The sequence below is a fragment of the Halobacteriovorax sp. YZS-3-1 genome, assembly GCF_047084945.1.
Classification (GTDB): Bacteria; Bdellovibrionota; Bacteriovoracia; order Bacteriovoracales; family Bacteriovoracaceae; genus Halobacteriovorax_A; species Halobacteriovorax_A vibrionivorans.
In genome coordinates, this window is record NZ_JBKIYI010000001.1 from 576,733 (window position 1) to 634,403 (window position 57,671).

General features: G+C 36.0%; 33 protein-coding genes and 1 tRNA gene (1 of these 34 running past the window's edge). 22 read left to right on the top strand and 12 right to left on the bottom strand.

All coding sequences use genetic code 11. The features are described 5' to 3' along the window. Positions 1-244: 244 nt before the first annotated feature. The 3 genes from ACMAZI_RS02910 to ACMAZI_RS02920 are packed head-to-tail and all read right to left on the bottom strand — an operon-like array spanning position 245 to position 3,562. Complete coding sequence (locus ACMAZI_RS02910) at positions 245-1,306, bottom strand: saccharopine dehydrogenase (RefSeq protein ID WP_412473806.1); 1,062 nt, start codon at positions 1,304-1,306, stop codon at positions 245-247. A 22-nt stretch (positions 1,307-1,328) separates the two neighbouring features. Beyond that, positions 1,329-2,576, bottom strand: coding sequence for an MFS transporter (locus tag ACMAZI_RS02915; RefSeq protein ID WP_412473805.1), 1,248 nt, complete (start codon positions 2,574-2,576; stop codon positions 1,329-1,331). Positions 2,577-2,578: 2 nt separating this feature from the next. Then, on the bottom strand, positions 2,579-3,562 hold the full coding sequence (locus ACMAZI_RS02920) for an NAD(P)H-dependent flavin oxidoreductase (protein WP_114705684.1): 984 nt from the start codon (positions 3,560-3,562) through the stop codon (positions 2,579-2,581). Between the two features lie 113 nt (positions 3,563-3,675). Here ACMAZI_RS02920 and ACMAZI_RS02925 point away from each other — a divergent pair, with 113 nt between their 5' ends. From ACMAZI_RS02925 to ACMAZI_RS02940, 4 genes are all read left to right on the top strand, one after another. Then, a complete protein-coding gene (locus ACMAZI_RS02925) occupies positions 3,676-6,333 on the top strand; it encodes a helicase-related protein (RefSeq protein WP_412473804.1) in 2,658 nt (885 codons plus the stop codon). A gap of 3 nt (positions 6,334-6,336) precedes the next feature. Further along, complete coding sequence (locus ACMAZI_RS02930) at positions 6,337-7,164, top strand: DUF455 family protein (RefSeq protein ID WP_334677968.1); 828 nt, start codon at positions 6,337-6,339, stop codon at positions 7,162-7,164. Next, a complete protein-coding gene (locus ACMAZI_RS02935; RefSeq protein WP_412473803.1) occupies positions 7,161-8,048 on the top strand; it encodes a hypothetical protein in 888 nt (295 codons plus the stop codon). Before ACMAZI_RS02930 ends, ACMAZI_RS02935 begins: the two co-directional genes overlap by 4 nt. 99 nt (positions 8,049-8,147) lie before the next feature. Next, positions 8,148-9,644, top strand: coding sequence for a hypothetical protein (locus ACMAZI_RS02940; protein WP_412473802.1), 1,497 nt, complete (start codon positions 8,148-8,150; stop codon positions 9,642-9,644). Positions 9,645-9,647: 3 nt separating this feature from the next. Here ACMAZI_RS02940 and ACMAZI_RS02945 read toward each other — a convergent pair whose 3' ends face one another. Then, on the bottom strand, positions 9,648-10,454 hold the full coding sequence (locus ACMAZI_RS02945) for an HD-GYP domain-containing protein (RefSeq protein WP_114705679.1): 807 nt from the start codon (positions 10,452-10,454) through the stop codon (positions 9,648-9,650). Positions 10,455-10,641: 187 nt separating this feature from the next. Here ACMAZI_RS02945 and ACMAZI_RS02950 point away from each other — a divergent pair, with 187 nt between their 5' ends. Next, positions 10,642-11,712: a hypothetical protein gene (locus ACMAZI_RS02950; RefSeq protein ID WP_412473801.1), complete on the top strand. Its 1,071-nt coding sequence runs from the start codon at positions 10,642-10,644 to the stop codon at positions 11,710-11,712. Further along, positions 11,693-12,370: a hypothetical protein gene (locus tag ACMAZI_RS02955; protein ID WP_412473800.1), complete on the top strand. Its 678-nt coding sequence runs from the start codon at positions 11,693-11,695 to the stop codon at positions 12,368-12,370. The genes ACMAZI_RS02950 and ACMAZI_RS02955 overlap by 20 nt, the downstream gene beginning before the upstream one ends. Here ACMAZI_RS02955 and ACMAZI_RS02960 read toward each other — a convergent pair. The 6 genes from ACMAZI_RS02960 to ACMAZI_RS02985 are packed head-to-tail and all read right to left on the bottom strand — an operon-like array spanning position 12,367 to position 17,827. Then, positions 12,367-13,533, bottom strand: a complete 1,167-nt coding sequence (locus ACMAZI_RS02960) for a trans-sulfuration enzyme family protein (RefSeq protein ID WP_412473799.1) — start codon at positions 13,531-13,533, stop codon at positions 12,367-12,369. The genes ACMAZI_RS02955 and ACMAZI_RS02960 overlap by 4 nt on opposite strands. Positions 13,534-13,543: 10 nt before the next feature. After that, positions 13,544-14,926 carry a pyridoxal-phosphate dependent enzyme gene (locus ACMAZI_RS02965; RefSeq protein WP_120405437.1) on the bottom strand — a complete coding sequence of 461 codons (1,383 nt, stop codon included), beginning with the start codon at positions 14,924-14,926 and terminating at the stop codon, positions 13,544-13,546. 14 nt (positions 14,927-14,940) lie between these two features. Beyond that, positions 14,941-15,924, bottom strand: a complete 984-nt coding sequence (locus tag ACMAZI_RS02970; RefSeq protein ID WP_162929692.1) for an ArsA family ATPase — start codon at positions 15,922-15,924, stop codon at positions 14,941-14,943. 5 nt (positions 15,925-15,929) lie between these two features. Next, on the bottom strand, positions 15,930-16,742 hold the full coding sequence (locus ACMAZI_RS02975) for an ArsA-related P-loop ATPase (protein WP_412473798.1): 813 nt from the start codon (positions 16,740-16,742) through the stop codon (positions 15,930-15,932). After that, positions 16,742-17,392, bottom strand: a complete 651-nt coding sequence (locus ACMAZI_RS02980; RefSeq protein ID WP_120405434.1) for an outer membrane protein — start codon at positions 17,390-17,392, stop codon at positions 16,742-16,744. The genes ACMAZI_RS02975 and ACMAZI_RS02980 overlap by 1 nt, the downstream gene beginning before the upstream one ends. Positions 17,393-17,437: 45 nt before the next feature. Further along, positions 17,438-17,827: a polyhydroxyalkanoate synthesis regulator DNA-binding domain-containing protein gene (locus tag ACMAZI_RS02985; protein ID WP_114705671.1), complete on the bottom strand. Its 390-nt coding sequence runs from the start codon at positions 17,825-17,827 to the stop codon at positions 17,438-17,440. A gap of 469 nt (positions 17,828-18,296) precedes the next feature. Between ACMAZI_RS02985 and ACMAZI_RS02990 the strand changes: the two genes are divergently transcribed. From ACMAZI_RS02990 to ACMAZI_RS03025, 8 genes are all read left to right on the top strand, one after another. After that, on the top strand, positions 18,297-20,159 hold the full coding sequence (locus tag ACMAZI_RS02990; protein ID WP_412473797.1) for a tetratricopeptide repeat protein: 1,863 nt from the start codon (positions 18,297-18,299) through the stop codon (positions 20,157-20,159). A gap of 71 nt (positions 20,160-20,230) precedes the next feature. Next, complete coding sequence (locus ACMAZI_RS02995; RefSeq protein ID WP_412474434.1) at positions 20,231-20,773, top strand: hypothetical protein; 543 nt, start codon at positions 20,231-20,233, stop codon at positions 20,771-20,773. Positions 20,774-20,881: 108 nt separating this feature from the next. Beyond that, positions 20,882-22,645, top strand: a complete 1,764-nt coding sequence (locus tag ACMAZI_RS03000) for an ABC transporter substrate-binding protein (RefSeq protein WP_120405432.1) — start codon at positions 20,882-20,884, stop codon at positions 22,643-22,645. 131 nt (positions 22,646-22,776) lie between these two features. Next, positions 22,777-23,718, top strand: coding sequence for an ABC transporter permease (locus ACMAZI_RS03005; RefSeq protein ID WP_114705667.1), 942 nt, complete (start codon positions 22,777-22,779; stop codon positions 23,716-23,718). Positions 23,719-23,726: 8 nt separating this feature from the next. After that, positions 23,727-24,599 (top strand): ABC transporter permease, encoded by an 873-nt coding sequence (locus tag ACMAZI_RS03010; protein WP_114705666.1) that lies wholly within the window; start codon positions 23,727-23,729, stop codon positions 24,597-24,599. Positions 24,600-24,701: 102 nt separating this feature from the next. Then, positions 24,702-25,520: a hypothetical protein gene (locus ACMAZI_RS03015; protein WP_133296867.1), complete on the top strand. Its 819-nt coding sequence runs from the start codon at positions 24,702-24,704 to the stop codon at positions 25,518-25,520. Continuing rightward, entirely contained in the window at positions 25,517-27,823 is a 2,307-nt protein-coding gene (locus ACMAZI_RS03020) for a hypothetical protein (RefSeq protein WP_412473795.1), read from the top strand. Before ACMAZI_RS03015 ends, ACMAZI_RS03020 begins: the two co-directional genes overlap by 4 nt. Positions 27,824-27,904: 81 nt before the next feature. Beyond that, a tRNA-Leu gene (locus ACMAZI_RS03025) sits at positions 27,905-27,988 on the top strand. 601 nt (positions 27,989-28,589) lie between these two features. Here the strand turns inward: ACMAZI_RS03025 and ACMAZI_RS03030 are convergent. After that, positions 28,590-46,619 (bottom strand): LamG-like jellyroll fold domain-containing protein, encoded by an 18,030-nt coding sequence (locus tag ACMAZI_RS03030; RefSeq protein ID WP_412473794.1) that lies wholly within the window; start codon positions 46,617-46,619, stop codon positions 28,590-28,592. Positions 46,620-46,891: 272 nt separating this feature from the next. Here ACMAZI_RS03030 and ACMAZI_RS03035 point away from each other — a divergent pair, with 272 nt between their 5' ends. Beyond that, complete coding sequence (locus tag ACMAZI_RS03035; protein WP_114705661.1) at positions 46,892-47,941, top strand: hypothetical protein; 1,050 nt, start codon at positions 46,892-46,894, stop codon at positions 47,939-47,941. Between the two features lie 52 nt (positions 47,942-47,993). Further along, the gene (locus ACMAZI_RS03040) at positions 47,994-48,719 is read left to right on the top strand and encodes a LysM peptidoglycan-binding domain-containing protein (protein ID WP_412473793.1); all 726 of its coding nucleotides are present in this window, start codon (positions 47,994-47,996) and stop codon (positions 48,717-48,719) included. Here the strand turns inward: ACMAZI_RS03040 and ACMAZI_RS03045 are convergent. After that, positions 48,716-50,917: an ATP-binding protein gene (locus ACMAZI_RS03045; protein WP_412473792.1), complete on the bottom strand. Its 2,202-nt coding sequence runs from the start codon at positions 50,915-50,917 to the stop codon at positions 48,716-48,718. The two genes, ACMAZI_RS03040 and ACMAZI_RS03045, sit on opposite strands and share 4 nt — an antisense overlap. Positions 50,918-50,973: 56 nt before the next feature. Between ACMAZI_RS03045 and ACMAZI_RS03050 the strand changes: the two genes are divergently transcribed. The 6 genes from ACMAZI_RS03050 to ACMAZI_RS03075 form a co-directional block, all read left to right on the top strand. Continuing rightward, a complete protein-coding gene (locus ACMAZI_RS03050; RefSeq protein WP_412473791.1) occupies positions 50,974-54,114 on the top strand; it encodes a FecR domain-containing protein in 3,141 nt (1,046 codons plus the stop codon). Between the two features lie 11 nt (positions 54,115-54,125). After that, positions 54,126-54,527, top strand: a complete 402-nt coding sequence (locus tag ACMAZI_RS03055; protein ID WP_158536756.1) for a response regulator — start codon at positions 54,126-54,128, stop codon at positions 54,525-54,527. A 113-nt stretch (positions 54,528-54,640) separates the two neighbouring features. Next, a complete protein-coding gene (locus ACMAZI_RS03060) occupies positions 54,641-55,042 on the top strand; it encodes a hypothetical protein (protein WP_334677984.1) in 402 nt (133 codons plus the stop codon). A gap of 135 nt (positions 55,043-55,177) precedes the next feature. Then, positions 55,178-55,534: a hypothetical protein gene (locus ACMAZI_RS03065; RefSeq protein WP_120405421.1), complete on the top strand. Its 357-nt coding sequence runs from the start codon at positions 55,178-55,180 to the stop codon at positions 55,532-55,534. Between the two features lie 110 nt (positions 55,535-55,644). Further along, positions 55,645-56,349: a hypothetical protein gene (locus ACMAZI_RS03070; protein ID WP_120405420.1), complete on the top strand. Its 705-nt coding sequence runs from the start codon at positions 55,645-55,647 to the stop codon at positions 56,347-56,349. A gap of 173 nt (positions 56,350-56,522) precedes the next feature. Further along, positions 56,523-57,671, top strand: partial view of a DEAD/DEAH box helicase gene (locus ACMAZI_RS03075; RefSeq protein ID WP_412473790.1) — the 5' portion only. It continues 648 nt past the right edge of the window; the window shows 1,149 of its 1,797 coding nt (coding positions 1-1,149); its start codon is at positions 56,523-56,525; its stop codon lies off the right edge, out of view.

Sequence of the window (57,671 nt, forward strand, 5' to 3'; positions counted from 1 at the left end):
AGCAACATGCTTACTTATTAGCAGACTTCTTCGTTTCAAAAATCTCTTTAGCATGCGACCATGTAAAAACAGCTGCAGCATCTTAGCGAAGCTAAGATATGATGCAGTGTTAGCTCCCCAATCTTTAGCTAAAAAGCGATTTAAACAAACCGACGTTTATGTCGGTTTTGTTTTCTCAGGAGCAATGGGAAAGTTATCGCAAAGGAAAAGCGACACTTTAGCTTTGCTAAAGTTAGCAACATGCTTACTTATTAGCAGACTTCTTCGTTTCAAAAATCTCTTTAGCATGTGACCATGTAAAGTAATCCTTCGCATTCTTAAGCTCTAAAAGGTGAGGAATCAATTGATTCGAGTAATCAATCGAGCTCTCTTTTGGTAGTGCTGAAGGAAGATTATCAATGGCGATAATATTGCATTCATGATCGATAGAACTTTCAACTTTATGAAGAGGTTTATCCCATGTTGTATGCACGTCATAAATAGGAATAGGGTTTAAGTCACTATTTGGATCACAACTCACATCACAGATATAAGAGAGTTTCTGATTTCTCTCCATAAGTGATTTATCAAGAAATGGTGGAATCTTAGTCGTCATAAGAACTGTATTGATAAAGATGTCGGCATTAATGATTTCTTCAAAAGGGCCACCTTTCTTTGTTTCATCCACATCCCAATTAACTGATTCAAGTTCAAGATCATCAAGTAGCTCTCTAGCACCACTTCCGCAACGCCCTAAAGCGCCAATGATAAAGGTACAAGGGTTTCTTTTTCCTTGTCTCTTTTCATTTATAATTTTTAGCCATTCATCTTTTGAAGAGTAATGTCGCAGAGGAGCTGGAGACTCTGAGAAGAAGTTCTCTACACTCAAGGCCGCCCCAACATATCCTGCCCAGTAACCAAATGCTGCTACTCTGCGTTTATCTTCATTTAACAAGAACTCAAGATCAAAGAGTGTTCCTTGACCTTCACTATAGCGATGGAAAACCTTTTCGGCTCCATTTTGTCCTTTATAGATATGGGCAAAGTAAATATGATTATGTTTAAGTGGAAATGTGTCGGTTTCTTTTAATTCTTTTAGTCCTAAAATAAAGACATCATCCGAGACTGGAGCTTCTTCAATCCAGGCATGACTTTCTTTGATTTCACAACCTAATTTCTCATACTCTTGGATAGGAAAGATACGGTCATTAGATTTTTCTACAATAACTTTGTAACCTGCGTCCAAAAGCTTCTTTGCATTTTCTGGTGTTAGAGGAGTTCTTTTTTCAAACTCTTTATCTTCATCTCTTAACCAAATTGTTGTCATATTGATACCTTCTAATAACTTTTTATATACTGTCTTGGATTGATGTATCCCTTTCGACAGTTTCGTTATTAATATTAAATAATGCTTTCATATCGGAAAATAGCATCCTTGGAAAAATCAAGGTGCAAAATGCGATACATACGATATAGAGTATTTCTTCTGTTTTAAAACTATTTCCAATAAACGTAAGAATGATCCCACCAAGTATATTTGGAACGACGAAGCCTAAGTCGAGCAAGGCAAAACTACGTGCTAGGTACTTAGTTTCTACTTTATTTGAGACATAATTTAGTTGATTTGTTATTCGTATAAAGACAACAAGTCCCCATATAAAGAAGATAATCAAAGTTGCAAAGTAGGAAGCTGACAGTAGCCAAACTGCCATTAGTATTGGTTCAATATAAAGCGCTGTTATTATAATTTTACCAACAGAATGATCTTTAAGAATAGTGGAGCTTGCCCAGCCACCAAAAAGCCCGCCAAGTCCAAAAAGCGCTAGTCCAATACCGTAGTCTTGTTTTGTAGCACCTAGAACTTCAGTCATATAAGGAAGTATCAATGGAAACATAAACCCAAGAACGAGCCCCTCAATGACAACGTTGGATAGAATCGCCGATAAAGGCTTTTGAGTCTTGGCGTATTTAATTCCATTCTTTATTTCGGAGATGAACTTCTCACTATCTTCTTCATGTTTAGGAGGATTATAGGTTAGTGACATAATAAAGAAGATACCCACGATATATGTTAGAAAATCTAAGGCAACGACTTCTTTAATACCACCAAAGGCGGTAAACATTGTGGCACCTAGAAATGGTCCAATCATATGAAGTACTGCAAAGGCCGAACCAAATAATGCGTTTGCCTTATTCATATCCTTTTGAGGAACTATATCATTTACCATTGCCTGGCGTGTTGGATTATACATTCCTGTGAAAAGAGCAATGAGCCCATCACATAAAATGACAACTTCAGGACTTTCCACAAAGAGAATAGTGAAGATAATCGGAATTCTAATATAATTGGTAAAAAGTAATACCTTCTTACGATTATACTTCTCTCCAATAACACCACCGATGAGATTTCCGATAGTGAGGAATAAGAGAAATACTGCTCGAGCAGCACCGAGATAGGCCTTATTATTACTTGATAGTTCAAAGACTAAGAGCATGAGGGCCGTCTCTGAAACAAAAGACCCAAGCTCAGACGTTAAGCCTGCAATATAGAGCTTTCTAAAATTTTGATAACGTAAAACCTTAGGAAGCTTAAACATAATTACGATCTTTTTGCTAAGAACTCTTCAACTGCTGTTTCATATTCAGTTATCAGACGTTTAACAATTTCTTGAACAGTTTCAATTTTTTCAATGAATTCGATTGAAGGGCCAGCAACCCAAACAGTTTTATATGTTGCTCCAAAGGCAGCTTTCTCAACTGCTTTCATTCCCTTATAACCAGTGAGCATCTTTGCATATTTTTTAAGCTTCTTATTCTTACTCATGGCCTTTTCAACGATATTTTGTTCTGTTCCTATTTTTTGTACATAAGGAGTGTTGATAACCGTACAAGGAGTCCCTGAGATCTTATTAGACATGACGATATCCTTGGCGCCGTAATTTACCACAGCTTCTTTATATGCATCTGAAACAATTGACTCTTTTGTTGCAATAAATGGTGAACCAATTGAAACACCTTCACAGCCAAGGGCCATGATACTAAATAAACCGGAACCTGTTGCGATACCACCTGCTGAAATAACTGGAATATCAAGATTTCTCTTAAGTAATGGAACAAGAATACTTGCTGGAGTTGGTCCAGCGTGACCTCCTGCTCCAGAGTTTACAGCGATTACTGCATCGGCTCCTTGATCTTGAACTTTCTTTGCATATTTTAGGTCAACAACATCACAGATAACTTTTGTACCTTGAGGATGACATTTCTCAATTACTTCCTTTGGGTTTCCAAGTGAAGTGATGATAAAGTCAGGTGCATATTTTGCACATAGATCAATTTGCTTGTGCATGTGGATGTTTGACTGATTTACAATGATATTAATTCCAAATGGACCTTCACATCTTTCTTTTAGCTCTTTTAGACCTTCTTCAAATTCCTCTGGTGTTCTCCAGTTTAGCGCTGGGATACAACCCATAATACCTGCCTTTGAAGCTTCAACTAGCATATCTATACTTGATACGAGGAACATCGGGGCCATGATAATTGGATATTTAATATTAAATGTTTCTGTGAGCCATGTTTTCATAACGAATCCTATTTATTTTAATTTTCAAATGACCTTTTGATTATAATGTATTTTTTTGTATTTAACACCTAAGATTACTTGCACAATTTCTTCCCGCAACGTATCTTTAAAGCATGAGCTCGCAAGAAATAAATAAGCTACCTGACTTCTCTGACATTAGAGAAAACATTGAAATAGAACGTAAAAATATTATCAAAGTCAATAATTTCGCTGAAGATGATAGTTATGTTAGAACGAGCGAAGATGCTCATATCGTCCTCGATTTTCTAGAAAGTCTTTTGACTCCGTTATGGAAAGTTTTTGATGAATATCCATCATTGGTTTACTTCTTTAACAATGAGTTCACTAATTTCAACTTGTTGATAAAGCAAGAAAATATTCTCGATCTAATCTTTATTGATGATTGCCTTATCCCAGAAAAAGAAGCTGTCTTTTTTGGACAAGATGGTGGTCTTTCTCAAAATGTTCTTTCTCTACATGAGAAGACATTCAAGATGTGGTCGCAGAAAATTGTTGATAAGCACAATGAAACACAAAAATTTATTCGAGCAGAAGATGTTGACTTAACTAAACATAAAATTGGTGAGTTAAAATGTCAGTGTATTAAATGTGTAAATGACTTCAGAGCTTTATTAAGAGACTCTGTATACGAAAGCTGTGTTGAGTTAATTGATTCTAAGAAAGAAACAATCAAAGAAGAAATTGATAGCGGACTCAATACTGTTTCAGACATCGTCTTTGATCTACAAAAAAGACTTGATAAGAGTTTTTATAAATTAAGAAATACAATTAAGAGATCATCTCTTAATCGTCTAGAGAATCAGGTCAAACAATATTACCGTTCTGAATTTTCTTATCCATCTGAATTAGCAAAATTACATAAACGTAATGTGCATATGCTCTTTGATCAGTATCTTGAAGAAAATGAATTAAGTACAGATCTGATCACAGAAGATGAGTATCATAAGTTCTACTCATCACTTTCAACAAATTATTGGCGTAATGAGCGCTATCTAATTCGTGAATTTAAGAAGTTTGTTAAATCAATTATTATTCTCAAAAAGAAGGATGTATCTTCAACTATCCTTCAAGAATACCTAGGGGAGTTTTGGACTCACTCAGCTGCTAGACAAATGAAGAGAAAGATTGTCTATCACATGGGACCTACAAACTCTGGTAAAACATATCATGCTATCGAGAAGCTCTCGAGTGTTCCTAAAGGTTGCTATCTTGCACCACTAAGACTTCTTGCAGCTGAACTCTACGATACTTTAAACTCTAAAGGTGCAGTTACAACTCTTTTAACTGGTGAAGAAGTTATTGAAAGAGAAGGTTCGACTCACTATTCATCAACGATTGAAATGGCCAGGCTCCAAGAAGTCTTTGACTGTTGTGTAATTGATGAAATCCAAATGATTACAGATCCATCTCGTGGTTGGGCATGGACAAGGGCCTTAGTAAATATCATGGCAGATGAAGTTCACCTATGTGGTGATGCTTCAGCTCTTGAGATGGTAAGAAATATTGTCGATCTATGTGGTGATGAACTCATCATAAATGAATATACAAGAATGACTGAGCTCTATGTTGAACCTCATCCAATCGTTCTTGCAGATATGCAAAAGAATGATGCACTTATTGTATTTTCTAGAAAGAATGCACTAAGACACAAGAGAGACCTAGAGCGTCTCGGATATAAAGTTTCAATTGTATACGGTCGACTCTCGCCGGAGGTTCGTCGTGAGCAAGCGAGAAAATTTGATCAAGGTGAAACTGATGTCATTGTATCAACTGATGCAATTGCTATGGGGATGAATCTTCCAATTAAGAGAGTTGTTTTTACGACTCTATCAAAATTCTATGATGGCCAACAACACGATATCTCAGTAAGTGAGATTAAGCAGATTGGTGGTCGAGCAGGACGTTACCAACGTTTTCCAAAAGGTGCTGTTACTTGTCTTCGTAAAGTTGAAGATGGAATCGAAAGTATTAAAGAGGCCATGAGTGCAGTACTGGATCAAAGTGAAAAATGTATGGTTGGGCCTGACTTAGATATTTTCAACCAAGTCAACCGTGCTTTAATAGATAATAATCTTCCAAAATTAAAGCTCTCTGAGTTCTTAAGGCTCTTTAACACAATGACATTCCAAAAGCCTTTTGAGTGCGTTGATATGAAAGAGATGATCGAGCTGGCCGAGATGGTTGAGGATGCTGACTCTAATGGAACACTTACTGATGCAGAGATCTTCGGGTTTGCATGTGCTCCAGTAAATTTAGGCTTAAGTGACCATGTTCAACATTATAATTGGATCCTTCATAAGTATGTAAATATGGAAGGGATTCCGGCCGAGCCAATTGAGCATGACTCTGGGGATATTGATTATCTTGAAACTTCCATTAAATGTGTCGAGCTTTATCAATGGCTCTCAAGACACTTTAATAATAAGAACTTCGTTTATTCAGAAGTTGAGCTTTTAAATAATAAGCAACTTGCTATTGATCAGCTAAATGAACTCTTATCACAAAAAATTGTTGCTAAGTGTTCTTCATGTGGTTGCAAGCTTCCTGATGATTCAAAATTTCCAATTTGTGAGGAATGTTTTGAGAAGAGGAAGGCCGCTCGTCGTAGACCTGGCGGAAATCGCCGCGGAAAGCCTGGCCAAGGTGGAAAAGGCCGTCGTCCAGGTGGTAAAAACTTTAAAGGTAAACCAAATTCTGGACAGGGTAAGCGTAAGAATGTTAGTCGTAAGAGAAAAGTTACCAAACGATGAGTCATGAATATATACGATTACGCAAGGCTATTATTAGAATCACCAAATCTAGAGGATAAGCTTACTGCAACTAGTGTAGTAAGTGATTTATCTTATCAAAAAACGGCCGATGGTATCAAAGATCTCATGCCTGAGCGTGAGTCCCGTATTAAATTTTCTAGTGAGCAAGTGAAATTCCCAAAGAAAGGAAGTTTTCACTTGGATGAAAAGAAGGCCATGGCACTTCACTTCTTTGCTAATCATGAGTTACTGGCGATTGAGATGATGGCGGCAGCTCTAATGTATATTCCAATTGAAGATAAGTCTCAATACAAGCGTATTGCAACGGGAATACTTTCTACAATTGATGATGAAATCAAGCACTTCAATCTCTATCGAAAACGAATGAATGATTTTGGAATAGACTTTGGCGATCTTCCTGTAAATGACTTCTTTTGGCGTCAGATGCAAAAGTTAACAAGCTTTGAAGAATACTTTGCGGTTATGGCATTAACATTTGAAGCTGCAAACTTAGACTTTGCAAAATTCTATCGTGATATATTTGCAGGGGTTGGAGATAAGAAGTCATCTGCAATCTTAAATGTAGTATATGAAGATGAGATTTCTCATGTGGGATTTGGAATTCATTGGCTAAATCGCTGGAGAAACGAAAAAGACCTTTGGGAGTTCTATGTCTCTTCACTTCCTGACTTACTATCACCAGCAAGGGCCAAGGGCATGATTTTCGATCATGAAGGAAGAGTTCGTACAGGCATGGATGAAGACTTCATTGAGAAAATTAAAAATTATCAAGATGGATTCATCGTTACAAAACGCAAGGAATGGAAGTGAGATTTAGGGTAAACCTCGATTTCGATGCGGCCTTAAGTCGAAATAATAAAAACTTCAAAAATGAAAAGTTCTTAAAAGAGTTAGAGTATATTTTCTTTCTTGTAAATAATGGATCTAATGTAACTCTATGTTCCCAAAATAAATACTCAAATAAGTACTTAAGTCATCTTCATGATCTTGGTTTTACGATACCTAATATTGACGACAATATTACAAATTATATTAACTGGTGGGGTAACTTAGAAAACTTTGAACAGGTTAAAGAGACCAATTCAAAATGTGCTTTAGCGAAATGGCATAGGCCTTTAGCTGATAAGATTATAAGATCTAAAGAGGACTTAGAAGAATCATTTCCAACTTTTTACCGACCAGATCAAACATTTTCTGGAATAGGAAACAAGGTATTAAATTCTGTAAAAGACTTCGAAAGACTAGGGTTTCCAGGTGTTCAATCTCGCTATGTAAAAGTTGTAAAAACATTTGGTGTTACTTACGACTTTAAAAATAATGACTACTTTATTGTAGAAAATTTCGTTAGTGATAAGGGAGAGTTTAAAGGAGGGCGTCTAATTCAAATCAATGAGCTTCCTATTTCTTTTGATCTTGAGAAATACATCAATGATATTAAAGAGCATATTCCAGAAGCTCTTTTAAATAATAAAATTCAATTTGATAATATGATCTATCTTGAAAATTCTGAAACTAAAATTTGTCCTATTGTTGAGATTAATTATCGTCGCACGATGGGAGAAGTCATCATGAATATAACCAAAGTCTTAGGTGATGGAACATTATATTTTGGTGATAAAACTGCCTTGAATTCAAACTCTTTGATTCTATCTCCTGATTTCGTTAAAAATATTTGCTACTTTAACCGAGCTTAAGGGTTGGTTAAAAGCGCTAAATAGAGAATATTCCTTCATCGATTTCCATTTATACAGTAAAATGAAAAAGTTCTTTAGTTTAGAATTAGGAGAATTTACGTGGCCAAGAAAGGTTTTTTCGACAAGATGAAAGGAAAGCTCAAGAAGTCAGAAGATGATGAAGAGTTACTTGATGAGTATTCTGAAGAGTCTGAAGATGAACTTGATGAAGAAGATGAATCAGTCGATTTAGACGACGCCACGTCTACTGATATAAAGATACCAGGAGGACCTGAGATACAAGGGATTCCAACCGAAGAAGATATTTCAGAATTTGATGATGAAGTCGAAGCTGAAGACGCTATTGATAATGATGAATCAGATGACGAAGAATACGAAGATGATGAAGATGAAGATGAAGATGAAGATGAGGAAGAAGAGAGCTTCTTAGAGAAACAATTACCTTTTCTTGCAAAGTTATTAAATAAGAAAAAATCTGACGATGATGAAGATGAAGATGAAGACGAAGACGAAGACGATGATGATGAAGAAGACGAAGAAGATGACGACAAAGAAAAGAGCTTTCTAGAAAAGCAGTTACCATTCTTAGCAAAGCTAATGAAGAAGAAAAAGTCTGATGACGAAGATGACGATGAAGATGGTGACGAGGAAGATGAAGACGACGATGACGATGATGATGAAGATGAAAAGGATGAGAAAAAAGAGAAGAAAAGCAAACTCATTAAGATCATCTTAATTGTCGCTGTAGTCGCTATGGCCGTTGATACCTTCTTACTTAGTGATTCTTCTGAAGAAGAAGTGCCAGAGGTGGCCCCATTAAAAAGAAAAGCAAGAAAGCCACGAAAAGCTAAACCAAAGAAAACGCAAGATAAGGCACAAGAAAAAACAGTTCAAAAAGCTGACGAAAAGAAGCCTGAAAATACTAAAGAGGAAACTAAGCCAGTTGTAGAAGCTAAAGATGAGCAACCACAAGGTGATAGTCAACCTGCTGGGCCAAGTGATGAACCTCAGGCGAAACCTTCAGATGAAGTGACAAATAATCAAAACGTTACTCAAGAAACAAAGTCTGATACTGAAAGCTCTGATGGTAATGTTGATTCAATGAATGAACCACAAGTTGAAGATCAAGCAACTACAACGAATCAGGAGTTAGGTGAGAAAACGCAGGAGCCATCTTCTGATCCACTTATTGTGGCGCCTTTGCCTGAGACTAGTGATATGGATTCTACTATGATGGGTGAAGCAAGTGATTCCAATGAAGATGAAGATCAAAAAGAGTCTCTTGATTCTGCTTTAGGAAAAATCGTCGATAAACTTGAAGAAAACAAAACGGCTGTAAAGGATAAGGTTAAGTATAGTGCTCCACCTAATTATGAAAACTTTGGTCGTGGACTTGTTTATAATTGTAAAGGAAAACACTGGGCATGTGTTGATCGTGAAGCATATATGAGCTGTAAGGCAAACCAAGCTTGGTTTAGACAAGAAGGCAAGCCAACGGAATGTGCAACATCGAAGATTTTAGCAACGGAATACGATTGTAGAACTTTACAGGAGTATAATATTAATACTGTTGCTGAAACACCAAAGTGTGATTAGAGATTAAGCAGCATCTTTTTTGAAGAGGCCATCTATGATAGTAAGAGTAAAAGTTTTCTCTTGCTTAGCTTCTTCTTTTTTCATTGCGCGAATAAATGCTTGTGCTAGCTCTGGGTCAAATTGTGATCCAGAGAACTCATCGAGTTCTTCATAAGCAACTTCATAATCAAGTCCCTTACGGTAAACTCTTGTTGAAGTCATAGCATCAAATGTATCAGCAATAAGAATAATTCTAGAGAAAAGAGGAATTTCTTCGCCTTTTAGTCCTTCCGGATAACCACGTCCATCCCATCTCTCATGATGGTATTTTGCAAACTTTGCAACTTTTTCAAAATGAGTAAACCCTTGTAGGATTTCATAAGATTTCTCAGGATGACTCTTCATTTGAAGGAATTCATCTTCAGTAAGTCTTGATGGTTTATTAAGAACGGAGTCAGGAACTCCAATTTTACCAATATCATGAAATAGAGCAGATAGTTCTAGGTCATATAATTCTTCTTCATTTAGTCCAATTTCTCTTCCTAAAGTGAGGCTGAAATAAGCAACGCGAGTACTATGTCCATATGTATAATGATCTTTGCAGTCTAGTGCGTGAAGGATTGTTCGAGCGGCCATCTCACAGATCTTTTTCTGTTCTAGTTTTAAGGCCTTGTTTTCTGCTTCTAATACGGCAGTAGGATCTGTCTGTACAGAGTTTGAAACCTTGTTCTTTGTGTTGGCTTTAGGTGATGTCGTTTTTTTGTCAGCACTCTTACGAGTACTCGCTTTTTTTCTGCGTTCACCCAAATTTACGATTTTGCTCTTCTTCATTTATCAAGACCTAGTGTTATAGTCAGGTTATACCCATATTCTAATAATTCTTCGGGTTATTCTTAAGGAATCTTTAATTTAATCGGGGCATTAGTATGATATTAGTCGCTTATTGTGCTAGAATACTTTCTTAAGGTGCCAAAATTTAGTGCCATACCTATATAATTTTGAATACTTAGGAAGAGTTATGCACGTTCGAATTATTGATTCAGATATCGATAAAATTGCCGTCGATAAGCTAAATAATCTATTAGAATTATTAAATTTACCTCAATCTCAAGAGGGACGATCTTCAATTGACCGTGAACTTGATGCAAGTCAAGTGGTGTTTACAAAGTCATTTAAGAATGTCGAAAGCAAGGACCATTTTATTATTATCTATAATGAAGGGGATGATCTTGATCGTTCATTATTAGACAATGAGATGTGTCTTGGAATATTTTTTGCAGACAAGTCTGTAGAAGAAAACTATCTCAATATAAAAAATGCGATAGAAGGGCTAAGAGCGTTAGAGACTCAAAAGCAATTATTATTCAAGATGAATTCTGTTATGGAAGGACTTGTTGGCCAAGTCGAAAATATTAAAGAAATGCATCGTAATATGGCGCCATTTAGAAGTGAAAAGCTAAGAGGAGTAGGAATTACTTCACGCTTTTGTGCTGGTACATCAAATGGTGGCGAGTTTTTTGACTTCTTTAAAATTGGTGGCGAAGTATGGATTGTTTCATTACATGCATCATCATATATGCTTATCGGAAACTTCTTATCACTAATCGAAACTTGGAAGCTAGAGTCTAATATTGATATGACTAAAGTCATCTCAAACTTAGAAAGTAAGAAAGATGACTTTAGTGAATATGGAGATGCTTCCATTTTAATTGCTAGAATTAAGCTTTCAGACTTAAGTGCTGAGGTGCTTAATATTGGTGATCATGAATTATTAAATAAAGATGGTGTTGTATTAGCGAGAAATGGTAGCGCGTTCCCATCGAACTATAATACATCAACGCAAGAAGTTCAGTTAAATAAAGGTGAAGGCCTGTTATTACTATCTCCTGGCTTTTTTAAGAATATTGAAGATAAAATTGATGGAGAAGAGTATTTAACATTTGTTAAAAAGAATTGGGCGGCTCCTGTTGAATTCATTAGTGAATTAACATTTCAAACAAAAAAGGGCTATAATGAGAATGACTTCTTACCAAATGATCAAACAATTCTAATGATAGAGGTAGATAAAAATGCAATTTCTAAAATTTAGTATTCTATTTTTAACAATTAATTCAATAATAGCATTTACAGGGACTGAATGTTTTCAGTCTTCCTTTGATGTTTCTGTCTCTCATAAGTCATCACCATTTGGACTTTTAAATAAAACCCTGACTATTTCTAAAAAAGAATGTGAAGTCGAAGTGGCCCATAACGAATATAAGTATCACAATCGATCGTGGGTGATTGATATTTGTCGAGATCCAGTTCATATAAAATCAACGACGACGTCAATCGATGTTTATCGTAAGGCCGGAGAGTGTCATAAAACTTCAAATGACTTCTGTGATGAGTATAAGACAATACGTAAAATTATCGAAGATGATGGGCTTATCTTTGCAGAAGGTGCAAAGAATAATCTTAATGATCCACACGGAAGAGTTTTTTGTGCAAGCTTAGTACTAAACGCATACTTGAAAGAAAATAATATTTTTAATCGCAATGGTAATTATGATTCATTAATGATTCGTAAGCCAATTGCGAGAATACCTGAAGATATAAAAAAAGCTAGAGCAGAGTTCAAAGCAGAGAAAGAAACAAAAGTTGAGACAACGCAAGACAAAGCAGCAGAGACTGAAGTTGAAGAGTCTTCAGACACAAGCTCTGATGGCCTTGAAATTGATGAAAATGCAGGCCCTGGAACTTTCTAGATTGTCTTAAATGCTCTTTCTAAATCTGAAATTAAATCATTAGCATCTTCAATACCTACAGATAGCCTTATTAGGTTATCTGTTAGGCCGATACTTTCACGAACATTCTTGGGAACAGAAGCATGAGTCATGATGGCCGGGTGTTCAATTAAGCTCTCAACACCACCAAGGCTTTCAGCTAAAGAGAACATGTCGACGTTTTGTAAAAACTTCTTAGACTTTCTAATGTCACCTTTTAGGAAAAATGTAATCATCCCTCCAAAGCCACTCATTTGTTTTTTTGCGATTTTATATTGAGGGTGACTCTTAAGGCCTGGGTAGAGAACTTTATCTACTTTTGAATGCGACTCGAGATACTTTGCTATTTTCATTGCATTCTTTGCATGAGCTTCCATTCTAATCGCAAGAGTCTTGATACCTCTAAGTACTAACCAAGAGTCAAATGGTGATTGTGTTGGTCCAAGAGATTTTTGAAGTGTCCAAAGTTTCTCGTAAAGTGCTTTGTTGTTGAGCATACAGGCTCCACCAACAACATCAGAGTGACCATTGATATATTTAGTCATTGAGTGCATCACAATGTCAGCACCAAGATCTAATGGGTTTTGAAAATAAGGACTCATAAATGTGTTATCAACAACAGTTAAAGTCTTATATTTTTTCGCAAGTTTTGAAACTTTCTTAATATCAGAAATTTTTAAAAGTGGGTTCGTTGGTGTTTCAACCCACATTAATTTAGGCTTATGTTCTTTTAGTGCCTCTTCAACTTTTTTAGGATCAGTTGTATCGACAAAGATAAACTTATGAATGGAATTAAAAACGGTCGTAAAGAGACGATAAGTTCCACCATATACATCATCACCACAAAGAATCGTTGATCCAGCTGGCAGAGCATGCATTATTAGCATTTCAATTGAAACACCGCTTGACGTTGCCAGTGCATATTTTGCGTTCTCTAGTGCCGTAAGTGATTCTTCTAATCGCGTCCTTGTTGGATTATGACAACGTGAATACTCGTAGCCTTGGTGAATACCTGGGCTTGTTTGAGCATATGTTGTTGTTTGATGAATTGGCGGTATAACTGCGCCTGTTTCTTTGTCGGGGTGAGCCCCGGCATGGATACATACCGAGGCTTTTGCTGCTTTTTTAAGAGTGCTTTTCTTCAAGCCTTGATCCTTAGTTAGAACCTTTTTCTGACATATACTGAAGAACATCAATTTCTGATAATAGATCAGAAACTTTTCCATCTTTAGTGATAATGGCAACTTCCTTCTTAAGTAGTGCATCAGCAACTGTTTCAAGAAGTTCATTACAATCCACAACTCTGTAGTTGTTAGAGATAGCTAATGAAATATTATCATCTTTTTGGAACTCACCCATGATAACTGGCTTAATTAGACTCTTCTCTGTACAAAGACCAAGAATGTCACCATTTTTACTAACAACTGGAACTTGAGAAATATTCTTCTCTTCCATTAGAGTAATGGCCTGTCCAATAGTCGTTGTATCTTCAACAGTAATAATATTTCCATTCTTACCAAGAGTATTTAATACCTCTGAAATTTGAACATTGAATGATGAATCTAAGTATCCACCATCACTCATCCAATCATCATTATAGATTTTTGAAGCGTAACGATTTCCTGAATCGTGAAGAAGAATAAGAATCTTTTTCTTAGTAGTTTGTTTCTTCGCATATTTTAGAGCACCCTCAATAACGGCACCTGCTGATCCACCAGCATAAATACCTTCTTCTTTAAGAAGTTTTCTCGTCATTAGGAAAGACTCTTTATCATTAACAACTTCAAAGTCATCAATTAAGTCAAAGTCATAATTCTCTGGAATGAAGTCCTCGCCAACACCTTCTAAAACATATGAGTGAGCTTGTCCCATTTCTCCAGTCTTGTGGTAACCAGCGATGATTGAACCAACACAGTCAACACCGATAATTTCAACCTTATCCATTTTTTCTTTGAAGTAACGTCCACAACCACTGATTGTCCCACCAGTTCCAACTGCGGCCATAAATACATCAAAGTCACCTTGAGTTTGCTCATACATTTCTGGAGCCGTCCAAGTGTAGTGTGTATTTCTATTATGTAGATTATCGTATTGATTTACGTAAAATGAATTTGGAATTGTTTCAGAAAGTTTCTTTGAAACAGAGTAGTAAGAACGAGGATCTTCTGGTTCTACGTTTGTTGGACAAACAACAACTTTTGCTCCAAATGCTCTAAGGTTATCGATCTTTTCTTTTGATTGCTTATCAGCAAGTACGAAAATACATTTGTATCCGTGAACTGCTGCCCACATCGCAAGACCAACCCCTGTATTCCCAGAAGTACCTTCGATGATCGTTCCGCCTGGCTTTAGATCACCTTCTTCTACTGCACGATCAAGCATGTATGCACCGATACGATCCTTAGTTGAACCACCTGGGTTCATATATTCTAATTTTACGTAAATTTCGCAATTAAGGTCCTTACCGATATGATTAAGTTTTACAATTGGTGTATTCCCAATTGCTTCGACAACGTTTGCTTTAGCACCTTTCATCATAATTAAATCTCCATTTACTTCCAGTGTTCTTCTAACTCTTCTAACTGCTTGATAGGATCAAACGTTGAGAGGTCTGGAAATGTAATTGCTTCAATCTGTGATTTCTTTGAGATCGAAGTTTTTATTTCTTCTTGTTTGATTATTATATCTTTAAATTCTTTCATTTTTTCTGTCTTGGGTTCCCAAGAGGCGAGGTTGTTATACCATGATTTGTTAATTATTAGGTAACGTTCTGTGGTCATTTGGGCCTGAATTGAGTCAAGAATCTGTTGAGTTTCAACCTCTTTCATATGCTCAGCAGAAGTAACGAGATACCACCTCGATCGCTGGGCACTATTGAGAACTTTTTCAACTTTAATACCTTCAATAAACTTATCTCGATTCTCATAGAGAATTGTGATGGCCTCAAGAAAGTCATTAATAAAGCCCTTGCCGGTAACACTTTCTAAATAATTAAGAAACTTCTCAATCCCAGCGGTAATAATGCGGTTAAAGAAGCGTCCAGGCTTATTCTTATTTGTAATGTACATGAATGCATCAGCAAATGTTTTATTAAAGAATTTATTAATCTTATTTGATGAATTCAAAAAGTCTAAGAAGTTCTTTCCTGGCGCAGTGTCGACGACGATAGAGTCATATTTTTTAGTTTCAAGTTGATTTTGAATCTCTAGGACTGCAAGAATTTCATTTAGGCCACCGCGACTACTTGTTAAGTTTTCTAGTATTTTATTATCAACTTTCTTCCCGAGAATCTTTTCAAATGATGTTTTAGGATCAAGTAATAAAACATCAAAGCTGATTTCTTTATCAGTGAACTTAATCACTTCTGATGCATCTTTTAAGCTAAGTAATTGACGCAGTCTTTTGGCCGGATCAATCGTTATTAAAAGAACATTCTTTTTTTGAGAAGCCAGAAAGAAGGCACGTGAAGTTGAAATCGTTGTTTTTCCAACGCCACCTGTTCCACAAAATATTTCGACTTCTCTATAGCTTTCCACGATTCCTACTTTGATTTAAAAATATCAACTTTCTTTGTAATAATTCTTGTTAATTCCTCGACTTGTTCTTTTTGTGTCGGTACGACAATTTGAGGGAAACTTAGGTGAGGGTTAACCTTAAATTTCTCTTTTAGGCTTTCTTGGTCTTGGATTTTTGCCCTGATAAAATCTGGCGTATCATCCTGTGGAAAGTCATTTAGTGAGAGATCACAATTTAGGATCTCAATTGTCGAGAGATTATATTTCTCTTTTAGTTCTCGCTCTAGTTCTTGGCCTTCTTCAATGGCAAGCTCTGTCGGGATACTAACAACCACACATTGAGTATGTTCATCATTTGTTAGAAAGTTATGCATTTTATCGATATCATTTGCAATGGGACCGATTTTAAAAATATCTTTAAAGACTTTTGGTGAATGTATTGTCGAAAGAAGATGACCTGATGCCGGTGCATCAACGACGACGATATTGCGATCATCTCGAGCAAGATCAATAATATGCCCTAAGAAGATGAGTTGCCCAAAACTTGGAACCATATCAAATAATGCATTAAAAAAAGATGTTGATACAATCCACTTTGCAATTGTTTTGGAGTTTAGTTTTCTCGCAATATACTCTTGAACTGAACTAATATGCGTTAACTCAACGGTATTAACATTTAACTTATTGATAAGATCCTTATCAGCATTTTGTTCAAACGAAAAAAAATAGACGTTCTTATTTTGATCGAGTTCAGTTAGAGACTTGGTCAAGGCAAGGGAAGTGAGGGTTTTTCCGACACCTCCCTTACCTGTGACTATATATAAGTCTTTAAACTTCATTAGAATTTATAGAATGCAGTAAGAAGCATTTTAAAATAATAACCTTCTACGTCTGCAGTGCTTTCTTGTTCGACATCAAAAGGATTGTTGTAAATGAACATTCCACCAACTGAAATCTTGCGATTTAGATCGAAGTCAGCTCCAGCAACGGCTTGATAACCGAATACTGTCTTACCTTTTGATTTATAGTTTACAGTTTTTAATTGAGGACGGAAGAAGCCAAGTCCACCACCAACAAATGGTTGAAAGGCATCATAGTGAAAAAGTTTTCCTTTAGCACCAAGAACAAGTCCCGAGATTTTTGAATACGTACCTTTCTCTTCTAGTTCATGTTTTGAGAAGTGAAGGTTGGCATAAAAGTCAAAAGAGTACGAAGCCTTGTAATTATAAAAGAGTTCCGCCGTGATCTTATCTTCACCGTTGTCTTTAAAATCACTCATTAATAAAGTTTGCCCAATTCCAATTCCAAGAGAATGGATGTGCAATTCTTGACCGCTTAAAAGTTGAGCTGCAGCGACCGCATCCTCATTCTTTTTGGCTGAATTCTTTGATGTTAATTGCTTAACGGTTTGTGCCTGAGCACTAAAAATAAAAAGGCCTGCTAGAATAACTGCAGGCCTTAATATAGATTTTGAAATTTTTAAAATCATTTCACCCTCTAAACTAAATATATATGCAGTAATAACTGCCCTATATTAGTTTAAAGTAGTCGTAGTTTCAACAGAAGAGTTTAGGTTTGCTGCACTGTTGAAAGAGTTGAAAGACTGAGCTGGAGCTTCTTCAACTACTGGAGCTTCAATTCCTTCTAGTCCTCTAATATAACCAGTGAATGTACCTTCTTCACCACGGATAACTCTCTTAAGAAGTTCAACGTCACCTGGCTTAGTTGATTTTTTCTCTTGATCAAAAAGAAGTTGGATTTGAGTCATGTAAGTAATGTCATTTTTTGTTTTGTTATCAATTACTTGAATCTCGTGACCTTCTCTGATGATTTGAGCGATCTCTTCAAGAGTCACGTAGCAACTTTGATGAGTGTCATAAAGTTTTCTGTTTTGGTACCTTTTAATAATTCTTACATCATTCATTCTACTACCCCTATTGGTTTTAACGAATATAGCTCAAAAGATTAATGAGATCTCCTGAGTTAAAACTAGTTAATAATTAACACGTTGCCTCGTAATAGTTAAGCTCTTTGTATTAATTTCATTTCTCAACAAAAATCAATAAAATTAAGTACTTAGTGGTTCATCTTTTTTTGCTTCAAGCTTTGGCCTTAAGCGATATTTATTGATTCCCACCGTGTCTATTGCTCAGCGTTTTGAAAATTGCATCAGAGAAGTAACAATCAATGACAGTAACTGTCAAGCAATTGCGATCTTAATTTTATCTAAATTACAAGAGAATCCGTTTAATTCCCCTAATTTCGGTGACTTAGTGCAACTAAGCTTTTGTGGCCTGTTATTTCTGCCGGGGGTCATTTTACTGAGAATTCTTTTTAAGAAATATCTATTTAGGTCGAAGAGGTACCAAGGCATAAAGGCCAAGGATTGTTTAATGTTCAAATTTTTCTTTAAAAAATCAATACTTCTTCTACCGCTTGCAGCATTAGTGAGCTGTGCGACACATACCGATAAGATGACGGAAACTCAGCTTATTAACAAGGCCGCAGAGATTAAAATATCTAATTTTGAAGAAGCAAAGCGCGCACGTGAATTCGTTGAGAATTCTCTAGCGGAAGTAGTAGCTGATGCTAAAGAAAGAGGCGAAGAATCAATTAATTATGTGGCCAGTGATCTCTTTCTTAAGGCTTCTGACGCCTCCCTTGCTGGTGATGCAGCATCTGCATCATTGATTCTAAAATATGTCGTTGAATTAAAGCCACATGATATTTATCTTCGTCGAAAGTATGCAGTTGAACTTATCAAATCAAGTCAACTTGAAGAAGGAAAGAAAGAGTTAAACTACTTAATTGAACATGCAGATGAAGATGTAAAAGCAAAGGCACGTCTTTTACTTGCCGGTGTCTATGGTGCACTAGGCGAGAACAAAACAGCAATTAAATTGTATCGTAATCTTGTCTATAAAACACGACCACTTTTAAGTGAAGCTTGTATATATTTATCGAAAGCATACGTTGATGATAAGAAAGTAAAAAAGGCCATTGGGACACTTAGTTATTGTTCTCAAAAGGATCGCTCAAATCGTAGTGAATATGCTTTTCATAAAGGAAAGATCTACTTTGAAAAGTCGAAATATAAATTAGCAAAGAAGTATTTTAATATCTCTCTAAAGCTTGATCCAACCAATCAGCAAAGTACAATTCTGCTTGGTGTTGTTTTGGAGCAAGAGGGAAAATACGATGCAGCAAAAATTTTATATCGCAAGTTTTTAAAATACGATCCAAGTAATTACACAGCACTTGGGAAGTATGTGAACTTACTATTTGCTGATGGCGAATACGATGAAGTCGTACCATATTTAGAAAAGCTACTTGCACTTGATCCAGAAAACTTAAATTTAAAAGTTAGACTTGGTGTTATTTATACTGAAACCAATCGAATCGAAGATGCAAAAAGTGTCTTTAAAGAAATTCTCGACGTCATTCCAGACTCAGATAAAGTGCTTTATTACTTAGCAAGCTTATATCAAAAAAGTGAAGATGGGGATCTAGCGGTTACTTACTACTCACGAATTAAAGAAGATAGCTCTCTTTACCACGAGTCAAATATTCAAATTGCAAATATTTTAAATGCTTATGCACAAAAAGACTCAAAGCAAGAAAAGCGCTTTGTGGATTTTGTAAAAGAGAGATCTAAAACATCTAAAGAGTTAAGATTTGAATTAGAAGTTATTTTGGCCGGATATTATGAGACGAAAAGAGATCTTGGACAAGCAATTGCACTAATGGAATCTCATGTTGAGCATGATAATTACACTGATGGACACGCTTACTACTTAGCTTCACTCTACGAAAAGAATAAGTCATTTGTTAAAGCAGAAAAGATTATGCTCGATATTCTAAAAAGAGATCCAAATAATTCTCATGCTTTAAATTTCTTAGGCTACACTTACTTAGAACAGGGCGTTCATATGGACAAGGCCTACACTTATATTAAAAGAGCGGTTCAATTGAATCCTAAAGATGGCTACATTAGAGACTCACTGGGTTGGTACTATTATAAGACTGGTGATTACAAAAAAGCATATCGTGAAATAAAGAAAGCCTTTGCTCTTGTTAGTGATGATGTTGTCATTGCAAAGCATTTAGGGCTCATATATACTTCACTTAATAAGCCTGAAAGGGCCCGTCACTATTATGTCGAGGCATTGAAAAATTGTACAAAAGTAAAAGAACGCGAAGAAATTCTCAATTATATCGAAAAGCTGGACTCTGCGCGCTTGCCTGCTTCACGTTAATTTCATGTGCAACACCTAAGAAAACTTCAACGAGTACAAAAGCTTCTACAGATAAAGTCACTGCACATAAATTGTTAAGCAGCGGACTGTGTAAAGAGTTTAAGGGAAGGGGTCGTCTTAACTTTGGTAAGAAGCAAGAGCGTTTCACTTATAATGCAATTTTTAATAAAGAAACATTTAGTCTTGCTATCGATGTTCCGTTTAAAGGACAAGAGACTTTGATTCTTCCATTAGCGACAGGAAAAAAAGTAGAGGGAACTCTTTATAAGAAAATTTCCAAAAACCTTGTTGCGGCAAATCATTTACGCACAAAAAATATTCTTGATAACTTCCTGATGCAAAATCGTCTTTTATTTAGTGATATTAGAAATGTCGACAGTAATTATTGTGACGACAAGTGTCTTCCCGGAAAAGTAACTCACTTCAGTGATGGTAAACTCGTTTATTCTAAGCAAATGAGTGGGCCGTTTGAATTCAAGGCAGAGTTCAGTCGACTTGTGGCAAATGAGTATAAGGTTATTCAGCTTCATGGCCTAAGGAATCTCAAGAATTCTCAAAAGAAGCAGCGCGTTTTAGCGTTGGATCTAATTGTCGATTCGTGCGGTAGTATCTAGCAGTGCGGTAGTGCAAGTCCTAATAATTCCTAGTAAATTTATCTTATCTCTTGTATAAATTAGTCTGTTATTATTCTGTGCAATAATTTTACGAACAAAGGAAGGTTTATGAAATCAAGGAATCTTGTTTCATTTTTACTCATGAGTTTACTTGCAGTAACAATCTCATGTACGAAAAAAGTTGACCTAAACGAAAAGGTCTTAAATTTAGCGGTTACATCTGAAATTAAAGGGATGGATCCGATTTATTCAAATGACAAATATTCATCTAATGAAGTTGGTCGTGTTTATGAAGGTCTACTAGAGTATCACTACTTAAAAAGACCATACACATTAGTTCCAAACTTAGCAGAATCTTTACCAGAAGTTTCTGAAGACGGACTAACTTATACTTTCAAAATTAAAAAAGGTGTTTTATTCCACGATGATAAAGCTTTTGAAGGTGGTAAAGGTCGTGAGCTAGTTGCTGAAGACTTTGTTTACTCAATCAAAAGACTTGCTGATCCAAAGCTACAGGGTCTTGGATGGTGGCTACTATCAGGTAAGATCAAAGGGCTAGATGCTTGGCGTGATAAGAATGCTGAAAAAGATAAAGTTGATTATTCTGAAGAAGTAGAAGGTCTAAGAGCTTTAGATAAGTATACTCTTCAATTTAAACTTACGAAGCAATTCCCACAATTCCTATACTCACTTGCAATGCCATTTACATTTGCAGTTGCAAAAGAAGTTGTTGATCACTACGGGAAAGAATTCCTTAACCACCCAGTTGGTACAGGACCTTTCATGCTTGGTGAATTCAAGCAAACAGCTAAGAAGTTTAGCTACACAAGAAATCCAAAGTTTAGAAAGAAGCTTTTCCCATCTGAAGCAAGTGACGAATTTAAGCACATGCTAAAGTATGCTGGTAAACCAGTTCCTTTCGTTGATCGTATTGAAATTAATGTTGTTAAAGAAGATCAGCCACGTTGGCTAAACTTCCTTAAGGGTAGAGTTGATTATATTGGTATCCCAAAGGATAACTTTGAAGCGGCCGTTACTCCAGGTAAAGGTCTAGATAAGCAATTTGAAGAGAAGGGTGTTGAGCTTTCAATTTCACCATCTCTAGATGTTACTTATACAGCATTCAATCACGATCTGAAGTTACTTCAAAATCGTGACCTAAGAAGAGCACTTGCTCTTGCATATGATGTAAAAGAATTTAACAAGCTTTTCTATAATGGTACTGCTCTTCCTGCGCAGTCAGTTGTTCCTCCGGGAATTGCTGGTTATATGCCAGACTACGTAAGTCCTTATAGAAACCGTGACCTTGCAAAGGCAAAAGAGCTTCTAGCAAAAGCAGGTTACCCAGATGGTAAAGGTCTTCCAGAAATTACTTATGACTGTCCATCTTCATCGACTTCACGTCAGATTGGTGAGCTATTTAAAAAGCAAATGGCAGAAATTGGTGTAAATATCAAAGTTGTACAAAACTCATGGCCAGAGCTTCAAAAGAAGATCACTAAGCGTCAGGTTATGCTTTATGGAATTGCATGGGGTGCAGATTATCCAGATGCTGAAAACTTCCTACAACTTCTATATGGACCAAATAAGTCTCCAGGAGCAAATGGTTCAGGATATGATAATCCAGAGTTCAATAAGCTATTTGCAAAAGCTTCAATTATGCAAGATTCTCCAGAGAGAACTGCTATCTATGAAGAGCTTAATAAAATGGCAGCAGAAGAAGTTCCATGGATTTACGGTGTTCACCGTCAGTCTTACCTAATCAAGCACAGTTGGCTAAGAAACTACATGACAACTGACTTTGAAGCAGGTCAGGCTCAATACCTAGACGTGGATCTAGATCAAAAGAAGAAAATGCAAGATAAGCTATAATTTTTTATAGTACATATGGCGCTGGAGTTATCTCCAGCGCTTATTTAATTGGGAAAGGGTCTTTCTCTTTTAAATAAGCGAAAAGCTAATCGTTTAAATATGAATGCTGTTAGAGCTAAGGAGCTGTTTTTGTGAATACTTGGTCATACATTATAAGAAGACTACTTTACACGATCCCTATTATTCTAGGTGTGTGTTTAATTATCTTCGCTATCTTTAACTTATCTGGATACGATCCAGCACAACTTTTATTAGGTAAGCACGCATCAGCAAAACAAATTGCTGAAGTAAGACATGAACTTGGACTTGATCGTCCATTAGTAGAACAGTACTTAGATATCGTTAAGTCTGCTTTTACTTTCGACTTTGGTCGTTCATGGGCAACAAAGCAACAGATTATTGAAATGATTAAGGAAGGTGCGATTCCTTCATTAACATTAACTCTTCCTGCTTTCTTAATCTCAACAACACTATCAATACTTCTTGCTATTGTTGTTTCATTTTTTAGAGGGAAGGCCATTGACCGCGCACTTGTTATTATCAGTGTATCGTTAATGAGTATTCCATCTCTTGCGTATATTCTTTTCTTCCAAAAGTTTTTTGCGTATGAAATGGGGTGGTTTGAAATCTCAGGTTATGAGCACGGATTCCCGTACTTTGTACCATATATTATTTTACCAGTTATCATTATGGTTGTTCTTAACTTAGGTCCTGATCTTCGTTACTTTAGAACAGTAATTCTTGATGATATTTACCAGGACTATGTACGTACAGCACGTGCCAAAGGTCTAAGCGAGAAAGCTGTTCTTTTAAAGCACGTTTTAAAGAACTCTCTAATTCCAATTATCACATATGTAATTATTCAAATTCCTTTCCTTATTTTAGGAACCCTGCTTCTTGAGAGTTTCTTCTCAATTCCAGGGCTTGGTGGTCTAACTGTAAAAGCTGTTTTTGATAATGACTTCCCAGTTATTAAGGCGATGACGATTTTATCTGCTATGGGTTATATCATCTTCACAGTTATTACAGATATTCTTTATACAGTTGTTGATCCAAGAGTAAGGTTAAAGTAGGAGTTGTCATGTCAGTAAATCATTCAAGTGAATCAAAATCATTATGGGGACATGCTTGGACTGAGCTTAAAAGAGATAAAGCTGCAGTTTTTAGTATGATCGTTATTGGTGGATACGTACTTCTTGCCGCATTAACTTTCTTTGGAGTTATTGCAGGTGAATGGTCAAAAGAAATCGGTGCTTCATATTCAGCTCCTTCATTGGACGCTCTATTTGGTACAGATATTTTTGGTCGAAGTGTTGTTTATAAAACTTTAAAAGGTGCAGAGATGGCCATTGGTATTGGTTTCTCTACTGCTACTATCTCAACTGTAATTGGTGTAACACTAGGTCTTACGGCCGGTTACTTTGGTGGAAAAGTCGATGAATTTATCGTTTGGTTTTATACATCAATGGCATCAATTCCATATATCATGCTTCTTTTTGCTGTGACGATGGTTCTTGGAAAAGGAACTTCTTCACTTTTCTTAGCTCTAGGTATCACTTCTTGGGTTGGACTTTGTCGACTTGTTCGTGGTGAAGTTATGAGACACAAGCAAAGAGAATATATTCAAGCAGCTGCCGCCCTTGGTGCTGGAAATACAAGAAGAATGTTTAAGCACATCCTTCCAAATATCTTTCACATCGTAATCATTCAATTCTCTCTGAGATTTCAACAAGCTATTAAGTCAGAAGTAATCCTTTCTTATTTAGGTCTTGGTGTTCAAGGTCAACCTTCTTGGGGAACAATGATCGATGACTCTAAGCTTGAACTAGCTCGTGGAGTTTGGTGGCAATTAACTGCTGCAACAGTTGCAATGTTCGTTCTGGTACTTGCTCTGAACCTTCTAGGGGATGCTTTAAGAGACTCTCTAGATCCAAAACTAAAGGGTAAAGCGTAGTTATTTACTCGGTTAAAATTACCTAAGATTTTCGCGAATATATCCGATAATTATTGTTAAGAGGCCCATCTTTGGGCCTTTTATTTTAGTGACTTGGATGTAATGAGAGAAATCAAACAAACCTCAATTCATATAAAAGACTCACCTTTGTTAAGAGGCGAGTTATTCTGGTGTCGACCTAGTGGCCGTAGGCTTTGTATTGGTCACGCTGGAGAGTTTGCTAATCTTGAATTAATTGAAAAATTATCATCAACTAATGACCAATTTATCCAAGAAGTCTTAATTGATGAAGAAAGAGTCTCTCAAGTTATTGATCATTTTAATGAATTAAAATCCGCAAATCTTGAAGATGTAAAAATGCGTTATCGAAACCTCGTTCTTGTGGACTTTTATCGCGTTTTAAAAGGTGAGCAAAAGAGCTCTACTTTAGATTTCTTATTTATCTGCTATGAAGTTTTTAATGATCTGGTAATCGATGAAAAAGATATCGAAGATGAGTTTATTAGAACTAATGCAATGACATTAAAGAAAGCACAAGTTTCGGCCAGTATTGTTATTTATATGGCCCTAGTAAGTGGCTATTGTGACTTCAACTTTTTAAAAGAAGTTTATAATACAATTATCTTAACCTACTATTCTTACGTTTCTCGTTACGATCATATCGTTGATGAATACAGTCGTTCTGATAAAAATATAGTTCATCAAGAATATTTAAAAGGACTATCATCAAGGTTCTTTGAGTTAGATTACGGCCTATCAGATGATATTAGTTCAATTTGGTCTCAAGTACATCACAAAGTATTTAAATTGGATTTAGAATTTAATGCAAGTGATCTAGAAAGTATATTCAAGTCGATTCTACAAACTGTTAAGGAATATCGTTATATTGATGAAATTATGACTCAGGAGAGTTCGCGATGAGCTTTCAAATCGATATTCACACATTCTTAACTGATGATGTTTTCAATAAACTTAAAGAAGTGGTTTCTGAAGATATAAATTTGATCAAAGTTGGAACTGTTGATGAATTAGCGGATAAGCTTAATGTTATAACAAACGACTTCAGCACAACTGTCGATGCACAGGCAAAAGTCTTATTTGTAAGTAATGATGTAAGCACAAAGCGAGCTTCTATAAGTCCTGAGGCAATAATTAATGCAAAAGAAAATGTCATTTTAGAAATTGAGCAATTCTTTGGTGTTATGCACACTCCAAAACAAAGAGTGCTAAAAAGCTTTCAATCGGCAAAGCAATATAAAATCACGTCTCGTTTTAGTATTGGATATTATTCAGACCTTATAAATTTAAAGTTACATGAAAAGTCTTTTGAAGTCGAAAATTATACAAATATGCTTCAATCTACTTTAAGTGAATTAGTCTTAGTCAAGCAGGCTTGTCCTGTTGAGATTGATCTACTATTAAGTGACAATGAAGCGCTTTTTTATATTAATGCCTTTTCAGTTTATATTGATGACAATTTAATTGAAAAAATTAGTTCATTTATGTCGGACAAATGTTCATTCTTTGGCTTAAAAAGAAATGATAAGAAGGGACAGCTTCAAATTTGCTTTACTGTTGAGAAACAAAAAAGTTATCAAGCTTGTTTTGTATTCACTAAGTCTAATGAAATAAAACGTGATTCAGTTGCAACAGTTGATATTTCAGATGAAGAAAGCATTATTGATCATAAGAATTATCATGATCCTATCGTTAAGAAAGTTACAGTAAAGACTTTAAAAGATATTATAGAATTCATGAAGAATCGAGAATCTAGTGAAGAGAATTTCCTCGATGATCTCGATGCATTCCCTGATAAAGCAATCTTAAAAATTTTAAAAGATGATGAAATAAAATTCATAAAGAAAAGTGTTCTTAGTGACACTAATGTCGATCTCAAAGAGGCCATTACTTCTACAGTAAAAGAATCTTTTGAAGATGCAAAAAAATTCAATGAGAAGTTCTTTAATAGTATTGATCGAAATACTTTTAAAGACCTGGTAAAGCCTGAAAGCTGGCCTCTTGACGGAGAAAAGCTTAAGAATGAAATTGCGGACGAAGTTTTAGATAAGTCAGCTGTTAACTCATATGATGAATATGTTGAAAACGTAAAAGAGTATGTTAATGGTAAATATGATGTTCTCGATGAAGATTTCACAACAGTAAAAGATAATGCTGAGGGAAATATCGCTGAAGAGCTTATTAGAGTTAAAGGGCAAAATATAGAAGAATTTGTAAGAAGTTCTGAAACAGTTCAAATGAAGTCTAAAGTGGCCCGAATGAGTAGTCTGTTCAATCAGATGAAGGATGAACTGGATAAAACAAAAGCTGAAGCTTTAGAGAATGGAAATAAAGAAGAAGAGAAAAAAGTAATATCGGGAACTACGCAACACCACAAAGAAGAGCTCCAAGTAATTTCAGGAAGTAAACCTGAAGAGAAATCAGATATCCAAGTAGTTAAAGATAACACACCTAAGGAAGGGTCAACTGAAGATCTTACTGTTGTTAAGTCTCACGATGAAGTGGCCGAAAGTTCTAAGGATGACGTCCTTGTTATTAAAGGTGAAGAAGACCTTGATGAGAAGGATGATGTCTTTGTTGTAAAAGCAGATGAACAAAAAGCAGATACAGGAAAGATGGAAGTTAAGAGTGCAAAAGATCTCAATGGAGAAGATCGTTGGATTCAAGACTTAGAATCAAAAGTGGATCAATTGACAAAAGAATTAGAGATTAAAAATGACTCGATAGAAGTTATGAGTCGAAAGGTTGATGAGGCACATCAGCTTGCTGCGAGTGAAAAGAAGCAGTTGGCCAATCTTCAGCTTAAGTATAAAGAAGAGTTAGTAAAAGTTGAAAGCTTAGAAAAAGAATTAAAGAAATATAATGAAGATGAAGCTGGGGCCAAGGGTGAAAACCCTGCTGAGAAGCTAAAAGAGGCCCAGAATGAAGTTAAAAAATATAAGCAAAGACTTAAATTTGCCCAATCTCAAATTCAAAACCTTGAAAAAGCTAAGAAAGCAGCTGCTAGTAAAGGAACTAACGATAAGAAGCTTAGTCATCTTGAGAAGATGCTAGATAAACAAAAACAGCTTAAATCTAAAGCAGATACTGAAGTTGCTAATTATAAACGCGATAATCATAAGCTCTCTCAAGAAAATAAAATCCTTTCAAATAAAATCAAAGAGTTAGAGATGAAGCTCGATAAGAAAAATAAATCAGCAGCATAATTTTTTCTTGCCAAATTATTACAAACCCTTTATAAATATTCTCACGCCTTACCAATGAAAGTTTTTTTAAACCGAATATGTGCCCAGATGGTGAAATTGGTAGACACGCTAGACTTAGGATCTAGTGCCTTTGGCGTGGAGGTTCAAGTCCTCTTCTGGGCACCATCTTTTTGCTTCCGTATCGGAGGCTTTTTTTTTGCCTAAATTTACGATTAAAGACGAAAGGACTTGAACCTACGGTTCAACCTGCGTTCATTTCGGGCGCTAACGCTTCCTCATTCTCTTGGCAGACTCAGCTTCAAAATGCTTCGCATTTTGCCGCAGGTCAGTCTTCTGGGCACCATCTTTTTGGAGGCGGCATTTTCCAGGATGGAAAAATGACGACGAACAACGCCGACCGACCCGGATGGGAGGTCTGGTGATAGCTTCCGTATCGGAGGCTTTTTTTTGCCTTTTTTCTACCTTAAGTCCCAACTTTGTAAAAATAATTAATCGTATTACTTGTTTGAACGATCCTAAGTTACACTCTGCACGAAAACGTGCCATCGGGCACCTTTTTCCGCAGGCGGTCTGGGCACCATCTTTTTGGAGGCGGCATTTTCCAGGATGGAAAAATGACGACGAACAACGCCGACCGACCCGGATGGGAGGTCTGGTGATAGCTTCCGTATCGGAGGCTTTTTTTTGCCTTTTTTCTGCATTAATGCTGATTGGACTTGAACCTACGGTTCAACCTGCGTTCATTTCGGGCGCTAACGCTTCTGGATTATGGGGCATAGATGACATTAACTGGATATGGACCTTCAACAGTTGAAGTACCATCTCCTAAGTAGATATGGAGTGTGTCACTTGTTGCTGGGACATCTGTAGAGAAGATTCCTCTTAGCTCACTAGTACAATCATTTGTTAATGCGCCAGCTGCTGGAGCACCTAGAGATGAATCTTGGATTAGGTATTTAGTATTTCCATTACAGTCTGATATTGTCATATAAGCAATTGGGTCAACAATGGTATTACTTGGGTTAGCAAGGCTTACTTGAGTTGTGGTTGGATTCTCAAGATTCGCTTGTCCTTGTTGATAAACATACTTTATCATTTCTTTAGTTAAAGGCTTTTTCCAAATACTCGTGTTATCGATTGTACCAGTGAAGAAGTTAATACCGCCATCTTCAACACCACCAACTCTTAGTGGTACGGTTGTAATGTTCTTCATTGCTTCTAGCCCAATAACCTTGTAACTTTCTAGCTCACCATTAATATACATACGGATAACATTTCCACGTCTTGTTATGACAATATTTGTCCACGTTGTAAGTGGTATCTGCCCATTTGATGTTATTGTGTCAAAGCCGAGCATTGGGAAGGTGTCAGTAGCTGTTGTCGTCGCATGATATGAGAACTTAATATATTGATTATCTGTATATAATCTAAATTCTTGTTCATCTACATCGGCTTCATTCCACTTATTGAGAATTGTTCCTTCATCGTCTGAGTCGTCAACAAGGTTGATCCAAGTTGAAATTGTAAAGTCTGTACCTAGATTAATTTCATGATCAATTGTTTCGAAATAGTTCTCATTAGCATAGTCAAATGCTTCTCCTATCTGTGCCGATGGATTGTATGTTGCAGAGCTTGGCGTTGATGATGGAACATTAATTAAGTCCTTAGAGCCAATTGCTGCACTTAGGTTTGGAGCTGAGTAATTTGCAGACTCAAATCCCCAGAAAATATCTTCAAGTGGTGTTGCTTGAGGTTGCGAAGTATATAAAATTGGCATTTGAGACATTCCACGTCCATAAAGAGTCTCTATATCTAAAGCAGATAACTCTTGATTCCACATTGCTGTCTCATCTATACCTCCAACAATACCAACGCCATTTGTTTCACGCTGACTTGCACCAATTCGAAGTGGAATAGGTGAGTTCACAAGATCGCCATTATCAATGGTCTCATTTCCAACGTTTACTGAGTTAATGTAGAAGTTTACATTCGTACCTGATCTCGTGATAGCGACATGGTTCCAATTACCAAACTCTATCTTACCAGTTGAACAGATCTTCTTGTATGAATCATTATTCCAAACTTGGGTACTGTTGACTGTTTGATACTCTAGGCATAGACGGCCATTGCTATCGATTAATTTACGATATGACTGTTCTGCAATTGTACTATTCCATTTATCATTAATGACACTGAAAGATGTCGGTTTTGCGATGTTTATCCAATTTGAGATTGTAAAGTTTGACGTGATATTAAAAGTATTTGATACATCCTCAAGGTATCTTGTACCGTTAAACTCTATCGTTTCTCCTTCGATATAACTACTTTCTAAAGATAGAACAACTGAAGGACTGAATACATCATCATTTATTTCTTCAAGAATAATATTGTTATTTAGGTTTTCGTTATTGTAGTTCAAATATAAGCCAGGCTTTGCAATCATTACTGGATTGTATGTCAGTGCAAAATCAGAGCTTGTTGTTACATTTCCTGCTTCATCCTTAAAATATACACTTATTGTATTTGCTCCACTTTCAAGAATTGGTGAGTGAAGTGCAGAGTTTATCGTAGAGCAATTCTTCCAATTTGGATTAATTGCACTTGGAGTAATGCCTGTTAAATTTATTAGAACACCAGCGATGTCACTACATGAGCCAATCGTAAATCGAGCATAAGAAAGATTCGTTGGTGATGCTGTTTCAAGTGTAATTGCTGGAATTGCTGGAGGAGTGAGATCACCAGTTACATGTGTAATATCAAGACTTGATGTATATGAACTAACAACAGATCCCGTTTTAAACCATATCTTAACAGTGTTTAGTGAATCCGAAGTAAGAGTAGGTGAAGTTAGTCCACCTGCTACATCGGTACATGCTACCCAGCCTGGAGTTCCATCAAGCGGATCACTGTCGAGGCTTGTTCCTACCCAAACATGAGTATAGTCTTGGCAGTCATTGAGCGTGATTGAAACTGTTGAATCATTTGTTGTATTACCAACACCATTAAATGCTATTGTAGGTGCCGCTGAAATAGGCTCATTGGCCAATCCTTTCTGATATAATTTATAAATTTGGTTGAAGTCGAGAGCATCGTACCATACAGCAAGTTCATCAATACTACCGTCAAATCCATATTCATCACTATGAGTATTATTATAAGTTCTCCACATATTTACATTTGAAACACCAGCTATGTGATTTGATCCTAATGTAATTGTTGTTGCATCATTAACATAGTAAGAATCGAAAATCTCAGCACCTAATTTAAGTCGCTTTAAGTCACTTGTGCTTTCAGCGTATACTCCTGATTGTGTAGAGATAGCATTATTGACTAGAGTTATTTGTGTTGGGCCATCAACTGAAGCGACTTGACCAATCTCGTTACCAAAAGTGATATATGAGTTATTTGGGAATTGGGACGAAGTAAAGTTTGTTCCAACACCTGTAATAATATTTGATCCTGTTGTACTTGAAACTGTTCCTGGAATAACCTTTCTAACTTTCTCACCAGAGGCTCCTGAAGAATGATTTGCATCGAGTATAAATGTTGTATTATCTGTAATACTTGCAATAGTATGAACTTCTCCTGCAATGAGTACACTTTCTCCAACCGTTAAGTCTTGAGTGAAGCGAGTGCCTGTACCTGTGACAACTGTTGTATTTGAAATGATATCAACACTTCCATGGATATGATTATAGAACTTATTCTCGAAATCAGAACCAATACCAGTGATAGTATTTGTTCCAGCTGCAACTGAGACATCTTCTGCCATAAGGTCAAGCCCGCTTAGACCTGACTCACCAATTCTTAAAGGTGTTGTAAGATTGTTGTTAACAATTTGAGCAGCTGTTCCAATTAAAGCGGCACCGTATTCACGGCCATTAATAAAGATAGCAAGCTTTCTTACATCTCTTTTAATCGCAAGATGGTGCCAGCCATTAATTCCACTAAAAGATGTTGTTTCAACTTTAATAGCTTGTTTGGTAATATCCGTTTCATAACCATTTCTTAGATAGAGTATATACTTTCCTGAACCAGTAGAAGTGTGTTTATATTCTAGTCTAAAAACTCTCTCTTCAAACTCTGATCCCCATTGATCAATAATGACACTCTTATCATCAGTGAAAATATTTGCGCTATCTGCATTCGGTTGCTTGATCCACATTGATAATGTGAACTCTGAAGTGAAGTCAATTGGTGCAACAGAGTCCGATCGTAAAAATTGTCTTGCGCCAACGGTATTTATATCATCACCTGCTAAAATATCTTCATAACGAGTGAATTGGAAAGCCTCACCTTCAATAGCATCAACACTCCCTGTCGTAACTGCATTTTTCACATTTAGAGATTCTGAGTTTGTTACCCCACTTAAGCTATTTGAAGTAAGTTGTGTGTTATTAAAGTTCCAGTAAAAGTCAGGAACTGCAGGTTCAACATAGTTTAAAGGATATAGTTCTAGCTTTTCTTGATTACTTCCCTTGAAGAATAAGTAAGCAATTTGATCTTCTGTAAGAGGTGAGTCATAGATAACGACTTCATCTAGTCGACCTCTCGTTTCTAGTAATGATAGTTTCCCACTGTTGTGAAGTTTTAGATTGTTTGTCTTAGTATAAAAAGATGAAATTAGTTTTCCATTAAAATATATTTTTAGAGAGTTGTTTTCTCTTCTAAAAGTTAAGTGTGTCCACTGCGCTGGTATCAGTGATTGATTTGTTGTAAATGTTCCGATATCAGGTATGTGAATTTGAATTTGATTTAGTGATGTTCTCGAAATTCGTAGCTGTCCATACTCTAAAAGTTTATATTCAGATGTTGCTTGTGGTAAGTGCCACATAGAGATCGTAAAGTCTCTTTCCATATCGTATTCAAAAGTAAAAGTATTACTAATTGTCTCTGATGAGAGAGTTGATTCAACTGCATTTCCACCAATTGCAGATGAAACTTTAGGTATATCACTTGAGGCTATAATATGAAGGTTTCCTGCTAAGTCTCTAAAGTGATCAGCACTAATAGAATCTTCAGTGTTAAATGTATAGTATGCCAGTGGATGAATTAAGTCTGGTGGAATATAGGTAACATTAAAAGATGTTGATCCTGAGATATCTCCTTCTTCATCTCTAAAGTAGACAGTAATATCGTTATCACCTCTTTCAAGTAAATGGGAAATTACATATCCTTCATCACGGGTACAATACTGCCAGCCAATATCGTCTTTACTTGGTGGTGCATCTGAACTGGAATTAACATAGATTGCATTAATCAGAATCCCGTTTGCTCCAGTACATGTTGGCATTGTAAAATGACTCCATGGTGAAGACGTCGTTGTAAGATTACCTGTGAGCTCTATTCCTGGGTCAGTTGGAGCAATACCATCCGCTAGTGTCGTAGGAAGAAGGTCTGATCCGTATTCGTATAGATAGTAAACTTCTTCTTCTGATAGAACATTGTGCCAAATCATGACATCATCAATAACGCCTTTAAAGAAAGAGTTTACTTCAGCTGTTTGTAGATATCCTGTTTCTGCACCAATATTCCAATAACTGAAATCATCATTAACAACTTCAATATAATTTCCATCAAAGAGCTGAGCGTATTTTTCCGCTACTTTTACACCATCAAGATATAGCTCTAGTTTTTGTTTGTTAAATGTTCCTACTATATGGTGAAGGCCTGTATTGTAGATACTTGTATCAAAATCTACAGTTAGAGTTTGAATGCTTCCTGTTGATCCAGGGGACCTTGCAGTCACATAAAATTGTAAATTACCATTTTTAACTCTAAGTCCAATCCCTGATCCATCTGTGAGTGTTGCTTTTTGAATATTACCAGCGATGTGACGATGCTTTGTTTCGCCTTTTACGAGATGAGCCCATGCCGATATTGATGTTGTATACATTGGGTTTGTATTTGCATCTGGTTTTATCTTAATAAATTCATCGATACCATTAAAGCTGAAGCCTTCTTCGATTACAGCATTGTCTCCACTCGTTGCAGTTGATTCAGGTGGTGTTGTGGCATCAAGTGATCCATGTGCAGTACCAAAGTTATCATAAACTTGAGGATGTCCATAAGCGCCAGATGCTGCTGAATCCAGTGACCAGTGAACACTTGGCCTTGGTATGTCAGAAACATAGGTTGGCATTGTATATGATTGATCATTTGCAGTACCAGAAGCTGCGGAAACTTCACCAGTAAATGATCTTGCCCAAACCCTTGGCGTTACCGATCCAGTTGGTAGAGGCGAGCTTAATATACCACCAGCTATTGTGTTACACACTTGCCAATTTTCATCTGTATCACTTGGCTGTACTGTTGAGTCAGATACCAAGATCATATCGGTATCTGTACAATCATTCATTGTCAGACGAAGTCTTGAACCAAATGATTTATAACCTGGGTTGTAAATAGAAGCTCTTGTATTTGCCGGAGTTACAATCGGTCTTAGTGGATCATAGTTTCTCGTATTATTATTTGCATAATTATTATAGAGATTTGTAATTTGAGATTGATTTAGGGCCTTACTCCAGATTGCAACGTCATCAATATTCATATTCGAATGTTTAGATATTTGTTCATCTGCTCCTGCTTTTGCGGCCATAACAAAAGGAACTTCTTCAACAGCATCATAAGTTACACTTTCAAAATCATTTAAGTCTTTCTCTCTTTTGAGTGTTCCGTTTTCATAATATCTTAGATAGCGTCCATCATATGTGTATAGAACATACACCCAAGATGAAGGGAATTGTGAAACAGGTAGATCAAGTACATAATTTCTATTACCGATATTAACTTTGAAATCAACAAATTTATTACTAGTTGCACATGATGGTTCATCGCATATTAGATACATCTCCATTCCACCCGGTTGTGCACCAGTCATACTGAAGAAACGATCACCACTTCCTTCATCCGTTGGAATATTGTGATCCATCCAAAAACCGATAGTGAATTCATCTGTAACTTTTAGTTGTGGATCGTAATCAGTTTTTAAATATTGACGTTCACCATCAAAACTTAATCCATTTCCAACTTTTGCAGAGGCTATATTTTGAGCACCAAAATTATTGATGTTGATAGCGTTTGATGAGTCGTAGAAAATACTACCGATTTTCGTATTTTGATCGAGCGTCCAATAAGCAACTGGCTGAGGAAGAGGTGGGTCTGTGTATTCAACAACGATACTTTGAGGAGAGCTTATATTTCCTCTTGCATCTCTAAACCAAAAGTATACTGTATGTACACCTGGAGTGAGTGTCGGTGAATCGATTGCACCATCTTTTGTACTACATTGCTGCCATCCACTTGATGTATTTGTTGGCCCTGGTTGAGCATCAACAGTGATATAGACACCAGTGATATCATTACAGTCATTTATTGAATAAACTGGATTTGGATTATCTGTTGGCCAATTTGTTCCAATGGTCGAGTTAACAACAGAAAGTGTTGGCGTTGTTGTAGGAGCTGTTGAATCATTTGGATAAACTTCATCTACATATCTCTTATAATGGTAGAAAATCTCTTCATCAGTTAGAGTCTGATTGAATACCATGAAGTCATCAAGAGCACCTTGGAAGTTTTCTGCTTGTGTATTGTCTCCTAGATAGAAACCACTTACAAAATCAAAGTCAACTTTACGTATCGTCGTAGTTGACCAGTTTTGATAGCCAGGATCTGCTTGAGCAACAAGATTAGCATCAATATATAAAGATAATTCTTGTCCATCGTATTTTACTGCAAGTTGATGCATTCCGGTTTGAATCAGTTCTAGAGGATATCTAATAATTCCATAAGGAACACTTCTAGTATAGCCAGATGGTTGAACGATATTTACTTCAAAAACAATATCGCCACTATCAAGATAAACACGTATGTCATCTTTTGAGTTTTTCTTTGTAATAATTTGTCTAGTAGCTGTATCAGTACTATCTAAATGCAACCATGTCATTAATGTAAAGTTATACAGATTTTCAAATCTAAAATTATTAGCAATATCTATATAATCATCAGTACCATCGAATATTACTTCGTTACCGTTACTACTTGTTGAGATTGTTGGGCTTCCATTTAGCTGAGCTGATACTTGTGAGGTATGATCAGTAAGTGTTGAACCGTTAATCGTGCCATTATCAAAAGATGCATGATAAATAGGCTTTACTAGATCGTAGTCTGAATATGTTGGAATCGGATCAATTTCTTTTGTACCAGCTAAAGTCGAAATATCACCAAGTGCATTCTTTGCATACACATCAACATAAGTTGTTCCAGTTGGAAGCTTTTCAGATAATATAGCACCAGGGTTAGTTACACAACGATGCCAGTCATCGCTGTCATCGGCCGGTGGTGGTGCTCCTTGATAAGTAATATATACCCAAGGAGTATTTGTACAATTTAAAATTGTCATCTTGGCGTAAGGGCCGAAATGACTATCGAAATATATATAAGCGTTATCAACATTTGAAGGTGCATTCATCGTCTCAACTTGTCTTGTCGATGACTGTCCTTTTGTATGTGCAGTTGCTACTTCTGTTGGTGATAAGTCATATCCCCAAACAGCAATTTCATCGACTTTCTCATTTAAAAAGTTTGTCGCAAGATTATTCTGATTAGATTCTGCACCAATTCTAAAATCAGTTGGAACATCGTAGCGAACGAAATCTCTTTCAGGTAGTACACCTGAAGTAGCAATTTCGACGCCATTTAAATACAACTTAACTTCCTGGTCATCAAAAATACCGATTACATGATTCCATCCTGTTGTAACACCGGCCATTGAACTTGCTAAATTAATTGTTCCTGCAATGTCTAGCTCAAGTGTGAATCGTATGTTTCCACCGCTTTGATAGAGTTTATAACCACCTCTGTTTGTTGCTGTTGAATAGACGTGGCGGTCGATATAGACACGGTTTGTACTATCAGATTGTGTAAGATAGAACCATCCACCAACAGATAAGAAGTTAACTGGTGTCAATAAGACAGTGTCTTGTGTTGTTAGATAAGACTGGCTACCTGTAAGGGATAATGCTTCTCCTACTTTTCCTGTGGTATAAGTTGCTGTCGGGTTGTCGGCAGCATCTACGTTGACTTCGATAAGGTCGTGTACACCATGTTCAATAATATCAATGACAGTCCTATCAACGCTTGCAACACTTTCGATTGGCCAGTAAGCATTTGAATATGGAACTGTTGCAATTGGAGTATAATTTACAACTAGGTCAGAAGAAGAGCTTGTTACATTACCAGCTAGATCTTTAAACCATGTCGTTATAGTGTGACCACCTTCTGTAAGTTCTTCTAATCCAAATGAACCACGTCTTTCTCGACATACTTCCCAGCGATCATCCTGCTTGTCAGGTCTTGTCCCTTCATTAACTAGAACTCCTGAAATATCTGTACAATCGTTAACGGTGAAATATGCTTTATTAGAGAATAAATCTGGTCTAGTATTTTCTAGTGTTAAAGTAGGGTTCGGTGGTTCCGTTACATCAGTCTCATAAAGAATATCTGCACCATTATGATATAAAGAAGACGCTTCTAGTCCTGTTAGAACTTGATCCCAAATAATGACTTCATCTATTTTATTTGCAAAGTTACTATCTTCGATATTGTATAGGTTACAATTTAAACCAGAGCGCGCATAGTAATGTGATTTACCATTTGTTGGCTCATCTCCAGTAGATGCTTTTGCCCCAACGAAAGTGTTTACACCTGTCTCATAGACGATGGGCGATGGTGAAGCATTAGAGAAGGACTTGACAAAAATACCATCAAAATAAAGACTGGCCTTCTGTCCATCGTAAGTACCAATAACTAAGTGCCATCCTGTTGTGTAGTTCTTTGTTTCAAGATATGGTTCTAGGAGCCCATCTGCTGTATGAACAGTAAATCGAAGCCCTTTGTCATCCTTGTTGGCCGCATCAACTTTTATTGACCAACCTTTGCCATTGAACTCATTTGAGATGATATGATCATCAGAGTGTACACCGTCACCAGTTAAGTAAACCCATGCTGCAACAGAGAGTGTATCACTTGGCTTAAGTTTTGAGTTCTGAGGAGACTTAACGCGCAAGAATCGGTCATCGCCAAAAAGCATTGATTTATTTAGAACACCATCAGAATCGATTGTTACAGGTACTAATGCTGGATTGTGTACCATTGTTCGAGGACATGTATCATTATCAAAATCAACATACTCTAATTCATAACCTTCATTTTTAAGCTTTAGGCCACTGATGCGATCTAAGGCTTCGTTTGAGGTATTGTTGTAGTGGGCTTCGTCAAAAGTCCAGTGAACAACTGGTCTTGCAATAGGCTTATCGTATTTTGTAATAATTGGAACATACTCAAAAGTTTTTGAAATATTTCCGTAAATATCCTTTGTCCAAAACTTTGCATAATTGTCAGTTGGATCTAGTCTTTTTGAAAGTAGACCACCTGTTAAAGTATTACAAAGTTGCCAGTCCTCATCATTTTTGTCCGGAGGGAATTCGTTCTTTGTAACAATAATATAATCAAGTCCAGTACAGTCTGTGACTGTTAGATTTGCTCTTGATACTAATGAGTTGTAGTAAATGATATTTAAGTTTACCGGAATTGATGGAGGAGTAACATCGTAATACGCTTTATCTCCTTTAGATTGTCTCTCGTATAATTCATTTATAACAGTATCACTTAAAGCAGCTCGATAAAAAGAAACTTCATCGATACTACCATCAAAGTAATTACCCGATGGGCCTGTTGATGTTGTAGGTGATGCTCCAATTAAGAATGAGTTGCTTTGTGCATAATCAATATCGGCACTACCCGCAATAACAGTATTAACTTCTTCTATTCCATTAATAAATAGTCTAATCGTTCCATTATTCCAAACACCCGTAACGTGAGTCCAATCTCCTGGAGTTAATGATGTCGTTGAGTAGGTAGCAACTTGAGGGCCACCTAAGGCTTGAACCTTAAATTCTACAACACCGTTATCAAGAGCAATCTCGTAACCGCCGTTGTTGTAGTTACCTGCAATTACTTGTCTTGAAGTTGGGAAAGAATCCACATTAAACCATGTTGATAGAGTAACTTCAGAAGCTGGCTCAAATGATACATCGTTTAAGACTTCAATATAATCACTCGTACCGTTGAAACTCATTGCTTCATCGGCAACACCCGTTGACTCAATTGGCCCATAGTTTTCACCATGATGAGCACTTGTTACGTCATAGATCACGCTTCCATCACGATTTGCTCGGTCTAGTGTGTAGTAAGAGTCAGGAGTAGGTATGGTTGCATCAAAGTTATATGTGATTGTTAAATCAGTTGAAGTGTCAGAAACATTTCCAGACTCATCCATAAACCATACACGTAGATCATTTGCACCAATTTCTAATAAGCTCGATTTAATTAGGTCATCTGTTGTTGAACATGTTTGCCAATTAGCAATTTCACCAGTTGGCTTGGTATCATCGAGTGCTACATAGACCTTAGCAATATCGCTACAGTTATCTACGTTGAGTCTTGCGACAGGAATTCCAATTGTGTAAAGATTATCACGTGGAGTAACTGGTACTGAAAGTGGAGGAACAGTATCTTGTCCTTCAAATAATTCAGTAATAGCTGCTGAAGTTAATGAGTAGTCCCAAACTAATACTTCATCGATTTTATTATCAAAATGCGTACCAAGAGCAGCACCATTATTACATGTTGCTCCAGCACCAATTACAAATGAACCTAGACAAGTGTATTGAATAGGTAGGACACTTCCGTGGTCAACACTTGCAACTTGTATACCGTCAATATATAGATTTGTGTTTTGTCCATCATAGACACCAACGATATTATGAAATCCTGTTGTGTAGGCCGAGGTTGCAATTGCAACTGATCTTGTTCCACCACTAGTTTCTACAAAGAATTTCAATTCGCTTGTACTGTTGTCAATTTCAATTGAGTAACCATGAGAAGAGATTCTATTTCCGGCCAGAACCTGCTGACGATTATCATTAGCAGTCAGTTGGGCCCAGATCGAAATGGTTACTTCATCTGCGACTTGAGAAAGTGCGGCATGTTTAGTCTCTAAGTAGGTATTACTTGCTTTTACAAATTGATAAGCTTCATTTTGGACTCCAGATACACTTGGTGTCGCACCATTATTTGTTGCATGGTAACCAGATCTGATCTCTTGAACTAGTGATCCATCAATATGATCATTATCCATAGTATAATGTAGGATACTTGGTTCATAATGATTTGTTGATGTTACAACTGTATCTACATAGTAAAAAGCATTAGTGATATTATTGTATTCATCTTTACCCCACACTTTTAATTCATGAGGACCTTGTGTTAGGTTCTTGTTAATTGCTGTACCAATAACTTCACGACATAGTTGCCAACGTGGTGTATCTACTGTTGGTGGGTGAGTCGTTTCATCGATATAGATGAATTTATTATCTCCACAAGTATCAATAGTTAATTTTGTATTTTGTAGTGTCTCACCATAGAAAGATGCAGAAGCTATATCTGCTGGCTTAGTGGAATGTTGACTAACCTTAAATTGGTTGAATGTATCAATATAGAGATTTAAAATATTTTGTTCAGATAAATACTTATCCCAAATTGCTAGTTCATCTAATTGTCCATCGAAATTACTTGTTATAATCGGCTGATCAGTACAATTAACATCCGTACCAACTGCAAGAATTGTAGGACATCCATATTGGAGATTTGCTGGAGAGCCTAAATCTGTCGTTGCCTGTAGTTGTCCATCAATATAAATATTGATAAATCGTCCATCAGAAGTACCAGCAATGTGATGCCAACCTGTTGTGTACGAAGAAGTAGCAATTGAGACCGATTGTCCACTAGCATAGAAACGCAGGTCTCCTCCATTTAATTTGAATCCATATCCACCAACACCTTCTTCTATATTTCCCATGATAACCTTGTTTCCAGTGTCACCACTTGTTAGGTTTGCCCACATTGAGACAGAAACAGCGGTCGTCGGTTTTAGAATAGGTGTATTTTTTGTTAATAGATAACTGTTGGTTCCACTTAGCGAAACTGCTTCATCACTTCTACCGGCCGTACTTGTTACGCTGCCATTATTCCAATAGACAAGATGGTTTTCACCTAGAGCGTCGATAATACGACCCTCTTTTTTGTGAACGTTATCCATTGTCCAATATGCTATAGCGTCTGGATAAGCTCCTTGAGTTGGGTTAAAGATGAATGATACATCTCTTGGAGTTGAATTTATATTACCTGCAGCATCCTTAAACCATGCTGATATTGTATAAGATCCAATAAGGTCAACGTGATATGTCAGTGCACCAACTGCTTCACTACAGTCTTGCCAACCTGATTGATCCTTATCTGGTGCAACATATGGAGATGGATATTCAGATGGCTTCAGATAAATTTGATCGACATCTGTACAGTCAACTACAGTCATACCAACAGGTGCACTCGCAACTTCAGGTGCTCCTTCCACTATGATTTCTGGCCTCGGAGGTGGAGTTAAATCCCCATTTGCTTGAACTTCAACATCTTGAGTGAGAGAAGTTGTCGAAACATTTCCACTAGCATCTTTAAACCATGCATATAATGTATATACTCCATCTGGAGTAAGTGAAGCTGATTTTAAAAGCTCTGCAGAATTAGAGCATGTTAGCCAGTCTGGACTGTCGGCATCAGGGGCCGTTGAGCTCTTTGTTACGATCATGTCTGTAATTACATCATCAGGGTATTCTTTTGTAATACTTTGACCAGTTGCTCCCGCAGTGTGAGGGAAAACTAGTTCTAATGATGTATCATTAGTTATTGAAGCGACTTTTAAAATCTCACTTCCAATATTTATATAATCTCCAACGCTGATCTCACTTGTGAAAAGCGTTCCCGTACCAGTTACACTAGTTGTCGATGCCGTTATATCTACTGTCCCTGTCATTGCAACTGGAGGATTTGGTTCACAAGTGTTTAAAGTAAAAATAGCACGAGATGCATTATCTAATAAAATTGGCGGAGAGCTAGCATCTCCATTGTTTAATGTCATTGCCAAAGGAACAGCTGCTCCATCTCCTCCAGAAACTGGAGGTGGTGTTGAATCAACAGCAGTATAACGAACAGTAAGTCTTTCATGCCACGGATCTAATGTATATCCATCATTAAAGTAGAACCATACATCAAGTGTGTGTATCCCTTCTGCTGGAATTATTGGTGAAGTGATAGCATTCATCGCAGTCGTACAGTCTTGGCCATCGCCAGTTGTAAAGTCTGCGACTGAAGGTGGAAGCTCCATTGTATCATCGAGTTTTACATATACTTTTGAAATATCAGTACAGCTATCAATTGAAATAGCAGCTGTATTTGTGTCAAGATCAGTTCCATTTGCTAAGTAAGCACTAGGAGGTACAAAGTTTACGTTAACTTGAGAGTAACCTGTTAGAACATTACTACTTAAATCTTTGTACCAGAAGTTTAGAGTTTGTTCTCCATCACTTGTTAGTGTATGTGTAATGGCCCCGGCCGATGTTGAACAAGTTTGCCATTGTGGATCACCTGGTGCTGGTTGTGTTCCTTGATTAATTAAAATTTCACTAATCCCATCACATGCTTCAAAAGTAAATGAAACATGAGGTCTATTTATTACTGGAGACTCAACCCAGTTGATGACAGGATCATATCGAAGAGGCAGATCAATAGCATTTAGAGAGATGCTTGTGTCTTCATATTTAAGATATACTTTTAGTGTATGATCACCTGGAGTAAGTGTATAAGATTTAAGTCCACCAATCGCTGTTGTACAAGTTTGCCAATCAGGATCACTCGCAGCAGGTTGTCCGTCAACGTCTTTGAAAATAACCTCAGTTATTCCAGCTTCTGTACAGTAATCAATGGAAATATCTGCAATAGTTGTATTAATTGTTGGCCCATTTTCTACCGTTAATTGTGGTGGTGTAAAGAAAACTTGATGGGCAATAAATGAAGGTTGCACATTTTCTGCAACGTCTTTAATCCAAAATTGAAGATTATTTGCTCCAACATCGAGATCATCAAATGTCATCGAATAATTTACAGTATCGCAAGTTTGCCAACCTGAGTCTGCGGCAAGTGGTGGAGCTCCAAGTCCTTTTGTGATTTTCACATGAGTTACATCGTTACAATCACTTAGGTTGAAAAGACCAAGGGGTTGTCCTGTAACAACTGTTCCCACAACTTCTCTTGCACCAATTGTCGGAGGAGTTGTATCGACTTCAATTGAGTCTGTAGAACAAGCAGAAAGAGTTGAATTACCTGCGCTATCAAAAGCTAATACTTTTGCATAATAGATATTATCTGTGAGTCCATCAATTGTTACGGCATCAGAGTTAGTGCCACTTCCTGTTAATGGATGTATTGTTTCATTTAAAGTACAAGCTGCATCTGTATACGTATAGATTTGATGGTCAGCAATACTATTGAGGTCAGTAAAGGCTGTCCAGCTTACACTAATATCATTTCCATCATTATCATAGAGATCAGCAAATTGAAGATCGGCCGTATTATCTGTTGGATTAATAAGGTCAATTGTAATTGCATCTGTTGAACAAGCTGATTCTGTCGTATTTCCTGCAAGGTCAATTGCAACAACCTTTGCATAATAAACACCATCTGTAAGTCCATCAACAATCGTATTATTAGCAACTGTCGTATTTCCTGTTAGTCCATGGTCTACTTCATTTAAGCTACAAGCAGCATCTGTATAAGTTAAAATACGATGATCACTTAAATAAGTGTCAGTGAAACCCGTCCAAGTAAGATCTATATTATTTCCTGTATTGTTGTAGTCATTTGTAAATTGGATATTGGCCGTGTTGTCAGTTGGTGGCGTCTTATCGATTACGATAGAGTCAGTAGAACAAGCAGATAATGTATCAAATCCCATGAGATCATGGGCCCTAACTCTTGCGTAGTAAATACCTTCGGCAAGCCCTGTTATATTATTTGCAGATGCTGCTGTGGAGCTTGTTAGTCCGTGATTAACTTCACCTAGAGAACAAGATGAGTCAGTATATGTATAAACTTCATGATCACTTAATGTTAAATCAGAGAACGCAGTCCAAGTAACGGCAATATTATTTCCAGTATTTTCATGAGTAAGAGTAAATTGGATATTTGCTGTGTTATCTTGCGGCGGTGTTGAGTCAACAATGATCGAGTCAGTTGAACAAGCTGATAATGTTGTATTTCCTGCGCTATCCATTGCGCGAACTCTTGCAAAATAAGTTCCGTCGGCAAGGCCATCAATAGAAGTTGAATCAGTTAAAGCGTTACTTCCTATATAAGGATGAGTTACTGTACCTAATGTACAAGAAGAGTTTGTGTAAGTTAGAACTTGATAATCAGCTATTCCATTTGTGTCTGTAAATGCCGTCCATGATACATTTAGATCATTACCATCAATATCATGAGTATCTGCAAAGATGAGGTTTGCTGTGTTGTCGGTAGGGGCGGTTGTATCAATGGTAATTGCATCAGTAGAACAAGCACTTGTTGTTTCATTACCAGCTAAATCATAGGCAACTACTTTTATGTAGTAAGTACCATCGCTTAATCCATCAATGATTGCAGCATTGGTGCTCGTTGCACTACCAGTTAAGCCGTGATCGACTTCATTTAAAGTACATGCAGAGTCTGTGTATGTATAAATTCTGTGATCACTTAAATATGTATCAGAAAAGTCTGTCCAAGACACATTAACGTTGTCACCGGTATTATTGTAATCGTTTGTAAATTGAACATCAGCAGTATTGTCAACAGGAGCTGTTTTATCAATTACGATTGAATCTGTAGAACATGCTGATAGAGTATCAAAGCCCATGGCATCATAAGCTCTTACTCTAGCGTAATAAGTACCTTCGGCCAGTCCAGTTATGATGCTAGATGAAGTCGTCGTTGAGCCTGTTAACCCGTGATCAACCATGCCTAAAGTACAACTTGAATCAGTGTAGGTATAAAGTCGATGATCACTTAGAGTTAAGTCTGTAAAAGCTGTCCATGAAACAGCAATATTATTTCCTGTGTTTTCATGTGTTGCACTAAATTGGACACTGGCCGTGTTATCTAGTGGTGGAGTTGAATCAACAATAATTGAATCTGTTGAACATGCAGACTTAGTACTATTTGCACCTGGGTCAAATGCTTCAACGATTGCCCAGTATTGGCCGTCGGCAAGAGAAGTAATATTTGTAGCATTGGAATTTGTACCACTTGAAGTTGCTCCATGATCTGTTTCACCAAGCGTACAAGTATTATTTGTGTATGTATAAAGTTTGTGGTCGACAACACCATCTGGGTCTGAAAATGCTGTCCAAGTAACAGCAATACTATTTCCATCAATATCAGTAGCTGCACTAAATTGTAAATCTGCTCCATTATCAATAGGTGAGTCTTTGTCGACTCTTATGGTATCTGTAGAACAGTTTGAAGTTGTTTCACTTCCTATTCCATCAATTGCTGTAACAGTTGCCCAGTAGTCTCCTGTATTTAATCCGTCCACAGCAGCACTGTCAGAATTAGTACTACTTCCAGTAAGAAATGTACCTACTGATGTTGAACATGTTGAGTCACTAAAGATTTCAATACGATGATTTGTAAGTGTTAAGTCACTGAATGCTGTCCATGAAATAGAAAGATCATCACCGTCATTATCTAATGTGTCGATAAATTGTAAGTCCGCTCCATTATCAACAGGTGCAGTTGCATCGACAAAAACACTATCGAGTGAACAAGAGGATGAGCCTTCAAGTCCCACATGATCGATTGCTATGACCTTTGCCCAGTATTGTCCATCCACAAGGCCATCAACATTCGTATTATCGGTTATTGCGGCACTAGAAGTCGTATAGCTATTATAGAGATTTAATGGGTTACATGTATTATCAGTATATAATTCAATGCGATGATCGACGACTTGTTGATCAGTAAAAAGGCTCCATTGAACAGGGATATTATCACCAACAATTTCAACATCATTATCAAAAGTAAAACCAGTTCCAGTGTTATCAATAGGAGCAGTATTATCGTATGTAATATCTATTGTTGTGTTAGCACTTGAAATAAAATTCAATGGAGTAACACTATCTGCATCTACATCTTCTGTTTTTGTCCATAGATAGTAAGTATTAAGTCCTTCACTTGGAAAATTGTTTTGTAAATAACCACTTGAGAGAGCTGTTTCACAGCTTACCCAAGCATCACCGACACTAGGAGTCGTTCCTGTCGTATTGGCGAAGACATACTTTGTTTGAGTTGGAGGCTCAAAATAGACAGCATCACCTGAACAGGCATTCAGTGAGCAACTATCAATATTTAAGGTTGTAGGCTGGTCTTTTGTCAGTGTACCTAGAGATGAAGTTAAGTTTGGGATAGTTGGGTCAGTATCTAAGTTAATTGAAAAGTTTGGTCCACTAGTTCCGAGCTCTTTTTCAAAGACGTTACCTGCTTCATCTCTAGCAATGATTTTAAAAGCAGGGGCAGGGTGATTCTTATTAGGAACACAGAATTTTATTTGATTGCTACTACCTGTAACAGTTGTAACTTCAGAATAATTAGTTGTATTAAAATCTGGTGTGTAGAGGATCTTGGCACTTGCTACACCAGAGTTATCATCAGTTAGTGTGTAGCTTAGTGTAAAATCATTATTACCGTTCATCGGGCCGGCAGTGGTAACAAAGTCAATTTCAGGTGGAACTTTATCGTACTCAGTGATTGAGTTAATATCGATGCGGCCTTTTAAGGGATCTGAACACCCAGTAAAAAGGAATATAATCACAAGTGAATATATTGATAAATTAAATAAACTTATTCTACTAACCCCATGATATTAGTTTCATTTGTTAACGTTTAACGCGTTATCCCGTTAAGTTAGTTTAAATCTTGTTTAGTTTTTCTTATAGGGGTAAATTATTGCCAATAATATTTATTATCTCGCTTAAACAAATATTAGGTAGTTATGGAGGCAGAATTGTACTCATTCCTTGTTTATTGAACGAGTTACAGCTTTTGCTATAATTAAAAATAGTTTAACTCTTAAAGTGGGTAAGTGTGGGATTTCTTAAGGTTATATTTCTTTTTTGTGTCTTTTTATTGCCAGTAGGCGCAGAACCCTTAGATTTCCAGGAAATTATCAAGAGTAAAAAGGTCAAGTTTATTAAGCTACCTTACCGAGTAAGTAAGGATAAAGAGCGCTTATCTGAAATTTATAAGAAGTTTATCAAAGACGATTCGATTGTAAGTATCAATCATCCTATGGTTGAGAAAACAATCAAGAATAATAAGAGAATCAATTTTAATAACTTAAAAGCTAACTCTCGTTTTGAGCTATATATCTCTGTTGATCTTTTGGATTTTGATAAACTTTCAAAATTTCAATTTAATTTAAAGAAGTCACAAAGAACAACTCAGGAAAAACTCGATAAACTAAAAGAAGAATTAAGTGAGTCTCCCTTGAGGGCCTCTGTTTTCTATATGGCATCATATGGAAGTTTTACACAAAATAATCCGGCCCATGCAGATGTAACTTTTTTACAAAATTCACCCATCTCTCTAGGTTTAAGTGTTTCTTATTATCCAAAGGAGAAGCCTTATAACTTTGCGGGGAGCATTTATTATTCTTACTTAACGACTGCCTTGATTGACCAAACAGATGATGAAGTAAAAGTTGATCCAGAAATTGGAGGCAATATTTATTTTTCTTATAAATTAAAGTCACCAAAGATGTCGTGGTATACAGGGTTTGATTTTGAGAAATTTAATACCTTTAATCTTGAAAATTTACAAAAAAATGCTCTTGTTACTTTTGATACAAATCAAGTTATCTATTTAACAGTTGGTGCTTCAAGGTCTATTGATATTCTCGGCCATAAGTTTTTTACAAAATTAAGTTATTCACACTCAATTGTTTCCAGTAGAGATAATAGCTTCGCAGCTTCTGAGTATAATGAAACCTTTTCAGGTAGTAAGGTTTTATTTTATCTATTTAAAAACCTTGGAAATAGTTTCTTTGCTCATAGCTTATTTAAATACCATTGGATGAGTGGTCCTTCTGATATCACAACACTTAGACTGGGGTTAGGTTTCGGATATATCCTTTAATAATCTTTAAACTTTTTTTACTTAGTGCCGAATAGTTATTGAGGTATTTAGTATGAAAAGTAATTCGATTTTATCAAGTATTGTCATTTTATTAACTTTTCAGTCATGTTCATTTGATTCATATAATTTAGTTGAACAACTAGGAATGGAAGAGAGTAAAAGTGAAGAAGTTGTTGTTTCTGAAGATGAAATGGTTTTTGATCTTGGAGAAGTCACAGCTCAAAAGGAACACTCTATACTTAGATCTGATTCGATTTTTGAAGATGTACCAAAAACAAAACTAATAGAAAAAGAAATAAGCTTTAACGATATTAAAAGAGGCCCAGCTTCTGCAGATGAAGAAGCCTTTGACTACTATGTCGTAAAACAACATGATACGGCCATGAAGATTGCCTTTTACTTATATAAAGATATTAGAAGATGGAAGGATATTAAAAGATTAAATGGTACGACTAATTTATTTACAGGGCAAAAAATTAAAGTTCCTGTTGTTCCAGAAGTTTTAGATTATACAAGACCTGAAGGTGATCCATACTTAATTAAAAAGGATGATACATTAGGACGAATTTCGCAAAAAGTATATGATGGACGTAGTCGCTATTGGATCAATATCTGGGATAATAATAAAGAAGTTATTGATGATTATGATTTAATTTTTCCTGGCTTTACTCTATATTACAAGGATTACCAAACTGTGAGAAAAGAGTACCATGAAGTACGAAAAAAGTACGACTTCTCAAATCCGAAGAGAAGAGATATTAGCTCAATAAAGAATTAAACCTTTAAATTAAATTCAAAGCGTGTGCCATGACCTTTCTTGGAATCAACATAAATTGATCCATTAAGCTTCTCAATGGCCTCTTTAACTGCACTCATTCCTATTCCTCGTCCAGAGAACTCGGAGACACTATCTCTTGTGGAGAAGTTGGGATCAAATATTTTTGCCATCAAGTCTTGTTCACTTAGCTTTTCAACCTCATCAGATTCATACTTTTGTAAAAGCTTTTCCTTTATCGCTTCTGTATTGAGTCCAGCTCCGTCATCACTTATTAATATTTTAATTTGATCATTATTAGTTTGAATATCAATTTTAATTTCACCTTTTTCTTCTTTTCCTAGTTCTGACCTTCGATCACTTGGCTCTATACCGTGATCCATACTATTTTTGAAAACATGTACTAGAGAGTTGGAAAATTCTTGAACTTTTTCTGGTGCTATACGAAAGTCTGACTGTGGAATGATTAAGTCCTTCATCGGCTTTCCTAGGCTTTGTGATATCTTCTCAACTAATTTAGGGTATGGATTAAAAATACTTGATATCGATTTCTTATGTAGAAAGTTCTCAAGAACTTCTTTACCTTCGCTACCAAGAGAGCTTAATGATCTTGATAGATAGTCGATATCGTCTTTTTCAAAGCTTATAATATTATGATTTGAAAACTTTTCATCTAACTCGTTAATTGATTCGTTAATAAGGTCCTTTGCAGATGCGGCACGAATCTTTATGTCGTTTACGACTTGTGGATTGGACTCATTTGTTTGAATGAATTCTTCACATTCAATTGCATATTGTTGAATATCACTAAATGAGTATGTACCAAAACCACCATTTAATGTATGAAATACCATAAGGGCGCGATCACAAAAGCTGTCACTAGCAGGTGAATCAATAATTTCGTCAAGAAGACTATTTGCTTCAGATACTAGATTCTTTATGATTTCTTCATTGAGGACATACTCTGTGACATTATTAATATAAGCTTCTTTCCTCTTAATATTTTCTTCAAGTACTAATTTTTCTGTAAAGTCCGTTGCTAAAACAACAATGCCACTAAGAGTCTCATCAAGCATAAGAGGGTAGTAGTCAAAATTAATATACTTAAAGTTCTCATCTCCAAGACTACCTTGTTGGAAATTATCTGGGCCAAGTGGTGCACAGCTTTCAAAAGGCATTTTCTGTGCAAAAGTTAGCTCTAGCCACTTCTGTGTAGCTGAGTCATTTTCGGACTTAATATATTCCGCAAATCGTTTATTTTCTGGGGAATTTCCAAAAATTGATAAGCAAGAGTTTGTATATAAGTCAGAACATGTTCCATCTGGTCTTATAACAAATAAACCTTGTGAAAGAGAATTTAGCATTGCTGTAATATATGAATTCGCATCCTTTAAGTCTTTTGTTCTTTCATCAACAAGTTTTTCGAGGTCTTTACTGTAGATATCGAGTTGCTTATTTGCCTCTTCTAATTTGACGATCATTTCCTGTTTTTGATCAAGAAGAGTCTTAATCTCATGGGACATTGTATTGACACTATCCCCAAGTATCCTAAGCTCATCGTTGGTTTTTACAACAACCTTATTGTCATAATCACCATTAGAAATATCCACAGTTCTTTGAATAATCTGTAGAATTGGTGTCGTGATACTTCTTGCAAAAAATATTGTTAAAATAAGAACAATTCCAAAGAGTATAATTGCGAAGTAGATATTCTTCTTTATTAGATAATCAAGGGAGGCAAAAGCCTTACTTTTATTAATATAGGCAATTGTAGTGATTCCATTTGTTTTGTTAGTCACGATACCGGCCAAATATTTAGCCTCATTAAAACTTATCTCTTTTACCATTGCTTGATGAGAAGAGCTTGTTATCTCAGTTTTGTTAAATAAATTATCTTCTCCAAAGATAATCTTGTCTTTGTGTTTTATAACGTAGGAAAATATCTTGTCTGACTCCATTAAGGACTTAATTTCGTTAAAAGCTTGAGTCTTTAATTGGAGCTTAACTTTGTCAGGTTGACTAATTAACTTACCAAGCTCTCGATCGATTAATTCTGTACTTCTGAGAACATTCTCGAAAATATATGATTCCTTATCCTCCTCAAAAACATTGTAGGTATAGTAGAGGTTAAATGAAGTAACCAAGATTAAAATGATTAAGCCAAATGAAAGAATCTTATTTCGAAGATTAAAAAAGTGCATTTTTTATCCTATATAAAATTAATTTTGTTTCTATGTTAGACTAAATACACAAAATTATGAACAAGTTAAAATCTTCTCACTTTAATGCCTTTGAAATAATGCTTGCGGTATCAGGTAGTGTACTCGTCTTATTGGGTATTTATTTAAGTCAGAATTTATCAAAAGTGGATCAGATTTCATCAGAATTAATTATTGTTGGTGATACAACAGATGGAAGGGCCAAGAGAAAGACTGAGAGAAGTTTTTCATGGTCTGAAATTAATAATCAAGAAACGGTTTTTAATAATGATCAGATTTTTACCAGTTCAAATCAGACGCTCAATATATTACTAGAGAATAAGAGTTCTCTTGAAATAAATCCAAATAGCCTCGTTAGAGTTGTCATCAATGAATCAAAGGGACTTGATTTAAATATCGATCAAGGAACTTTGAAAGTAGATGCTAGTGAAACAAAACAAGTTCTAAGAATTAACCGTGGAAACTCTGTTGTTGAAGTTGCAAAGGGTGGGGTTGTAAAACTAGAAAAGCTTAATGAAGAGAATTACGGAGTTAAACTTCTAAAAGGAGAGGCTTCCGTTATAAACTTATTAGATGAACATAAAGCTAAGTTAGACCTAAAAGAAGGAGAGTCGACTTTAGTAAATTCTAATTCTCCTTCATTTACCCCAGAAGGAATAAGTTTAGCTGAAGGAGAGCGTCTTGTTGCTACACCTAAAATTAAGCGTGAAGAGAAAAAAACGATAGAGCTCAACGAAAAATTTGATATTGGAAAAGTTAAACAAGTCTATGTAAAAGCAGTTAATGATTCAGCACAACCTTTTGTGATTTATGTGAAGAATAAAGGGTTTAACGTAAGCTTGTTAAAGGCAAGTAAGTACTTTGTTTCAACGTCTCCTGATTTTCAAACTATTGATAGTTTTGAAATTACTGCTTCTAAAGTTAAAGCAGAGACTATTTCCATTATAAAGTCTAATGAAGTCGATATATCAAAGAATGATAGAGTAAAGCTTGATGAGAGTTTGATTTCGCAAAACATCAGTGAAGTCTATCTTAAGCCTTCAGGGCAAAGAACAAATGTTATAAAATTAAAAGTTACTGATGGTAGCTTTATTACTACACCTCTAGCTGCAGGTAAGTACCTCATTTCCACAAGTCCTGGGTTTGAGAAAGTTGATTCTTTTAAAGTCATTGGTGCAAAAGATAAAATAGATCGTAGATCTCTATTTGTTGATGATGAAATTAATTTAGCAGATACAAAGAAAGTATCTTTAAATCCTAATTTGATGACATCAGAAAAAATACCAGATGAGATTTATATACGTTCAGTCAATAATAGTGAAGCACCTTTGAAAATAAAAGTAGAAGATGGCCTTGTTAATCTATCTCAATTGGCAGTTGGAAGTTATATTGTCTCTCCATCGCCGAACTTCCAATCAATGGAAGTAATTAATGTAAATAATAATGTAGCAAATCAAAAAATTGTCACACAGGATATTGTCGATACTAAAAAATCAACAAAAGTAGAGCTTAATGATATTTCTCAAATACAGAAACCTACTCATGTGTTTGTTAAGCCTGCAAATAGTAATTTAGCTCCTATAAAGTTAAACGTAATAGAAAATAAGTTTGATATAACTACGCTTGCGTCTGGTAAGTATATAGTCGCTACTACACAAGCATTTAAGGCCATCGATAGTTTTGATATCCTTCCAAGTAACGACGATATAGGTAGTCGTGTTAAAGAGACTCAGCAGTATACTTCATTTTTAGAAACTGATGAAGTTGATTTACTCACTCAGGACAAGGTTACTTTAAAGAAAAAATCTACTCAATTAGACTCTTCACATATCTATCTTAAGTCTACAAGTCTAGGATCAGATGTATTAACTAAGATTTCAAAGTTACCTATAACAAATGGAAGTTTTGATATTAGCAGCTTAAGCTTTGGGAAATATATCGTTTCAACAAGTCCTGATTTTAGCGAATTTGATAGTCTTGATGTCGTTGCCAATAAGATGGATCCAATAGCACTTAAAAGTAAGACGATTGATTATGAGAAGCCTGTTGAAGTAAAACTTAATATACGAAAAGGTATTAAATCTAAAGTAATTGTCGAGTACCCAGATATTAAGAAAAAAACTGAGTATGTTGTTTCTGATAATGACTTTAGTTTTCCATCATTTGATCAAGAAAATATTAACGTTACAGTACTACCACTGGTCTCAGTTGGAGCCGCATCTGTTATCCCCAATATATCAACAGCAAATACTTCTCCTAATGCAAAAAGTATTTCAAGTAATTTAGCTTATGAGAAAAAGTTAAATTTGAAGCTTGAGAACCCGTATCAATTAAAAGAAATCAAATCTAAGTCACTTGAGGATAAAATTGTGACATCGATTAATATAAACCGTCCTTTGATTGCCCCAAGTCATACTGTGAAATTGGTTGAGAAGGCAAGTGGTGCACTAGTTCCACTTTCTGTCGGTAAAGATGGTGGATTTGAAAGTACAAATTTAAAAAGTGGAAAGTATAATTTAGCTGTTGTTAATGAAGAGTCAAAAGTAAGACTTTTATCCAAAGAAATTAAAATTGATGAAGCTGTTTTAATAAAGAAGAAGACCGTAAAAAATAAGCAAAATGTGATTGTTAGCTCTTTTTCTTGGGACAGTCCCGACACTTCGTCAAAGCCTTTAGAGCAATCTGAAAATAAGGAATCATATATTGTCGAAGTCTTTGATACTGCAAATTCTTTGATTATGAAAAAAGAAGTAAAACAAAATAGTATTGATTTTGAAAGTAAGGATATGAGTGACTACAAGATTAAAGTCTCTAAGATTGAAGAGGGAAAGAAGAAAGCACTTGGTGAAAAAGAATTTAAAGTAAAACCTCCAAAGAATATAAACCCTGAAGAAGTTAAGAAGTATGTCATGAAATATGATTCAAAGAATCTATGCTACCGAGTAACATTGCCTAGCTACTTAACTGCTAGTAAATACTTCGTTGAAATCTATCGTGATGTACAAATGACTAAGATCGTAAGAGAGATTTGGTCAAATAGCTCTAGTTTTTGTTGGCGAAGCAATCGAGATGGTAAATATTTTTTCCGTTATAAATATATAGACTATTGGGGAAGTGGCTCAAAATATTCGGATATATCTGAGATTATTTTTCCAATTTCTCCACTAACTGATTTCTAAGGATGTTGATTATGAGTTACGAAGATAAGAAAATTTTTGTTATTGATGATTTAAATACTTTAAGAGAGACAATTGTTTCCCACTTACGAGAGGAAGGGTTTGGTCGAATCTATCAGGCCATTGATGGTCAAGATGCTCTAAAGAAATTAGAGGAACTTTATGGACGTGATGAGAAAATTGATCTCATCTTCTCAGATATCAATATGCCAAATATGAATGGGATTGAGTTATTAAAAGAGTTGAAAAGCGATGAGCGCTTTGTCGATATCCCCGTTGTTATGCTCAGCTCTGAAAATGAGAAAGAAATCGTTATGGAAGCAGTTATGAGTGGAGCATCTAATTACATCCTTAAGCCTTTCACAAAAATGACATTAAGAAGTAAACTTGGAGAAATTGATAAGCTTCTAGCTTAAACATGGTTAACTTTTACTTAATGTTTCTAAAGATGTCTTTAGGCTAATTGAAAACATAAACAACAATTGCTAGCTTCCCCTATTATGACTTTAAGAGTTAGGGGGAGTTTCTTATGCATAAGTTAAATCTATTAATATTGGCCATTCTATTTTCATCACTCACTTTTGCTAGTGAGGGAAATGACATTAATGATAACGATACTCAAGTTATTGAAGATGATATCAAGATCGAATTCACTACGGCCTGTGTACTTCAAGGTGTCTTTCAGGAGAATCTACCTATTAGAGTTAAGCTTTCCTCATATTATCGCGAATGGAGTCGTAGAGAGATTGTTGAAAATATCTCACTAGAGGAGTGTGAGCGCATGGCCTTAGAGATTGCCAATTTAGATGATGGAATCTGGGATATTAAGCATCAAGTTACATACAAAACGGTTTCTGCTCGTATCTGGTTTAAGAACTTTAAAACTGGTGAATTTATCGAAGATGAGATTTTTCGCGTTTCACTCCATTAGTATAATTAGGTACTTATGATAAGTGATGAATTGTAAAATCTCAGAACACCCTTTGTAATCTTTCCAACGATTGATTAGCTAAATTCTATTTATGCCATAATTTATTCATATAATATTTAAATAAAGGATATAAATATGAAGAAATTATTAGTGCTACTAGTACTTATGGCCGGGGCATATTCACACGCCACTGACTTAGAAAAGCTAGGTGAAGAAATTTATCAACTTGAACAACAAAATAAATCATTAGATGAATCAATCTTTGAAAGACAAAAGATTCTCGATAAACTTTATGAAAAGAGAACTGTTCAGAGTGAAACAACAGAACTTGATTACGTCTTAAATAAGCTTCAGGACCGCCTCGATTATGGAAATAATACCCTTGAGGAAGAAGTTCGCATCATTGAAACAATGGATACTCTACTTGAGATAAGTATTGAGGAAAGACAAGAAGTTATCGATCGTTTCTTTAAAGAAAATAAAAGAAAGTAATTAGTTTGTACTCTACAAGGTTTAATCTATTAACGAGTCTAACCCTGTATAGACTTCAGAGTGTCATCTACTTTTTGCTCAATTTGGGAGTTAATGGTAAATAATCTGTTATGAAGTGCATTTTATACTCATTCCTAACGATCTCGATGTCATTATCTTCAATGGCCATCAATATTAAAAAATTTGATATTGATTACAGAGAAAAGTCGAAGAAATTCGGCGTCCATATGCTATCTGGAAAGAAAGATGGAATTCGCCTTTATCAAGGAACAATCAGTGACGTAATAGAAAGACCTGTAGAAGCTGTCTTGGAGACAGTATTGGCCTTTGATAAGCGCTGTAATAATGAGTATAAGGATAAACGCCAGATCTCTGATAAGAGTATTGATTGTCCTTATAATAGTGATTCGCTAATAGAGTCAGTCATCGTTAAAAAATTAAAAGTAGCTGATCTCGCAAAAAATGAAGTTAATCGATTCATTGTTAAAAGACGTTCATATAACCATGGAGTCTATACTTACAACGACTTAATCAGGGTCTTTCGCTATTTAGATGGCTATAAGATAACAATGGAGATGCTTGATGATACAACCTCTAAGAAGTATATCTCAACTCCTCTAAATAAGAAGAGTGTGATGAAAACCTCTGGTGGTACCTACTTTATACTTCCTGAAGGGAAGGGGAAAACACGTTATACCTATACTTTTACATGCTCTACTGATCACTGGTTACTCAATAAATCCATAACCGTCTCTAAATTTTTTAGTGATATGGCCCAGAATCTAAGATCAGAATTTAATACATTAAAAAAATGAACACCATAGAACTTTTTCAATGGCCCTTGAAACACCGCATCTAGCATGTTAGATTCCCTGAAAATATGAAAATACGCCTATTTATCAATGACGGTCACAAAGTCATTATTTCAGCTCAGTGAGAGCAATACATCCGTGGCCTGCATTCTAGGCTTGCGTTTAAGGAGTCAAAATTGAATTTTAACGAAATTCCACTTAAGGAATCGCTGCTTCGTGCACTCGAAGAGAGAGGGTTCGAAACTGCTACAGATATCCAGTCTCAAGCAATTCCACTACTAATCGAAAAGAACACTGACTTTGTTGGTCAGGCCCAAACTGGAACTGGTAAAACAGCGGCCTTTTCACTTCCGCTTCTACACTTATTAGATACTAATAGTAAGTCGATTCAAGCAATTATTCTTTCTCCAACGAGAGAGCTTGCAAATCAAATTTGTGATGAAATTAAAAAGTTATCAACACAAGACAATATTAAGACGATGTCTGTATATGGTGGGACATCAATTGATAATCAAATTAGAAACTTAAAAAAGATTAAGCCTCAGATCGTAGTTGGAACACCTGGTCGTGTTCTTGATCTTATTAGAAGACGTGTTCTAAAGCTTTCTGAAGTTAATTATGCTGTTCTTGATGAAGCAGATGAAATGCTAGATATGGGCTTCCTTGATGATGTTAAGGAAATTTTAGCACAAGCAGAAAATAAGAAAACGTGGATGTTCTCAGCAACAATGCCACCGGCAATTCTTGATCTTATTAAGAATTACCTGGATAACCCAGAAATAGTAAGAGTTAAGAAGAAGACTTTATCAAATGATAATATCACTCAGAAGTTCTATCTTGTTCGTGATCAATATATGCGTGAAGCTGTTTGTCGTCTTCTTGATGCTGTTGAAGATTACTACGGGATCATTTTCACTAAGACGAAAATTGAAGCAAGCTCTCTTTGTGATGAGCTAAACCTAAGAGGTTATCTTGCAGACTCTCTTCATGGTGACATGGATCAAAAGCATCGTGATGTGACGATGAAGAAGTTTAAAAATAAGAAAGTAAAACTTCTTGTTTGTACAGATGTTGCTGCTCGTGGAATTGATGTTGATCACTTAACTCACGTATTCAACTTTGGATTACCTCAAGATCTTGAATCTTATGTTCACAGAATTGGACGTACAGGTCGTGCTGGTCAAACAGGTTTAGCACTTTCTGTTGTTTCACCAAGTGAAATAAGAAAGATCTCAGCACTTGAGAGACTAACAAAGGCAAAGATTGAAAGAGAGAGAATCCCTTCTGTTGATACTCTTAAAGGTGCGATGGTACGTCGTAAGCTC

What these genes read in the sequence shown, in the direction of transcription:
- ACMAZI_RS02950 (WP_412473801.1), top strand. Translation starts at nt 10,642, where the DNA reads ATGCACGTTCGAATTATTGATTCAGATATCGATAAAATTGCCGTCGAT.
- ACMAZI_RS03065 (WP_120405421.1), top strand. Translation starts at nt 55,178, where the DNA reads ATGAAGAAATTATTAGTGCTACTAGTACTTATGGCCGGGGCATATTCA.
- ACMAZI_RS03045 (WP_412473792.1), bottom strand. Translation starts at nt 50,917, where the DNA reads ATGCACTTTTTTAATCTTCGAAATAAGATTCTTTCATTTGGCTTAATC.
- ACMAZI_RS02990 (WP_412473797.1), top strand. Translation starts at nt 18,297, where the DNA reads ATGTTCAAATTTTTCTTTAAAAAATCAATACTTCTTCTACCGCTTGCA.
- ACMAZI_RS03060 (WP_334677984.1), top strand. Translation starts at nt 54,641, where the DNA reads ATGCATAAGTTAAATCTATTAATATTGGCCATTCTATTTTCATCACTC.
- ACMAZI_RS03015 (WP_133296867.1), top strand. Translation starts at nt 24,702, where the DNA reads ATGAGAGAAATCAAACAAACCTCAATTCATATAAAAGACTCACCTTTG.
- ACMAZI_RS03020 (WP_412473795.1), top strand. Translation starts at nt 25,517, where the DNA reads ATGAGCTTTCAAATCGATATTCACACATTCTTAACTGATGATGTTTTC.
- ACMAZI_RS02975 (WP_412473798.1), bottom strand. Translation starts at nt 16,742, where the DNA reads ATGAAGTTTAAAGACTTATATATAGTCACAGGTAAGGGAGGTGTCGGA.
- ACMAZI_RS03070 (WP_120405420.1), top strand. Translation starts at nt 55,645, where the DNA reads ATGAAGTGCATTTTATACTCATTCCTAACGATCTCGATGTCATTATCT.
- ACMAZI_RS02955 (WP_412473800.1), top strand. Translation starts at nt 11,693, where the DNA reads ATGCAATTTCTAAAATTTAGTATTCTATTTTTAACAATTAATTCAATA.
- ACMAZI_RS03055 (WP_158536756.1), top strand. Translation starts at nt 54,126, where the DNA reads ATGAGTTACGAAGATAAGAAAATTTTTGTTATTGATGATTTAAATACT.
- ACMAZI_RS02920 (WP_114705684.1), bottom strand. Translation starts at nt 3,562, where the DNA reads ATGAAAACATGGCTCACAGAAACATTTAATATTAAATATCCAATTATC.
- ACMAZI_RS02945 (WP_114705679.1), bottom strand. Translation starts at nt 10,454, where the DNA reads ATGAAGAAGAGCAAAATCGTAAATTTGGGTGAACGCAGAAAAAAAGCG.
- ACMAZI_RS03000 (WP_120405432.1), top strand. Translation starts at nt 20,882, where the DNA reads ATGAAATCAAGGAATCTTGTTTCATTTTTACTCATGAGTTTACTTGCA.
- ACMAZI_RS03050 (WP_412473791.1), top strand. Translation starts at nt 50,974, where the DNA reads ATGAACAAGTTAAAATCTTCTCACTTTAATGCCTTTGAAATAATGCTT.
- ACMAZI_RS02985 (WP_114705671.1), bottom strand. Translation starts at nt 17,827, where the DNA reads ATGAATGATGTAAGAATTATTAAAAGGTACCAAAACAGAAAACTTTAT.
- ACMAZI_RS02930 (WP_334677968.1), top strand. Translation starts at nt 6,337, where the DNA reads ATGAATATATACGATTACGCAAGGCTATTATTAGAATCACCAAATCTA.
- ACMAZI_RS03010 (WP_114705666.1), top strand. Translation starts at nt 23,727, where the DNA reads ATGTCAGTAAATCATTCAAGTGAATCAAAATCATTATGGGGACATGCT.
- ACMAZI_RS02910 (WP_412473806.1), bottom strand. Translation starts at nt 1,306, where the DNA reads ATGACAACAATTTGGTTAAGAGATGAAGATAAAGAGTTTGAAAAAAGA.
- ACMAZI_RS02980 (WP_120405434.1), bottom strand. Translation starts at nt 17,392, where the DNA reads ATGATTTTAAAAATTTCAAAATCTATATTAAGGCCTGCAGTTATTCTA.
- ACMAZI_RS02915 (WP_412473805.1), bottom strand. Translation starts at nt 2,576, where the DNA reads ATGTTTAAGCTTCCTAAGGTTTTACGTTATCAAAATTTTAGAAAGCTC.
- ACMAZI_RS03040 (WP_412473793.1), top strand. Translation starts at nt 47,994, where the DNA reads ATGAAAAGTAATTCGATTTTATCAAGTATTGTCATTTTATTAACTTTT.
- ACMAZI_RS02965 (WP_120405437.1), bottom strand. Translation starts at nt 14,926, where the DNA reads ATGATGAAAGGTGCTAAAGCAAACGTTGTCGAAGCAATTGGGAATACA.
- ACMAZI_RS02925 (WP_412473804.1), top strand. Translation starts at nt 3,676, where the DNA reads ATGAGCTCGCAAGAAATAAATAAGCTACCTGACTTCTCTGACATTAGA.